57 protein-coding genes and 1 pseudogene (1 of these 58 cut by a window edge) are annotated in these 53344 nt (G+C 73.5%); 26 read left to right on the forward strand and 32 right to left on the reverse strand.

Annotated elements, in window-relative coordinates:
- Positions 1-305 precede the first annotated feature (305 nt).
- Positions 306-1874 carry a proprotein convertase P-domain-containing protein gene (locus ACZ6TV_RS06635; RefSeq protein WP_465296147.1) on the reverse strand — a complete coding sequence of 523 codons (1569 nt, stop codon included), beginning with the start codon at positions 1872-1874 and terminating at the stop codon, positions 306-308.
- A 106-nt stretch (positions 1875-1980) separates the two neighbouring features.
- Positions 1981-2853 (reverse strand): helix-turn-helix domain-containing protein, encoded by an 873-nt coding sequence (locus tag ACZ6TV_RS06640; RefSeq protein WP_465296149.1) that lies wholly within the window; start codon positions 2851-2853, stop codon positions 1981-1983.
- 143 nt (positions 2854-2996) lie between these two features.
- Between ACZ6TV_RS06640 and ACZ6TV_RS06645 the strand changes: the two genes are divergently transcribed.
- The 3 genes from ACZ6TV_RS06645 (at position 2997) to ACZ6TV_RS06655 (ending at position 6577) form a co-directional block, all read left to right on the forward strand.
- Positions 2997-3866 (forward strand): AraC family transcriptional regulator, encoded by an 870-nt coding sequence (locus ACZ6TV_RS06645; protein ID WP_465296151.1) that lies wholly within the window; start codon positions 2997-2999, stop codon positions 3864-3866.
- A 192-nt stretch (positions 3867-4058) separates the two neighbouring features.
- Entirely contained in the window at positions 4059-6260 is a 2202-nt protein-coding gene (locus ACZ6TV_RS06650) for a DEAD/DEAH box helicase (protein ID WP_465296153.1), read from the forward strand.
- Positions 6261-6331: 71 nt separating this feature from the next.
- On the forward strand, positions 6332-6577 hold the full coding sequence (locus tag ACZ6TV_RS06655) for a DUF6289 family protein (protein WP_465296156.1): 246 nt from the start codon (positions 6332-6334) through the stop codon (positions 6575-6577).
- Between the two features lie 49 nt (positions 6578-6626).
- Here the strand turns inward: ACZ6TV_RS06655 and ACZ6TV_RS06660 are convergent, their stop codons facing one another.
- The 3 genes from ACZ6TV_RS06660 to ACZ6TV_RS06670 all read right to left on the reverse strand — a co-directional run bounded on the left by ACZ6TV_RS06660 (position 6627) and on the right by ACZ6TV_RS06670 (position 9199).
- Entirely contained in the window at positions 6627-8102 is a 1476-nt protein-coding gene (locus tag ACZ6TV_RS06660) for an arabinofuranosidase catalytic domain-containing protein (protein WP_465296158.1), read from the reverse strand.
- Between the two features lie 127 nt (positions 8103-8229).
- Positions 8230-8886 carry a TOPRIM nucleotidyl transferase/hydrolase domain-containing protein gene (locus tag ACZ6TV_RS06665; RefSeq protein WP_465296160.1) on the reverse strand — a complete coding sequence of 219 codons (657 nt, stop codon included), beginning with the start codon at positions 8884-8886 and terminating at the stop codon, positions 8230-8232.
- A gap of 7 nt (positions 8887-8893) precedes the next feature.
- Complete coding sequence (locus ACZ6TV_RS06670; RefSeq protein ID WP_465296162.1) at positions 8894-9199, reverse strand: proprotein convertase P-domain-containing protein; 306 nt, start codon at positions 9197-9199, stop codon at positions 8894-8896.
- A gap of 86 nt (positions 9200-9285) precedes the next feature.
- On the opposite strand from ACZ6TV_RS06670, the gene ACZ6TV_RS06675 reads away from it, so the two are divergent.
- On the forward strand, positions 9286-9711 hold the full coding sequence (locus ACZ6TV_RS06675) for a VOC family protein (RefSeq protein WP_465296164.1): 426 nt from the start codon (positions 9286-9288) through the stop codon (positions 9709-9711).
- On the opposite strand, the gene ACZ6TV_RS06680 is transcribed toward ACZ6TV_RS06675, so the two are convergent.
- Together ACZ6TV_RS06680 and ACZ6TV_RS06685 are read right to left on the reverse strand one after the other, a co-directional pair.
- Positions 9686-10132 carry a GNAT family N-acetyltransferase gene (locus ACZ6TV_RS06680; protein WP_465296166.1) on the reverse strand — a complete coding sequence of 149 codons (447 nt, stop codon included), beginning with the start codon at positions 10130-10132 and terminating at the stop codon, positions 9686-9688. The genes ACZ6TV_RS06675 and ACZ6TV_RS06680 overlap by 26 nt on opposite strands.
- Positions 10133-10305: 173 nt before the next feature.
- A complete protein-coding gene (locus tag ACZ6TV_RS06685; protein WP_465296168.1) occupies positions 10306-11400 on the reverse strand; it encodes a hypothetical protein in 1095 nt (364 codons plus the stop codon).
- 199 nt (positions 11401-11599) lie between these two features.
- Between ACZ6TV_RS06685 and ACZ6TV_RS06690 the strand changes: the two genes are divergently transcribed.
- Complete coding sequence (locus tag ACZ6TV_RS06690) at positions 11600-11959, forward strand: hypothetical protein (protein ID WP_465296169.1); 360 nt, start codon at positions 11600-11602, stop codon at positions 11957-11959.
- Here the strand turns inward: ACZ6TV_RS06690 and ACZ6TV_RS06695 are convergent.
- Positions 11952-14054, reverse strand: a complete 2103-nt coding sequence (locus tag ACZ6TV_RS06695) for an MMPL family transporter (RefSeq protein ID WP_465296170.1) — start codon at positions 14052-14054, stop codon at positions 11952-11954. The genes ACZ6TV_RS06690 and ACZ6TV_RS06695 overlap by 8 nt on opposite strands.
- A gap of 139 nt (positions 14055-14193) precedes the next feature.
- On the opposite strand from ACZ6TV_RS06695, the gene ACZ6TV_RS06700 reads away from it, so the two are divergent.
- Positions 14194-15489: a sensor histidine kinase gene (locus ACZ6TV_RS06700; RefSeq protein WP_465296171.1), complete on the forward strand. Its 1296-nt coding sequence runs from the start codon at positions 14194-14196 to the stop codon at positions 15487-15489.
- Positions 15441-16091, forward strand: a complete 651-nt coding sequence (locus ACZ6TV_RS06705) for a LuxR C-terminal-related transcriptional regulator (protein WP_465296172.1) — start codon at positions 15441-15443, stop codon at positions 16089-16091. The genes ACZ6TV_RS06700 and ACZ6TV_RS06705 overlap by 49 nt, the downstream gene beginning before the upstream one ends.
- A gap of 6 nt (positions 16092-16097) precedes the next feature.
- On the opposite strand, the gene ACZ6TV_RS06710 is transcribed toward ACZ6TV_RS06705, so the two are convergent.
- Positions 16098-16862 (reverse strand): helix-turn-helix domain-containing protein, encoded by a 765-nt coding sequence (locus ACZ6TV_RS06710; protein WP_465296173.1) that lies wholly within the window; start codon positions 16860-16862, stop codon positions 16098-16100.
- A 236-nt stretch (positions 16863-17098) separates the two neighbouring features.
- Here ACZ6TV_RS06710 and ACZ6TV_RS06715 point away from each other — a divergent pair, with 236 nt between their 5' ends.
- On the forward strand, positions 17099-17305 hold the full coding sequence (locus ACZ6TV_RS06715) for a hypothetical protein (RefSeq protein WP_465296174.1): 207 nt from the start codon (positions 17099-17101) through the stop codon (positions 17303-17305).
- Positions 17306-17457: 152 nt separating this feature from the next.
- Positions 17458-19152: an acyltransferase family protein gene (locus ACZ6TV_RS06720; RefSeq protein ID WP_465296175.1), complete on the forward strand. Its 1695-nt coding sequence runs from the start codon at positions 17458-17460 to the stop codon at positions 19150-19152.
- Between the two features lie 47 nt (positions 19153-19199).
- Here ACZ6TV_RS06720 and ACZ6TV_RS06725 read toward each other — a convergent pair whose 3' ends face one another.
- On the reverse strand, positions 19200-19688 hold the full coding sequence (locus ACZ6TV_RS06725) for a cation:proton antiporter regulatory subunit (protein ID WP_465296176.1): 489 nt from the start codon (positions 19686-19688) through the stop codon (positions 19200-19202).
- A gap of 102 nt (positions 19689-19790) precedes the next feature.
- On the reverse strand, positions 19791-20141 hold the full coding sequence (locus tag ACZ6TV_RS06730) for a hypothetical protein (protein WP_465296177.1): 351 nt from the start codon (positions 20139-20141) through the stop codon (positions 19791-19793).
- A 58-nt stretch (positions 20142-20199) separates the two neighbouring features.
- Between ACZ6TV_RS06730 and ACZ6TV_RS06735 the strand changes: the two genes are divergently transcribed.
- Positions 20200-21447 carry a hypothetical protein gene (locus tag ACZ6TV_RS06735; RefSeq protein ID WP_465296178.1) on the forward strand — a complete coding sequence of 416 codons (1248 nt, stop codon included), beginning with the start codon at positions 20200-20202 and terminating at the stop codon, positions 21445-21447.
- 61 nt (positions 21448-21508) lie between these two features.
- Here the strand turns inward: ACZ6TV_RS06735 and ACZ6TV_RS06740 are convergent, their stop codons facing one another.
- A complete protein-coding gene (locus ACZ6TV_RS06740) occupies positions 21509-22183 on the reverse strand; it encodes a GOLPH3/VPS74 family protein (RefSeq protein WP_465296179.1) in 675 nt (224 codons plus the stop codon).
- Between the two features lie 48 nt (positions 22184-22231).
- Positions 22232-23281, reverse strand: a complete 1050-nt coding sequence (locus tag ACZ6TV_RS06745) for an aldo/keto reductase (protein WP_465296180.1) — start codon at positions 23279-23281, stop codon at positions 22232-22234.
- Between the two features lie 132 nt (positions 23282-23413).
- Here ACZ6TV_RS06745 and ACZ6TV_RS06750 point away from each other — a divergent pair, with 132 nt between their 5' ends.
- Together ACZ6TV_RS06750 and ACZ6TV_RS06755 are read left to right on the forward strand one after the other, a co-directional pair.
- Complete coding sequence (locus ACZ6TV_RS06750; RefSeq protein ID WP_465296181.1) at positions 23414-25654, forward strand: catalase; 2241 nt, start codon at positions 23414-23416, stop codon at positions 25652-25654.
- Between the two features lie 430 nt (positions 25655-26084).
- Complete coding sequence (locus ACZ6TV_RS06755) at positions 26085-26534, forward strand: hypothetical protein (protein ID WP_465296182.1); 450 nt, start codon at positions 26085-26087, stop codon at positions 26532-26534.
- Here ACZ6TV_RS06755 and ACZ6TV_RS06760 read toward each other — a convergent pair.
- A complete protein-coding gene (locus ACZ6TV_RS06760; protein ID WP_465296183.1) occupies positions 26531-26998 on the reverse strand; it encodes a winged helix-turn-helix transcriptional regulator in 468 nt (155 codons plus the stop codon). The genes ACZ6TV_RS06755 and ACZ6TV_RS06760 overlap by 4 nt on opposite strands.
- 83 nt (positions 26999-27081) lie before the next feature.
- Here ACZ6TV_RS06760 and ACZ6TV_RS06765 point away from each other — a divergent pair, with 83 nt between their 5' ends.
- Together ACZ6TV_RS06765 and ACZ6TV_RS06770 are read left to right on the forward strand one after the other, a co-directional pair.
- Positions 27082-27753, forward strand: coding sequence for a DUF899 domain-containing protein (locus tag ACZ6TV_RS06765; RefSeq protein WP_465296184.1), 672 nt, complete (start codon positions 27082-27084; stop codon positions 27751-27753).
- Positions 27746-28138, forward strand: coding sequence for a PPOX class F420-dependent oxidoreductase (locus tag ACZ6TV_RS06770; RefSeq protein ID WP_465296185.1), 393 nt, complete (start codon positions 27746-27748; stop codon positions 28136-28138). Before ACZ6TV_RS06765 ends, ACZ6TV_RS06770 begins: the two co-directional genes overlap by 8 nt.
- A gap of 10 nt (positions 28139-28148) precedes the next feature.
- Here the strand turns inward: ACZ6TV_RS06770 and ACZ6TV_RS06775 are convergent, their stop codons facing one another.
- Entirely contained in the window at positions 28149-28457 is a 309-nt protein-coding gene (locus ACZ6TV_RS06775) for a hypothetical protein (RefSeq protein ID WP_465296186.1), read from the reverse strand.
- A gap of 95 nt (positions 28458-28552) precedes the next feature.
- Here ACZ6TV_RS06775 and ACZ6TV_RS06780 point away from each other — a divergent pair, with 95 nt between their 5' ends.
- Together ACZ6TV_RS06780 and ACZ6TV_RS06785 are read left to right on the forward strand one after the other, a co-directional pair.
- Positions 28553-29221, forward strand: a complete 669-nt coding sequence (locus ACZ6TV_RS06780) for a DUF6891 domain-containing protein (protein ID WP_465296187.1) — start codon at positions 28553-28555, stop codon at positions 29219-29221.
- Positions 29222-29226: 5 nt separating this feature from the next.
- A pseudogene (locus tag ACZ6TV_RS06785) lies at positions 29227-29403 on the forward strand (GTP-binding protein); the annotation flags it as partial.
- A gap of 217 nt (positions 29404-29620) precedes the next feature.
- Here ACZ6TV_RS06785 and ACZ6TV_RS06790 read toward each other — a convergent pair.
- Positions 29621-30523, reverse strand: a complete 903-nt coding sequence (locus tag ACZ6TV_RS06790) for an NADP-dependent oxidoreductase (protein ID WP_465296188.1) — start codon at positions 30521-30523, stop codon at positions 29621-29623.
- Positions 30524-30629: 106 nt separating this feature from the next.
- Between ACZ6TV_RS06790 and ACZ6TV_RS06795 the strand changes: the two genes are divergently transcribed.
- Complete coding sequence (locus tag ACZ6TV_RS06795) at positions 30630-31031, forward strand: winged helix-turn-helix transcriptional regulator (protein WP_465296189.1); 402 nt, start codon at positions 30630-30632, stop codon at positions 31029-31031.
- 9 nt (positions 31032-31040) lie between these two features.
- On the opposite strand, the gene ACZ6TV_RS06800 is transcribed toward ACZ6TV_RS06795, so the two are convergent.
- From ACZ6TV_RS06800 to ACZ6TV_RS06815, 4 genes are read right to left on the reverse strand one after another with little or no spacing between them, the layout of a single operon-like run.
- The gene (locus tag ACZ6TV_RS06800; protein WP_465296190.1) at positions 31041-31256 is read right to left on the reverse strand and encodes a hypothetical protein; all 216 of its coding nucleotides are present in this window, start codon (positions 31254-31256) and stop codon (positions 31041-31043) included.
- Positions 31222-31755 (reverse strand): SMI1/KNR4 family protein, encoded by a 534-nt coding sequence (locus ACZ6TV_RS06805; RefSeq protein WP_465296191.1) that lies wholly within the window; start codon positions 31753-31755, stop codon positions 31222-31224. Before ACZ6TV_RS06805 ends, ACZ6TV_RS06800 begins: the two co-directional genes overlap by 35 nt.
- A gap of 21 nt (positions 31756-31776) precedes the next feature.
- Positions 31777-32124, reverse strand: a complete 348-nt coding sequence (locus ACZ6TV_RS06810; protein WP_465296192.1) for a hypothetical protein — start codon at positions 32122-32124, stop codon at positions 31777-31779.
- A 56-nt stretch (positions 32125-32180) separates the two neighbouring features.
- On the reverse strand, positions 32181-32813 hold the full coding sequence (locus ACZ6TV_RS06815) for a TetR/AcrR family transcriptional regulator (protein WP_465296193.1): 633 nt from the start codon (positions 32811-32813) through the stop codon (positions 32181-32183).
- A 71-nt stretch (positions 32814-32884) separates the two neighbouring features.
- Between ACZ6TV_RS06815 and ACZ6TV_RS06820 the strand changes: the two genes are divergently transcribed.
- The 4 genes from ACZ6TV_RS06820 to ACZ6TV_RS06835 are packed head-to-tail and all read left to right on the forward strand — an operon-like array spanning position 32885 to position 35776.
- Positions 32885-33358 carry a hypothetical protein gene (locus ACZ6TV_RS06820; RefSeq protein ID WP_465296194.1) on the forward strand — a complete coding sequence of 158 codons (474 nt, stop codon included), beginning with the start codon at positions 32885-32887 and terminating at the stop codon, positions 33356-33358.
- Between the two features lie 32 nt (positions 33359-33390).
- A complete protein-coding gene (paaI, locus tag ACZ6TV_RS06825; protein WP_465296195.1) occupies positions 33391-33813 on the forward strand; it encodes a hydroxyphenylacetyl-CoA thioesterase PaaI in 423 nt (140 codons plus the stop codon).
- Positions 33810-35105 (forward strand): phenylacetate--CoA ligase PaaK, encoded by a 1296-nt coding sequence (paaK, locus tag ACZ6TV_RS06830; protein WP_465296196.1) that lies wholly within the window; start codon positions 33810-33812, stop codon positions 35103-35105. The genes paaI and paaK overlap by 4 nt, the downstream gene beginning before the upstream one ends.
- Positions 35106-35107: 2 nt before the next feature.
- The gene (locus tag ACZ6TV_RS06835) at positions 35108-35776 is read left to right on the forward strand and encodes an alpha/beta hydrolase (RefSeq protein ID WP_465296197.1); all 669 of its coding nucleotides are present in this window, start codon (positions 35108-35110) and stop codon (positions 35774-35776) included.
- Positions 35777-35842: 66 nt separating this feature from the next.
- On the opposite strand, the gene ACZ6TV_RS06840 is transcribed toward ACZ6TV_RS06835, so the two are convergent.
- Positions 35843-37273, reverse strand: coding sequence for a lectin (locus ACZ6TV_RS06840; protein WP_465296198.1), 1431 nt, complete (start codon positions 37271-37273; stop codon positions 35843-35845).
- Between the two features lie 111 nt (positions 37274-37384).
- Here ACZ6TV_RS06840 and ACZ6TV_RS06845 point away from each other — a divergent pair, with 111 nt between their 5' ends.
- Complete coding sequence (locus ACZ6TV_RS06845; RefSeq protein WP_465296199.1) at positions 37385-38227, forward strand: hypothetical protein; 843 nt, start codon at positions 37385-37387, stop codon at positions 38225-38227.
- Positions 38228-38318: 91 nt separating this feature from the next.
- Here ACZ6TV_RS06845 and ACZ6TV_RS06850 read toward each other — a convergent pair whose 3' ends face one another.
- From ACZ6TV_RS06850 to paaZ, 3 genes are all read right to left on the reverse strand, one after another.
- Positions 38319-38942, reverse strand: a complete 624-nt coding sequence (locus ACZ6TV_RS06850; protein ID WP_465296200.1) for an SGNH/GDSL hydrolase family protein — start codon at positions 38940-38942, stop codon at positions 38319-38321.
- Positions 38943-39006: 64 nt separating this feature from the next.
- Positions 39007-39657 (reverse strand): TetR/AcrR family transcriptional regulator, encoded by a 651-nt coding sequence (locus tag ACZ6TV_RS06855; RefSeq protein ID WP_465296201.1) that lies wholly within the window; start codon positions 39655-39657, stop codon positions 39007-39009.
- On the reverse strand, positions 39654-41687 hold the full coding sequence (gene paaZ, locus ACZ6TV_RS06860; protein WP_465296202.1) for a phenylacetic acid degradation bifunctional protein PaaZ: 2034 nt from the start codon (positions 41685-41687) through the stop codon (positions 39654-39656). Before paaZ ends, ACZ6TV_RS06855 begins: the two co-directional genes overlap by 4 nt.
- 74 nt (positions 41688-41761) lie before the next feature.
- Between paaZ and ACZ6TV_RS06865 the strand changes: the two genes are divergently transcribed.
- Positions 41762-43198 (forward strand): glycoside hydrolase family 43 protein, encoded by a 1437-nt coding sequence (locus tag ACZ6TV_RS06865; RefSeq protein WP_465296203.1) that lies wholly within the window; start codon positions 41762-41764, stop codon positions 43196-43198.
- Positions 43199-43202: 4 nt separating this feature from the next.
- Here ACZ6TV_RS06865 and ACZ6TV_RS06870 read toward each other — a convergent pair whose 3' ends face one another.
- From ACZ6TV_RS06870 to ACZ6TV_RS06890, 5 genes are all read right to left on the reverse strand, one after another.
- Positions 43203-44540 (reverse strand): lamin tail domain-containing protein, encoded by a 1338-nt coding sequence (locus ACZ6TV_RS06870; protein ID WP_465296204.1) that lies wholly within the window; start codon positions 44538-44540, stop codon positions 43203-43205.
- Positions 44541-44628: 88 nt separating this feature from the next.
- The gene (locus ACZ6TV_RS06875; protein ID WP_465296205.1) at positions 44629-45918 is read right to left on the reverse strand and encodes an MFS transporter; all 1290 of its coding nucleotides are present in this window, start codon (positions 45916-45918) and stop codon (positions 44629-44631) included.
- Between the two features lie 48 nt (positions 45919-45966).
- On the reverse strand, positions 45967-46611 hold the full coding sequence (locus ACZ6TV_RS06880; RefSeq protein ID WP_465296206.1) for a nitroreductase family protein: 645 nt from the start codon (positions 46609-46611) through the stop codon (positions 45967-45969).
- Positions 46612-46628: 17 nt separating this feature from the next.
- Positions 46629-47696 carry an NADH:flavin oxidoreductase/NADH oxidase gene (locus ACZ6TV_RS06885; RefSeq protein ID WP_465296207.1) on the reverse strand — a complete coding sequence of 356 codons (1068 nt, stop codon included), beginning with the start codon at positions 47694-47696 and terminating at the stop codon, positions 46629-46631.
- A gap of 78 nt (positions 47697-47774) precedes the next feature.
- Positions 47775-49025, reverse strand: a complete 1251-nt coding sequence (locus ACZ6TV_RS06890; RefSeq protein ID WP_465296208.1) for an MFS transporter — start codon at positions 49023-49025, stop codon at positions 47775-47777.
- A gap of 75 nt (positions 49026-49100) precedes the next feature.
- Between ACZ6TV_RS06890 and ACZ6TV_RS06895 the strand changes: the two genes are divergently transcribed.
- The 3 genes from ACZ6TV_RS06895 to ACZ6TV_RS06905 are packed head-to-tail and all read left to right on the forward strand — an operon-like array spanning position 49101 to position 51445.
- Positions 49101-49598: a MarR family winged helix-turn-helix transcriptional regulator gene (locus ACZ6TV_RS06895; protein WP_465296209.1), complete on the forward strand. Its 498-nt coding sequence runs from the start codon at positions 49101-49103 to the stop codon at positions 49596-49598.
- Positions 49599-49631: 33 nt separating this feature from the next.
- The gene (locus tag ACZ6TV_RS06900; protein ID WP_465296210.1) at positions 49632-50432 is read left to right on the forward strand and encodes a HEAT repeat domain-containing protein; all 801 of its coding nucleotides are present in this window, start codon (positions 49632-49634) and stop codon (positions 50430-50432) included.
- Complete coding sequence (locus ACZ6TV_RS06905; RefSeq protein ID WP_465296211.1) at positions 50426-51445, forward strand: HEAT repeat domain-containing protein; 1020 nt, start codon at positions 50426-50428, stop codon at positions 51443-51445. The genes ACZ6TV_RS06900 and ACZ6TV_RS06905 overlap by 7 nt, the downstream gene beginning before the upstream one ends.
- A 172-nt stretch (positions 51446-51617) precedes the next feature.
- Here the strand turns inward: ACZ6TV_RS06905 and ACZ6TV_RS06910 are convergent, their stop codons facing one another.
- The 3 genes in view from ACZ6TV_RS06910 to ACZ6TV_RS06920 are tightly spaced (at most 22 nt apart) and all read right to left on the reverse strand, a layout consistent with a single transcriptional unit that may run on beyond the window.
- On the reverse strand, positions 51618-52220 hold the full coding sequence (locus ACZ6TV_RS06910; protein WP_465296212.1) for a hypothetical protein: 603 nt from the start codon (positions 52218-52220) through the stop codon (positions 51618-51620).
- A gap of 11 nt (positions 52221-52231) precedes the next feature.
- Complete coding sequence (locus tag ACZ6TV_RS06915) at positions 52232-52777, reverse strand: hypothetical protein (protein WP_465296213.1); 546 nt, start codon at positions 52775-52777, stop codon at positions 52232-52234.
- Positions 52778-52799: 22 nt separating this feature from the next.
- A protein-coding gene (locus ACZ6TV_RS06920; RefSeq protein WP_465296214.1) for an aldo/keto reductase crosses the window boundary here: on the reverse strand, positions 52800-53344 show its 3' portion. 424 nt of this gene lie beyond the right edge of the window; only the last 545 of its 969 coding nucleotides appear in the window; its start codon lies beyond the right edge, outside the window — the gene reads right to left on this strand; the stop codon is at positions 52800-52802.

The raw sequence follows: 53344 nt of genomic DNA on the forward strand, positions 1-53344 counted from the left end.
TGCTGCGCGTGCGGGATGATCTCTTTGTCCACGAACTCCCGCACGGTCTCCAGGATCGACTGCTGCACATCGGTCAGACCGGGCGTCCGGGCGAGACGGGCCATGGTGGTGCCTCTCTTGCGACTGCCGGAGAACGGCACCGTCCACAGTCGACGGTCGCGCTGCGCGTCCTGCGCGCCGGCGCTGTCACTGTATCGCCGCCGGTGCCCGCTGAGCAGCCTGTACGCCCTGTGGGAGATCTCACCGGCGTTCCCGCACCGCTCCGGAGTGGCCCGCGTCGCCGGGCGCGGGCCACCGCACGTGGATTACAGGGTGATGGACCAGCGATCCAGGGTGCCGGTGTCGCCGTAGCCGTAGTCGGTGACCCGCAGCTGCCACCGGCCCGCCGCCGGTCCCGAGACCGGCACCTGGTAGCCGGCCGGGCCGCTGACGGGCGTGCAGGAGTAGCCGCCGGAGTACTTCACCGCGTAGATGCCGCCGTTCGGCCCGACGAGGGAGATGCCGATGTCCTCGGCGCAGCTGTGGCGGATCGCCACCGTGATCCGGGCCGGGGAGGCCGCCGAACCGGTGGCGGTGGAGGTGACCGGGCTGTAGAACCGCTGGTTGTCGAGGATCGCGAAGTCGGTGTCGTTGCTGAAGGTCCGGTTGCCGGTCGGCGGGGTGGACGGCGGGGTGGACGGTGACGGGGACGACGGGCCGGTGGTGGGGTTGCCGCCGCTCGTGGTCAGGGTAAGCCCCCACCTGGCCAGTGCCTCGTTGACCGGTTGCGCGGTGGTGTTCGGGTTCGACTGGCCGCAGGGGTTGCCGCCGCCGGAGTGCAGGCCGACGGCGAGGGTACCGGTGACGTACGAACCGCCGGAGTCGCCGCCCTGGGAGCAGGCGTCGGTGGTGAACAGGCCGTCGACGATGACGTTGCCGTAGTCGATGCTCTGGTCGACGGCGGTGACCCGGCCGCAGCGCCAGCCCGACGTCTGACCCGCGCGGCAGACGGACATGCCGGTCACCGGCTCGGTGGAGCCGGTGACGGTCACGTCGGCCGCGGTGCCCCACGCGTAGACGACAGGGCTGAGCGTCCAGCCGCTCGCGGTCACGTCGACCAGCCCGAAGTCGCCCTCGCGGCTGTTGACGCTGTGGGTGCCGCCGCTGTTGGAGGTACCGACGGACGTGCCGTCCTTGCCGTAGGCGGCCTGGTTCACGTCGTTGGTGCAGTGACCCGCGGTCAGGAAGTGCCGGCCACCCCCGGCGCCCGTCGCCGCGAACCCGATCGAGCAGGCTCCCTCCGTGCCCGGGGTCCACTTGTCCCCGCCCCGGACGCTGCCCGCCTGCTGCCGCTGCGCGGGCACGTCCGGGACGACCCGGACGGCCGGGCTCAGCGCCGCGGCCCACGCGGTGAACGCGTCGCCCGCGCCCTGGGTGCGCACCTCGACGGTGCCGGTGCGCGGGTCCACGCCCCAACCGGCCAGGCCGGCCGGGCGTCGCGCGGCGGCCCGGGCGCCGATCGCGCGGACCAGCCCGGCCAGCTCCGCCCGGCCGTGCGGGACGGGCTGCGCGACCGCGCCGGCCGCGGTGACCTGCGCGGCGGTCTCGTCGTCGGAGACCCCGGCGACGAGCCGCCCGGTGCCGGCGTCGAACCAGTAGCCGGTGAGCTGCCCGCCGAGCGGGCGCAGGCGCTGCGCGACGGTGCGGGCCGCGGCCTCGTCGGTCAGCCGCTGCCGCGCCTGCTGCGGGCTCAGGCCGAGGTCTCGGCTCATCGCGGCGATCAGCGCCGGCGGCGGTCCGCCGGCCGGCGCGGCCGACGGCCCGGCGATCGCGACGGCCGAGGCGGACCCGGCGATCGCGACGCCGGCGGTGAGGACGGCCAGGATGCGTTTCATGGACGGCTCCCTTTCCTTGCGGGTTCGGTGCCGTCACGCTATTGATCCCATCGCCGGATGTGGATGTCTTCACACGGTCGCCCTGTTCACCGTGTTCACATCTCGTTCACTGCCATTCCCAGTCGATGCCGTAGCTGCCGGGGGCGGCGTCGAGGAGGATGAGACGGGCGAGGTTCCCGGCGACGCGGACGTCGGCGTCACCGGCCGTGCAGCGGGCCGGCAGCCGCCCCGGGGCGAACTCGACCTCCAGCACGTACTGGCGGACCGGGTTCGCGAAGCGGCGCACGCAGCTGACCGTCGGCGGCCCGGCGTCGCTGGTGAGATCCAGCTCGTACTCCACGACCGTGCGCTCACCGGTGTCCAGGACCCGGTCCAGCCAGACCTCCCACACGGTGACCCCGGCGCCGGGGTCGCGCCGGCACCGGCCGGGGCGCCCGCCGCTGCCGACCCGCAGCTGCGGGGTGCGCGGCCCGCCGGCGTCGTCGTGGTAGATCACCACGATCCGGTCGACGTCCTCGGCGGTCGCCTCGACCACGGCGGTGATCCGGCACCAGGCCTCCCTGCCGTCGCCGTCGATGCGGTACCGGTCGTGCAGGCTGATCGTGCGGCGCCCCTCGTACGGGGTGCCGACGGCGGCCAGTACCCGCGACACCGGCTCCTCGTCGGCGCCCCACAGCCGGTCGACGGGCAACGGCGGCCCGTCCGCCGCGTCCGGCCGCCGCACCCGCCTCGGCGCGGTGCTCAGCGGCGCCGTCAACGCTCCGGCCGGGACCCGCAGCACCTCCTCGAGGACGCCGAGCGCCGCGATCGACTCCGGGCGCTCCGGCACCCGCAGCCCGCGCGACCAGTAGCTCAGGCTCGCCGGGCTGAGCGGGTGCCCGCGCAGCGCCATCCGGTGGGCCAGCCGGTCGAGCGTCAGGCCGCGGGCCACGATCGCGGCCCGCAGCGCCTCGGGAAACGATTCACCGTCGCGTCGCATCCAGAAGATGTACCAGCAACCCGCCTGGCCGGCACGGGTCGGCAGCCGCGCCGCCGGGGCAGAATCGGATGATCGGATCGGTCCGCGGCTGTCGGGCGCGACCCGGGTGCGCCGGAGCAGGCTGGACGTCGAAGGGAGGCCACGTGATCGCCACACTCAACCGGCTCGTCGAGCACGTCGAGCGCCACCTCACCGACGACCTGGACATCGGGGGACTGGCGGCGGAGGCCGGCACGACCGAGTACCACCTGCGCAGGATGTTCTCGTCGCTGGCCGGGATGCCGCTGTCGGAGTACGTGCGGCGCCGGCGGATGACGGTCGCGGCCGCGGATGTCGTGCGGGGCACGGAGGACCTGCTCAGCATCGCGGTCCGGCACGGGTACACGTCGACCGAGGCGTTTGGCCGGGCGTTCCGGGCGGTGCACGGCGCCGGGCCCGGTGACGTCCGGCGCGACGGTGGCCCCCTTCGCACACAACCACAGGTCAGGTTCCGCCTGACCGTCGAAGGGAGCAGCCCCATGGACACCAGGATCGTCGAACGGCCCGCGTTCCGGCTCATCGGTCACGCGGCCCGCGTGCCGCTGGTCCACCACGGCGTCAACCCGCACATCCAGCGGCACATCGCCGCCCTGCCACCGGAGGAGCACGCGCGGCTCAAGGCGCTCAGCAACGCCGACCCGGGCGGCCTGCTGCAGGTCAGCGACGACGTCGATCCCGACGCCGCCGAGGGCAGCGAGCTGACCTACCTGCACGGGGTCGCCGTCACCCAGGACACCCCGCCGCCCGGGGACCTGGACGCCATCGAGGTGCCGGCGGGCAGGTGGGCCGTGTTCCACACCGCCGGACCGTTTCCGCAGGTGTTGCAGACGACGTGGGCGGCCACCGCCACGGAATGGTTCCCGTCCAACCCGTGGCGGCTGCGGCCCGGACCGTCGATCGTCGCGATGCTCGACCGTGCCGCCGACTTCAGCACCGCGACCTGTGAGCTCTGGCTCCCCGTCGAGCCGGCCTGACGGCACCGCACCACCGCCGCCCCCGGGGCTCAGCCGGGGGCGGCGGCGCCGTGGCCACCGGAGCTCGGTGACGGCCCACCGGTCGACCGCGGTCCCGCAGACGCCGGCGTGGTGGGCGCAGATCCGGCGCGTCGGATTCCTGTCCCATGGACGCGACGAGCGCGGCGGGCGGACAGTCGGTACGTTCAGGGCATGCATCCCCCCACGCTGGTAGCGCCGCCGGGACCGGCGAAGGGCATGACGGCGCGGGAGGCGCGGGCGCTGCTGGCGCGGGCGGGCGAGGCGCAGGCCGCCGCCGAGGCGATCGTCGAGGCCGTCGGCGCGGCGCGGGACGAGGTCGTGGAGGCGTATCGCGTCGCGAGCGAGCCGCAGGTGTGGACCGCGATCGAGAACATGTCGGTCGAAACGGTCAAGGACACCGTGGACGGCCGGGCCCGGCTGGACGAGCTGCCGGCGCACGGCTTCCGGTCGGTCGCCGACGTGCTGCGGGCCGGGCCGGACCGGCTGAAGGCGGTGCCCGGCATCGGGGAGGGCACGGCGCGCAAGACCATCAACGCCGCCGAGCAGCTGCGGCGGGCGGCGCGCGACGCGCTGCAGTTCCGCATCGAGTTCGACCCGAAGCACGCGGACATGACCCGGCTGGTGCGGGCCCTCGCGAGGTACGGCATGGTCTGGCACGCGGCCGGGGCGCACGAGCAGGACGCCGAACGGATCGCCGAGGAGCTCAGGGCGGCCCGTCCGGTCGCCGGGCCGGCCGCGGCGGGACCGTTGCGCCGGCTGTTCATGCGCGCCGGGCAGCGGGCCGTCGCCGACGACGCGGCGAGACGGGTCCAGGCGGCGCTGGAGGACGCCGGGGCCGGCGGCATGCTGGACGCCGCGGGGAAGCTGCGCGCGGTCAGGACGCCCACGGACCGGCAGGTCTGGCGCGACTTCGAGCAGCGGTCGGTCGACTACTACGCCCTGCTCAGCCAGGTCGTCGGCCTCGGCGGCGACGTCGCGGCGAGCGAGGGGTTCCTGCCCGCCGACATCGTCGAGCGGGTCGGCGCGCAGCACCTGGACACGTCCCGGCTCAGCGACACCCTTCGGCTGCGCGGCTACCAGTCGTTCGGCGCGCGCTTCGCCCTCGTGCAGCGGCGGGTCGTGCTCGGCGACGAGATGGGGCTGGGCAAGACGGTGCAGGCCATCGCCGCGATGGGGCACCTGGCCGCCCGTGGCGCCACGCACTTCCTGGTCGTCTGCCCGGCGAGCGTACTGATCAACTGGGCTCGCGAGGTCGCCCGGCACTCCACGATCCCGGTCGTCACCCTGCACGGCAACGGCCGGGCCCGCGCGGTGGCCAGGTGGCGGGAGGAGGGCGGCGTCGGCGTGGTCACGTTCGGCTCGCTGGGCGCGGTCGAGCTGCCGCCGCCGCGGCCCGCGCTGCTGGTCGTCGACGAGGCGCACTACGTGAAGAACCCCGACGCCAAGCGGTCGCAGGCGGTCAACCGGGTCGCCGCCGGGTCCGACCGGGTGCTGTTCCTCACCGGTACCCCCATGGAGAACCGCATCGACGAGTTCCGGGCGCTGATCGAGCACCTGCGGCCGGACGTCGCCGCGGGCATGGGCCCGGAGCACGCGGCGGTCAGCGTCGAGGCGTTCCGGCGGGCGGCGGCACCGGTGTACCTGCGGCGCAACCAGCCCGACGTGCTCACCGAGCTGCCGGAGCTGGTCCAGGTCGACGAGTGGGAGGAGTTCGGCGCCGAGGACGGGGCCGCCTACCGGTCAGCGGTCCGCGACGGCAACTTCATGGCGATGCGCCGGGCCGCGTTCGCCGTGCGCCGCCCGCACGACTCGGCGAAGCTGACCCGCCTGCTCGAACTGGCCCGTGAGGCCCTGGCGGCCAAGCGCAACGTCGTCGTCTTCTCCTACTTCCGCGACGTCCTCGCCGTCGTGCACGCGGCGCTCGGCGCCGACGCGCGCGGGCCGATCACCGGCTCGACCCCGGTCGCCGACCGGCAGCGCATCGTCGACGAGTTCACCGCGGCCAAGAAGCCGGCCGTCCTGGTCTGCCAGATCGAGGCCGCCGGCGTGGGCGTCAACATCCAGGCCGCCTCGGTCGTCATCCTGTGCGAGCCGCAGGTCAAGCCGTCGATCGAGGCCCAGGCGATCGCCCGCGCCCACCGCATGGGCCAGGTCCGCACCGTGCAGGTCCACCGGCTGCTGATCGCCGACTCGGTCGACGAGCGGATGATCGAGCTGCTGGGCTCGAAGGCGCAGCTGTTCGACGCGTACGTCCGGCACAGCACCATCGCCCAGGCGTCCCCCGGCGCCGTGGACATCTCCGAGGTGCAACTGGCCAGGACGATCGTCGCCGAGGAGCAGCAGCGCCTCGCCGGCACCACGACCCGTGTCTGATGCCCGTCGATGGATTGTGGCGGCGGGCGCGAGCGTCGATGATGGCGACGGCATAGACCACCGTCGAAGGGATGGACATGATCCGTCGTACGCTGCTCGCACTGCTGGTCACCGGCGCCGTGCTCACCGGCGCCGCCACCCCCGCCGCGGCGATCCCGCCGCCCCCGCCCGGCGGTGACCTCCTCATCGTCTTCGCGTACTACGCCGACGCGGCCAAGACCCAGATCATCGGGCAGACGTGGCACGGCTGCGGCCAGCCGTCCGGCAGCTGGGGCGTGACCTCGGGCATCAGGGACGTGTTCTTCACCCCCTGCTGAGCCCCGTTCTGGGCCGGGGCGCTTGTCGTGAAGCGCCCCGGCCGGGCTGTCACGGGGCGATCTGCCAGAGCTGGCAGGTGTTGTTGAGCCACATCCACAGCTGGACCTTGGTGCCGTTGGCGGTGCCGCAGTTCTGGTCGTCCAGGACCATGCCGCTGTTCTCGACGACCAGCTCGTACCGGCCGTTGCCGGCGGGGATGACCGCCCACTGCTGGCAGGTGTTGCCCAGCGACTGCCACAGGTTCGTGGCGGTGCCGAGGGCGAGCCCGCAGTTGACGGCGTCGAGGACCTTGCCGGCGTTGACGTTGGTGACGGTCCACTTGTTGGCCCCGACGCTGTTGAAGCGCCACTGCTGGCAGGTGTTGCCCAGCGCCTGCCAGACGTCGATCTGCGTGCCGTTGGCGGTGCCGCAGTTGACGGCGTCGAGGACCTTGCCGCTGGCCAGGTTCGTCAGCCGGTACGTCGCGCCGTTCACCGGGAAGGTGACGCTCTTGCCGTACCCGACGGCGACGATGTTGGACTGCACCGCGTTCTCCGTGGCGTCGGTCGGGTAGCCGCTGGTCATGACGCCCTCGAAGAAGGAGCCGACCGAGCCGTTGCTGTTGTCGCCGCCGATGCCCAGGATGATCGCGCCCTGCTTGGTCATCGGACGGTAGCCGGACTGGGTGGGCAGCCCGCCGTCGTACCGGGTCGCGAGCCCGCCGGACTGCGCGTTGCCGTCCTTGATGGCATACGTCGTGGTGCCGTTGTTCTTCAGCATCGCGGTCACGAACGCGCTGCCGCGCCCGGTGTTGGCCGTCCACGACCCGTTGCCGCCGGCGAACAGCCCGTTCTCCAGGTCCGCGGCGACCCGCGGCCCACCGGCGCACGGCTGGAACCAGCACAGCGTGCCGAAGTAGATGGCGTCCATGTCACCGTTGCCGGTGTCCATGTTGTTGGTCTCGGCGTTGCCGTAGTCGAAGCAGCACCGGTCGTTGACGTGGGTGCCCTCGGTGACCATGTACATGCCCTCGGGCTGGCTGCCCGTGGCGATCCCGTTGGTGTTGTTGTTGCGGTACCCGTTGCCGGCCGAGATGTACACGCCGTACACCTTGTGCCCGCCGGCCGTCACCGGCAGCGCCGCCGCGTTCGCGCCCTGGTCGGCGGTCGGGTTGGCGCCGCCGCCGGGAGCGATCGTGAGGTCGTTGTGCCGTGCCGTCTGGTCGTAGATGCGCACGATCGTGCAGTAGGTGCCGTTGCAGAACGAGTCCTGCGCGGCAGCGTTGGCGTAGCCGCCGGCGCTGAGCACGCCGATGTTCGACGTCGCCCCGTCCGACCAGCGCCGCACCTGGTACAGCGATCCGCCGTAGGAGCCGAAGAGCGCGCGCGTGGTGCTGTGCGCGGCGACGCACGGCGTGCCGCCGCTCTGGTAAAGGTCGCACGGGCCGGTGCCGGCCGCCTGCGCCGCGGGGGCGGGCAGCGCCACCAGCGCCGTTGCCACGAGCGCCACGGCGATCACCGCACGCCGTAGAGATCCGAGTTTCATTGGACGCCTTTCCGGGGCGAATGTGAGCGTTCACACGCGGGGTGTTCACATCAGGTTGGCGGCCAGCCTCACCGTGGAGTGTTATCGCTCACATAGATGATGTCAAGTGACTGCCGGTCGGCGCCGGTCAGACGGCGGCGAGCAGGGCGTCCAGGGGCCGGGGCAGGCTGCCCCAGCCGATCGCCGCCTCGACGAACAACCGTGCGTAGCGCAGCTTGCGGCGCGCGCCGCTGCCCAGGAAGCGACGCACCTGCGCCTCGGGATCCTTGCCGCGCCAGGCGGGCTGGCTCTGCAGCGAGTGGAACGCGCCGAGGTCGCCCTGGGAGTCGAAGAGCGCCTCGGCCCCCGCGGTGCCCACGGCGCGGATCAGCTCGTCCTCGAGGTCGTCGACGCAGACGAAGAACCCGAGGCGCTCCATGTCGACGCGGGTGCGGGGCGAGCCGATCTGGGCCGAGACCAGCCCGCGCCGGAAGAGCTCCTCCTCGCCCAGGTCGCACAGGCCGGCGACGGGCATCCGGCCGCCGAGCGGGCCCAGCCGCATGAGGAACCGGCCGACCGCGTGGGCGCCGCCGATCGGCACGATGACGATCCGCTCCGCCTCGAGGTCCCGGCCGCGGCCCAGGGCGGCGGTCTCCAGGGCGATCTGGTCGCTGATGCCCTCGACGAGGATCACGGCCTCGGCGCCGGCGATCTTCGCCACGGCGTGGGCGGTCGCGTGCACCGGCGCGTCCGGGCCGCTGAAATACCCGTCGAGCGCCCGGCGGGCGAGTTCAGCGCGGTCCATGCCGCAATCATCGGCGACGACCGGGCTGCCGGCCAGGGGTGTGACCGCCGCGGAGGCGCCACCCGGATCGTGGGTGGCGCCTGCGCGGGTACGGGCGGGGATCGGACCACAGCGTCAGCGTCCAGGTGTCGACCCGGCCGGTGTCCCCGGTGGCGGCGTCGCGGACCCGCAGGGTCCAGGTGCCGTTGGCGGCCTCGGTGGACAGGTTGAGCGGGAACGTCTGGATGATGTCGACGCCGTTGGCGGGCCGGTTCGCCAGGTTGTAGACGGTGCCGTCGGGTGCGACCAGGTCGACGACCAGGTCCTCACGCACCCAGCTGGTCCGCGAGGTGTCCAGACCGCAGTGACCATCGCCGCGGTGCCGCGGCGGGACCACCGGACGTCACGGATCATTGAGCGATGCGACTACGGATGGAACTGTTCGTCGACGACATGGACGTCAGCGTCGCCTTCTACCGCGACGTGCTCGGCTTCCGGGTCGAGCGGCGGGCCGGCGACTACGCGAGCCTGCGCCGCGGCGGTGTCGTGCTCGGGCTCGGCCCGGTCGCCAAGCTGCCCGAGCACGGCGACGGCCCGGGCTTCACCCGGCGGCGGCTCGCGGGCGACAAGGGCGCCGGCGTCGAGATCGTGCTGGAGGTCGACGGGCAGGAGGCGCTGCGGGCGCTGTACGAGCACTGCCGGTCGCACGCGCCGGTCGTGGAACCGTTGCGGCTACGGTCCTGGGGCCTGGAGGACTTCCGGCTCGCCGACCCGGACGGCTACTACCTGCGCCTCACCCACGGCGACGCCGCCGCCGAGGTCAGCGCAGCGCCTTCCGGAGAATGAAGTTCAGGCCGAAGTCCGTGTCCGTGGTGCGCACGTCGACGTACCCGAGCCGCTGGTAGAACCCGTGCGCGCTGATGCTCGAGCCGGTCTCCATGAACTCGTGCCCGTCCGCGGCGGCGAGCCCCTCGACGTGCCCCATCAGCAGCCGGCCGACGCCGGTCCCGGCGGTCTCGGGCAGCACGAACATCGTGTACACCTTGTTGCCGTCCCGCGAGACCGTGCCGACGACCCCGTCCTGCTCCGCGACGAACATCTCCCGCGCCGCGGCGAGCTCCACGACCCGCCCGGCCGTGAAGTGCGCGCACATCCGGCCGATGATGTCGGCGTCGTAGTCGCGGCTGTTGACCTCCCGCAGACACCGCCCGATGATCCCCGCCACCACCTGAGCGTCCCCGCCCTCGAACCGCCGCACCGTCGTCATGGGGTCCATCCTGCCGTAGCGGGACGCACCGTCAGGACGTGACGTCGATGCCGTAGTCGCGGGCCACGCTCCCCGCGGCGGACACCGGCGAAACCGCCGGACCTGTCCGCTCGGTCGAGCGGGTCCCGTCCGAACCTCCGCCGGACGGTCACCGACCGGCGGAGGTCCGGAGCTCAGCTGCTGAGGTCGATGTCCAGGACCGCGACGTCGGTGGGGCCGACGAAGAGGACGGTGCCGGCGTAGTCGTGCTCGTCGCCGGCCTCCTCGTCGATGCCGTCGATCGGGAGGTAGCCGGCGGCGAGGAGGTGCGGCGGGCCGTCGGGGCCGGTGGTGCGGGCGAGGAGCTGGTCGATCAGGTCGCGGTACAGGTGCCGGGTGATGTGGTCCGGCGGGACGTGCGGCCACTCCTCGATGCCGTCCCACGTGTCGTCGAACAGCTCGAGCAGGGAGCTGCGCACGACCGTGTACAGGCCGCGGTCGAGCTCCTCGACGGTCAGGGCGCGCAGCTGCGGCGGGTCCTCCGGCTCCTCCTCGCGGGTGCGGGTCCACCAACGGGCGGCGGCCTCGATCGGGTCGGCGGCGTCGCGGGGGCCGACCCACGCCCGGAACCTGACCGGGTTGTTGTTGTTCACCCACAGGTGGGCGGCGAGGAGCGTGATCAGGCTGCCGATCCGGGTGCGCAGCGCGGCGTCGCCGCCGTCGGCGGGCAGGGACGGCGGTGGCTCGGTGGCCGGCGCCGGGGCGACGCTGACCCGCAGGACCCGGCCGGAGGAGTCGCGCTGCACCAGGTGCAGGTCGTCGCCGCCGGTCGAGACGCGCAGCAGGTCGGCGTACGGCCCGGCGAGCCGCCCGGCGAGATACGCGAGCAGCGCCGCCCCGCGCCGGTCGGTGGCCGGGATCAGCGTGCCCAGCAGGGTGGTGACCTCGGCGGTCACCTCGTCCTGCGGTCGGGTCGGCTCGTATGGCCGCCCCTGCGCGGGCTGGACCAGGCCGAGCAGGACCGTGGCGTCGGCGGGCTCGGCCGGCAGCCCGCAGATGGCGGCGAGGCCGGGTGGTGGCTGCCGCCACTGCTGCGCGGTGCGCTCCGGCGCCTTGGCGGTCACGCACGAGCCGCGCCAGCCGGGGGTGCCGTCCCGGGTCCAGTCGGCGAGCAGCCACAGTGCCGCGACGGCCGCCCACTGGGATCCCGTCGGCGACAACGGCTGGTCCGCCGGTGCCGGCACCGGCTGCCGATCCCAGGTCTCCGTGTAGCTCACGGTCCGGTCCAACCCGGCCGCCTCCTTCACTGCTCGTCAGGCGTCCGTGACGGCCCCGATCACGCCCGGAGCCTATCGCGGCGGGGTCGCGGCGGGTTGGCGGGAATGGCAGAGTGGCCCGCCATGGGGGACGCCACGAAAGGGCCGGCGCTGTCGGCGTTGCGCGGCCGTCGCGGTGGCCGCCGGCGGGGTCGCGCTGGCCTCGGCCGGCGTGGACGAACCCTGCGACAGTGACCTCGTCTGCCTGCCGGATCTGAGCGGTCTGCTCTTCGTCGTCGCCGCCGTCCCGGTGGTCGTCGCGGTCGCCGGTCCGCTGCTGGCGGTCCTGCTGCGACTGCCGCGTCCCGGGCTGTATGCGATCCCGGCCGTCGTCGCGGTGCCGGCGATGTGCGCCATGTCCGGGCCGCCCGACGACGTGTCGTGGCCGTTCGACGATCTGGCCAGCACCGTGGTGCTGCTGTGGGCGCCGTACGTGCTGATCGCCGTGGCGACGTCCCGCCCCGGCGGTGTTTCCGCGCAGGCGGGCGGCGCGGCGACCGGCGCCGCGCCGCCCCCGGGCGAGGTCAGCTGACGCTCGTCAGGTCCTGCGCGCGGTCCGGCGCAGGGACGGCCGTGCGGGACAGCCGGCCCGGCCACCAGGCGGTCCGTCCGATGTGGACGGCGAGCGCCGGGACGAGCAGGCTGCGCACCAGCAGCGTGTCGATGAGCACGCCGACGGTCACGATCACGCCGATCTGCATCGACGGCACCATCGGCAGGATCATCAGCGCCGCGAACGTCGCCGCGAGGACCACCCCGGCGCTGGTGATGACCCCGCCGGTCACGGTGAGCGCGTGCAGCACGCCGTCGCGCGGGCCGAGCTGGGCGGTCTCCTCCCGGGCCCGGGTCATCAGGAAGATCGTGTAGTCGACGCCCAGGGCGACGATGAACAGGAACGTCTGCAGCGGCACCGCGCTCCACAGCCGCGGGTGACCCATCCAGTCCAGCAGGAACCCGGCCGCGCCGAGCGCCGCCGCGTAGGACAGCACCACGCTCGCCAGCAGCACCAGCGGCGCGACGACCGCGCGCAGCAGCAGCATCAGCACGACGAGGATGACGGCGAGGACGAGCGGGACCACGACCAGGTTGTCCCGGCCGGTGACCGCGTCGCCGTCGACCTCGAAGGCGGTGTCCCCGCCGACGAGGGCGTCTCGGTCGTGGGCGCGGACCGCGGCGCGCAGCCGCGACAGGGCTGCCTGCGCCGCCGGGCTGGTCGGCTCGGCGGCGAACGTCGCATCGATGCGCACCCAACGGCCGTCCGCGGAGCGCTGCGGCTCGCCGACCGCGGCCACGCCGTCGACGGCGCGGGCGGCGTCCGCGACCGGCCCGGCGGTCGAGGCGGTGGCCAGGACGACGGCCGGCGCGAGCGTGCCGCCCGGGTAGTGCCGCTCGATGAGCCGCTGCCCGGTGACCGAGCCGACCTCGTCGGTGAAGGTCTCGTCGCCCGGCAGGCCGATGCTGAGGTTGGTGACGCCGATGGTGAGCGCGGCCAGGACGGCGGCGGTCGCCAGCCACACGGTGCGGGGGCGGCGGCCGACGAACCGCGCGACCCGGGCCCAGACGCCGTGGTCGGCGGCGACGTCCTGGTTCTCGATGCCCGGCGTGTACCGTGGCACGAACGGCCAGAACACCCAGCGGCCGAAGAGGACCAGCACCGCCGGCAGCAGGGTCGCCATCGCGCACAGGGTCACGACGACCGCGACCGCGCCGACCGGTCCGAGGCCGTGCGTGGCGGGCTGGTCGGCGGCGAGCAGGCACAGCAGGCCGATCGCGACGGTCGCCGCCGACGCGCAGATCGCCGGGAAGGAGCGGCGCAACGCGATCGCCATCGCCTCGTGCCGGTCCTCGTGCCGGCGCAGCTCCTCGCGGTACCGGGCGACGATCAGCAGCGCGTAGTCGACGCCGACGCCGACGGCCAGGATCGTCATGATGTTCTGGCTCTGCAGGTCGACGCTGATGCCGGCGTGCTTGACGAGCAGGTAGACGACCCCGCCCGCGACCTGGCTGGCGACGGCGGCGGTGAGCAGCGGGACGATCCACAGCACCGGGCTGCGGTACGTCAGCAGCAACAGCACCGCGACGGCGGCGACGGTCGCCAGCAGGAGCGTGACGTCGAGGCCCGCGAACGCGTCGGCGAAGTCGTCCTCCGCGCCGGCCGAGCCGGTCAGGGCGGTCCGCAGCCCGTCGGGGTTCTCACCGGCGAGCCGGTCCTTGATCGGGCCGACGGCCGCCGTCTGCTCGTCGCCGGTACCGGCGAGCGCGAACGTCACCAGCAACGCCTTGCCGTCGGCGGCGGGCACCGGCTCCGGCACGGTCCCACCGGCCGCGTGGGCGGCGAACGCGGCCCGGTCCGAGGACACCTTCGCCCGGTCGGCGTCGGTGAGCCCGGACTCGCGGACGTAGACGGCGACGGCGACGAGGTTGTCCGGCTCGGGGAACGCCGCCTCCGCCCGGGCCGCGGCCCGGCTGGCCTCCGCGCCGGCCGGCAGCGACCCGAGCGACTCGTTGTCCTGCACGTCGGCGAGCTGCAGCGCGAGCGGCCCCATCACGCCCACGAGCACGACCCACAGCGCCAGCATCAGCAGTTTCGTACGGCGGCCTGACGGCAGCCGGGACAGCGTGGACATCGTGTTCCCTCCCTGGAACCGGTGAGTGATGTCTTCGATCCAACGCATCCGCGGCCGCGCGGGCAGGAGTGGCACGTCCCGAACCGCGGTGGTGATAGCACCACCGCCACGGCGGGCGGGGCTGGGCCAGAATGGGCACGTGCCCGATTTCGACAAGCGGCGAGCGTGGCTGATCCGTGGGCTGACGGCCGGCCTGCGCGGTGTGCTGCTCGCGGTCGGCACGCTGTCCACGCACATCACCCTGTTCGTGCTGTTCGTGGTGTCGGTCGTGCTCACCGTCGCGGGCGTCGGCATCTTCCTCGTGCCCCTCGCGGCCGTCGGGGTCCGTGCCGTCGCCGACCTCGACCGGCGGCTGCTGTCGCAGTGGACCGGCGTCGAGCTGCCGCGCCCGTACCGGGATCGCCCCGCCGGAGCCGGCATCTGGGGCCTGTACCGGTGGGTGATGACCGACCCCGCGACCTGGCGGGACCTGGCCTGGCTGCTGCTGTCCGTCCAGGTCGTCGGGCCGCTGCTGATCGCGCCGGCCGCCGTGACCGTCTACGGCGTCGAGGGCGTCCTCGGCGTGCCGGTGCTGCTGCACTACCTGCTCGACTGGTACGGCTACGGCGCCCTGTGGCCGATGGACAACCTGGGCGAGGCGCTGCTGAGCTGGCCGCAGGGCGTGCTCTTCCTGGCCGCCGGGCTGACCCTGGCGCCGCCCGCGCTGCGCTGGTTCGCCCTGTTCACGCGGTGGCTGCTGGCCCCGACCAGGTCGGCGGCGCTCGCCCGGCGGGTGGACCGGCTCACCCGTACCAGGACGGAGACCGTCGACGCGCAGGCCACCGAGCTGCGCCGGATCGAGCGCGACCTGCACGACGGCGCGCAGGCCCGGCTCGTCGCGGTCAGCATGAAGATCGGCCTCGCCGAGGAGCTGATGTCCCGCGACCCGGAGGCGGCGCTGCGGCTGATGGCGCAGGCCCGCGAGCACAGCGGACTGGCCCTCGCCGAGCTGCGCGACCTGGTCCGCGGCATCCACCCGCCGGTCCTCGCCGAGCGCGGCCTCGACGGCGCCGTCCGCGCGCTCGCGCTCGCCGCCCCGCTGCCCGTCGACGTCGACGTCGACCTGCCCGGGCGGCCCCCGGCGCCGGTCGAGTCGGCGGCGTACTTCGCCGTCGCCGAGGCGCTGACCAACGTCGCGAAGCACGCCGCCGCCGGTCGGGTCGAGCTGCGGCTGTCGTACCGGCGCGACCGCCTGAGCATCGTGGTCGCCGACGACGGCCGTGGCGGCGCCGCACCCGCCGCCGGCGGCGGTCTGCGGGGGATCGAGCGCCGCCTCGCCGCGTTTGATGGCACCATGTCCGTGGCCAGTCCGCCCGGCGGACCCACCACCGTGACGATGGAGCTGCCGTGCGAGTTGTCATCGCCGAGGACCTCGCCCTCCTCAGAGACGGACTGATCCACATCCTGCAGGCGTTCGACTTCGAGGTCGTCGCGTCCGTCGACAACGGCCCGGCGCTGCTGCCGGCCCTGCTGCGGCACCGTCCCGACGTGGCGGTCGTCGACGTGCGGCTGCCGCCGACGTTCACCGACGAAGGCCTGCAGGCCTCGATCGCCGCCCGCGCCCAGGTGCCCGGCCTGCCGATCCTGGTGCTCTCGCAGCACGTCGAGCAGCTGTACGCCCGGGAGCTGCTCGCCTCCGGCGCCGGCGGCATCGGCTACCTGCTCAAGGACCGCGTGTCGCACGTCGGGCAGTTCATCGACGCGGTCCGCCGGGTCGCCGGCGGCGGCACCGTCATGGACCCGGAGGTCATCGCGCTGCTGCTGGCCCGCCGCGACAGCCAGCCCCTCGACGCGCTCACCGCCCGGGAACGCGAGGTCCTCGGCCTGATGGCGGAGGGCCGCTCCAACGCGGCGATCGCCGGGCGGCTGTTCGTGACGGAGAAGGCCATCAGCAAGCACATCAACAGCATCTTCAGCAAGCTCGGCCTGCCGCCGTCCGGCGACGACAACCGCCGCGTCATCGCCGTCCTCGCCTACCTGGAGCAGCTCACCGCGTGACCGCGCTCATCCTCCGACGAGCTCGTGCAGCGCGGCGGTGGTCGCGTCGTCCGCCGGCAGGAACGCCTCCAGCCGCAGCTCGGCGACGGTGACGTCGGTGGCCGTGCCGAAATGCGTGAGGGTGGTGACGAGCCGCAGCTCCCGGCCGCCGTGCCGCAACCGCAGCGGCACCGCGAAGCCCAGATGGTCCGGCGGCACCTGCCGGGGCGGCGCCATCGCGGTGAGCTCCTCGGCCAGCTGATGGAGCCGGTCGCTCGGGTTGCGCACGCTCTCGGCCCGGACCCGGTCGATGACGTGCCACGCCCACTCGCCGAGGTTGACGATCCGCGGCGCCAGCCCCCGCGGATGCAGCAGCAGCCTGGGCACGCTCACCGGCGGCGTCAGCAGGCCCGCCTCGACGCCGCGGGTGATCGTGTGGAACCCGGCGTTGGCCGCGACGAGGTCACCGTGCCGGTCCACGACCACCGCCGGGAACGGCAGGTGCCCCCGCAGCACCCGGTCCAGGGCCTCCCGCAGCGCCTTCAGCTCCGGCCCGTCGAGGTCGCCGTGCGGGTACGCGGGCGCGAACCCCGCGGCGAGCAGCAGCTCGTTGCGCTCGCGGACCGGCACCTCGAGCGACTCCGCCAGCCGGATGATCATCGACCGACCGGGACTCGACCGCCCGCTCTCGATGAAGCTGACGTGCCGCTGCGTGGTCCCGGCCCGCGTGGCGAGCTCCAGCTGGCTGACCCGCCGCCGGGTCCGCCACGTCCGCAACGCCTCCGCGATCATGCCCTCCTGTCTACCTGCTACCGAGCCCACCCGGCGATTCCCTGCCGGGAATGGCCGGGGCGCGGCCCGCTCGGTGTCTGCGGTCCGCTCCGTCATTCCCCTCGAGGAATTGCCGGGGTGCCGGCCGCGCAGCACAGTCGTGGCCATGACCGACAGCGCACTGCAGCACCTCGTCGACCGTTATGTCGCCGTCTGGGGCGAACCCGATCCGTCGCGCCGCCGCCCTGGAGACCCGGGTGACCCGTGCCTACGACGAGTTCGTCGCCCCGGGCACCTTCGCCTTCCGCTCCCGCGGCGACGCCGACCGCCTCCACGACGTGGTGAAGTTCCACTGGGAGATGGTGCCCGCCGCCGGCGGCGACCCGGCCGGCGTCGGCCTGGAGATCCTCGTCCTCGGCCCGGACGGCCGCATCGTCAGCGACTACCAGTTCCTCGAAGGCTGACTGCCGCCCGTACAGGTACGGTGGGGTCGTCGACCGTCGCCGATGTGACCGGATCACGGATATCCGGTACTGTTATGGGCGGTATTCGGGGGAGATGTAGTAGTGGGCATCGCCCCCTGAACCATGTTTGGGCACTGGATGGACAAGCGTCAGTGAGCGCGGTGGAGCAGCAGCTCGCCGCGCCGATCGCGGTCAAGGCGCGCGAGCGGTACATCGACGTGTGGCGGGCCGCCGCCGTGATCCGGATCGTGATCTACCACGGCAGTGGCCTGGCCTGGCTGACGCTGCTGTTCCCGGCGATGGGGCTGATGTTCGCCCTCGCCGGGTCGCTCACCGCCCGGTCGCTGGACCGCTCGCCGTCACACGTCGTGCGCGGCCGGCTGCGGCGACTGCTGCCGCCGCTGTGGGCGTATGGGGCGATCATGCTGCCCCTGACGTTCAGCGGGGCCGAGGGCGACGGCTGGGGGCCGTTCCTCGACGAGCCGCGCGAGCGCATCGACCTGCTGTGGTGGATCGTCCCGGTGGAGTGGCCGCCGCCCGGCGGCGCCGAGTGGGGCTGGATGGCCACCGCCGTGCTCTGGTATCTCGTCGCCTACCTGTGGTTCGTCGTCCTCGCCCCGGTCACGCTGCGGATCTTCCGGGGCTGGCCGGTCCCGACGCTGCTCGTGGCGCTGGCCGCGCCGGTGATCCTGCACCTGGAGCTGATCACCGTGGGCGGCTCGTTCGAGTCGCTGACGCGGGACATGGCCACCTACTTCGCGTGCTGGATCGTCGGTTACGCCCACCGCGACCGGCTCCTGCACCGCATCCCCGGACCGATCTTCGCCGCGGCGGTGCTGGTGCTGTCCGGCGCGGCGGCGGTGTGGCTCTTCCGGCACGGCGGCGGGCGCGGCGACTTCGACCTCAACCATCATCCGGTCGCCAGCGCCTGGTGGTCCACGGCGTTCGTCGCCGCGGTGCTGCGCTTCGACCAGCCGCTGCGCTGGCTGCGGCCCGGCAGCCGGCTCGACCGGGCCGTCGCCGCGATCAACGCGCGGGCGGTCACCATCTACCTGTGGCACTTCCCGATGCTCGGGGTGGCGCAGTTCCTGCTGGACGGCGTGCACCTGGGTGACTGGACCCGCCGGGCGCTGACCACCTGCATCGTCGCGGCCGCCACGTGCGTACCGGTGCTGCTGCTGGGATGGGTCGAGGACCTCGCCGCCCGGCGCGCCCCCTCGCTGCTGCCGCCGGTCCTGCGCAAGCCCGCGGCCGCGGCGCCGGCGCCACCCGTCGCCGCCGCCGGGCCGGCCGATCACTGGGCCCGCCGGACCCTCGCCGGGTTCGGCGTCAGCGCGGTCGCGGTCGTGGTGGTCGCCGCCGGCTGGACCGGCGAGAGCACCGGCGGCACCAGCGGCAGCGAACGGCAGCCGGTGCACGAGCAGGAGGACTACGTCAGCGACCTGCCGTACACGGCGCTGCGCAACGGGCTCGGCCCGGTCGAACGGGACCACACCAACGGCACCGCCGAGCCCGACGACGGGGCCCCGATCGTCCTGGCCGGCGTCCCCTACGCCAGGGGTCTCGGGGTGTCCTCGCCCAGCGCGGTGCGGCTCTATCCGCGCCCTGGCTGCCTGCGCTTCAGCGCGGTCGTCGGTCTCGACCCGGCAGCCGCCGCCGGCAGCGCCACGTTCCTGATCGCCGCCGACGACACGACCGTGGCGACCCTCGGGCCGCTGGAGGCCGGGCAGTCCAGTGAGGTGACCGTCGACATCATCGGGGTGACCCGCCTCGACCTGATCGTCGAGGACCATCAGGGACCGGTCAACGCCGTGTGGGCCGACGCGCGCCTCGTCTGCTCCCAGTAGGATGCGCGGCCGCCGTACGTGCGGCGGCCGCGCACCCATGACGGACCTCAGGCGGCCGTCAGCGTGTCGATTATCGCCAGCGCGGCCTCGGGCTTCCCGATGACCACGACCACGTCGCCGGGACGGCACCGGAACGACGGCCGCGGTGCGAGGACGACCTGTTCGTCGCGGACGACGGCGGCGACGCTCGCCCCGGCCGTGCCGGTGTCCGGCAGCGGCCGCTCCGCCGGCCGGCCGTCCTCGCCGATGAGGACCTGCAGGACGGCCACGCCGCTGGTGTGCCGGTCGAGCCGGGCGCAGTGCAGCGGCGGCTCGTCGACCCCGACCAGGCGGGCGATGACGCGGGCCTCGGCCGCGGTGAGCAGGACGCCGCTGAGCCGGGTGTCCGGGTCGGCGGGGTCGTAGATGACGAGCTCGCGCCGGTCGTCGTCGTGCTGGACGACCCCGACGCGCCGGCCTTCCTGCGCCGCGAGCACGTGCAGCCGGCCGACACCGGGCAGCGGCGTGATGGTGTGCGCGGCGCCTCCGCGCCCCATGGGCTGACGTAGGCGTGGTGGTGTTCGGTACATGATGAGCGACCTCCGAAAGGGCAACGCGACGAAACCGTCGACCCGGCTGGGTCTCGGCTGACGGGTCCTTCAGGAGGTGGGTGGGCCCCGGCAACCCGGGGCGGCGATGCACCGTCCACGATGGACGGTGGCCGCGCCGGCAGTTGTGGCCGGCCAGGACAGCGGCGCGACGACGTCGGCGACGCGGGGCAGGACGGCGAGCCAGTGCGGCCCGTCGGTGTGGGTGTCCGTGGCCCGTGGTGGCTTGCGGCCCTGCGGCGCGTCGGCGCCGGGCACCGCGGACGTGACGCTGGCGGCGCGGGCGACCTGGAACGTGTCGCCGGGCAGCGCGTGATGGGCGTTGGTGAGGCCGAGCAGCATCGCGCAGACGCTCAGCGCGAGCCCGAGCGTCGCGGTCCGCAGCGCGGTCGAGGTCTTCATCCGCACCTCCCGCCGTCGCTGGAACCTGCGAGTTTACCCGAGGAACTACGATCGCCGGATGTCCTGGCTGCGATGGTTCCGGCGGACCGTGGCGGTCACCGTCAGCCTCTGCGCGCTGGTCGGCGCCGTCCGGCTCGTCGCGCCCGCGACGGGCGGCCAGGACGGTGCGCCGTCCGGGGTGCGGCGCCAGCTGGCGTTCCTGCGCGCGGCCCTGGACGGCGGCGCCGCGCAGGACGCGCAGCGGCTGTATCCGGAGGGGTACTTCTTCCTGCACGTCCTCTACGGGCTGACCTGGGTCGAGCTCGGCATGCGCGCACCGGCCGGGCAGCGGGCGACGGCGCTGCGCGAGGCGCGGTGGGCGCTGGGGCACCTGGACTCGCCGGCCGGCCGCGCGCCGTTCGACGACGGCCTCTCCCCGCCGTACGGCGTGTTCTACCAGGGCTGGACCAACTGGCTGCGCGGCGGCGTGCTCGGCCTGCAGCCCGCCGGGCAGCGCGACGCCGGTGAGGAGCGGCGGTTCGCGGCCGACTCGGACGCGCTGGGCAAGGCGTTCGACGCGTCCGCCTCGCCCTACCTGCAGGCGTACCCGGGGCAGGCCTGGCCGGTCGACTCGACGGTCGCGATGGCGTCACTGCGGCTGCACGACACGCTGCTGCCGTCGCGCTTCGCGCCGACCGTGCGACGCTGGCTCGACGGCGTCCGTGAACGGCTCGACCCGCGCACCGGGCTGCTCCCGCACCGCGTCGACCCCGGCTCGGGCTCGCCGCTGGAGGTCGCCCGCGCCACCTCGCAGAGCGTCATCCACCGCTTCCTGGGCGACATCGACCCGGCGTTCGCGCGTGAGCAGTACCTGCGCTTCCGCGACACGTTCGTGGTGCGGCCGCTCGGCCTCGGGCCCGCCGTGCGGGAGTACCCGGACGGGATGGACGGCCCGGCGGACGTCGACTCCGGCCCGCTGCCGCTCGGCGTCAGCCTGTCCGCGACCGTGGTCACGATCGGCGCCGCGCAGGTCAACCACGACGACGCGCTCGCCGGGGCCCTCGCGAACTACGGCGAGCTCGCCGGACTCCCGATCGGCACGCCGTGGACCAAGCGCTACGCGCTCGGCGCGCTCCCTGTCGGTGACGCGTTCCTCGCCTGGTCGAAGACGGCCCGCCCGTGGGTCGCGCCGCCGCCCGCCGCACCGCCCGCGAACATCCACTGGTGGTGGCGGGCACCCCTGCTGGCGCTGCTGCTGATCGTCGGCGTCACCCCGTGGCTCCGCCCGCTGCTGCGGTACGCGAAGCACCGTCGCCCCGCTCCGTGAGGCGCGGCCGGACGGGGCTCGGCTGCCGGGGGCTCGGCTGCCGGGGCTCAGCTGCCGGGGCTCAGCTGGTGCTGGTGATGACGGTCGTGGCGACCGTCACCGCGGTCATCGAGGCGATGATCGCCTGCATGGTGGCGATCGCCTGCTGGACGGCGCCGGCGGCCCAGTTGCCCTCGGCGATCTCGTCGAGGCGGAACTGGAGCTCCTTCTTGCCTCGGCCGGGGAACAGCTGCTCCGCGAAGCCCACCGCCTGCACCAGGCCGAGCAGCGCGGCCGTGCGGGCGGGCACCGCGCCGAGCGCGTCGACGGCCGCGGTGAGGTCCCGCCGCACCGCGGTCTCGGCGGCCGGCTCCGCGCCGGTCGCCGACGCGTAACGGGTCCGCGGGAACACCCACAGCACGCGGTCCTCCTCGCGGCGCAGGACACCCGCCTCGACCTGCCGGTCGAGCAGCCGCGCGCGCAGCTTGCCGGACAGCGGCTGGATCCACGCGTCGGGCTTGCGCGGCTTGCCCGCCTTGGCCATCTGCGCGAGGGCGTCGTCGGCGACCGGGTCGCCCGTCGGCGCGGCGTCGACCACCACGACCGTGCCGTCGTCGAGGCGGATCCGCCCGGCCAGCATCAGGTCGAGCAGGACCGCCCCGGCGAGGCCGTAGTCGAGGGACGGGTCACCGACCAGGTTGGTGCCCTGATCGTCGAGGGCCAGCAGCAGGAAGTCGTCAGCCAGACCGTTGTTCATGATCCGAGCCTAGGACGCACCCGCGGCCCCCGCACCTCGCCCGCCCGATCAGGCGGCGGCGCGGTCGGTGACGGGGCGGCGGCGCAGGGCCGGTTCGGTCAGCGACTGCGGGCGCCAGGAGCCGTCGGCGCGGTACAGGTCGGTGCCCGGCGGCACGATCTCGTCGACGCGGTCCAGTGCGGCGTCGTCCAGGGTCAGCGTGGCGCCCTTCAGCGCGGCGTCGAGCTGCGGCATGGTGCGCGGGCCGATGATGACCGAGGTGACCGCCGGATGGGCGAGCGGGAACGCCATGGCGAGCTCCGGCAGGGTGCAGCCCACCTCGGCGGCGAGCGTGACCAGTTCCTCGACCACCTCCAGCTTGCGGGCGTTCTCCTGCAGGGCCGGGTCGAAGCGGACCGGGTTCAGCGCGGCGCGGCCGGACGTCAGGTCGATCGGCTGCCCCTTGCGGTAGCGGCCGGTGAGGAAGCCCGAAGCGAGGGGGCTCCAGGTGAGCACGCCCATGCCGTACCGCGCCGCGACGGGCAGGAGGTCACGCTCGATGCCGCGGGCCAGCAGGGAGTACGGCGGCTGCTCCGTCCTGAAGCGGTGCAGCGCGCGCCGCTCGGCGACGTGGTGCGACTCGACGACCTGTTCGGCGGGGAACGACGAGCAGCCGAACGCCCGGATCTTGCCCTGACGCTCGAGGTCGGTGAGCACCGACAGGGTCTCCTCGACGTCAGTCGCCGGGTCGGGGCGGTGCACCTGGTACAGGTCGATCCAGTCGGTCCGCAGCCGGCGCAGGCTGTCCTCGACCTCACGGACGATCCAGCGCCGCGAGTTGCCGCCGCGGTTCGGCCCGTCGCCCATCGGGAAGTGGACCTTCGTGGCGAGCACCACGTCGTCGCGCCGCCCGTGCAGCGCCTTGCCGACGATCTCCTCCGACTCGCCGGCGGAGTACATGTCCGCGGTGTCGACGAAGTTGATGCCCTGATCGAGGGCGGCGTGGATGATCCGGACACAGTCGTCGTGGTCGGGGTTGCCGACCGAGCCGAACATCATCGTGCCGAGACAGTGCGTGCTGACCTGGATGCCGGTCCGGCCGAGGGTGCGGTAGCGCATGCCGCGGAGCCTAGGACCTGGAGTGAACTCCAGGTCAACCCCCGAGGCCGTCGCTAAGGAGGTGTTTGTCCGGACCTGCCCCGGGTAGAGCGGAGGACCTGCATGTTTCCACTCCATGGAGGTGTCCCGCAGATGGCCGGCAGCAAGCCACAGAAAGCCGTGAAGGACGTCGTCGAGGCCGCGGCGGAGAAGGTGGCCGATCTGCTGACCCCCGATGTTCCGGGCTCGCCCGGCAGCGGCACCCCGACGGTCGAGGAGCCGACCACCCCGGTGGAGCCGCTCCCGGCGAAGGCTGAGCAGGGTGCCCCCGACACGCGTACGCCGACGGGCGGGAAGACCGGCGCGCATCCCGAGGCGAACGGGCAGCAGGGCGCATACCTGACCACGTCGACGGGGGCGAGGCTCCGCGACACCGACCACTCGCTGAAGGCGGGCCCGCGCGGGCCGATCCTGCTGCAGGACCATCACTTCCGTGAGAAGATCATGCACTTCGACCACGAGCGCATCCCCGAGCGCGTCGTGCACGCCCGCGGCGCCGGCGCGCACGGGGTCTTCGAGGGCTACGGCACGGCGGACGGCCTGACCAGGGCCGGCTTCCTCCGTAAAGGCAAGAAGACCGACGTCTTCGTCCGGTTCTCCACGGTACTGGGATCGCGCGGCTCGGCCGACACGGTGCGCGACACGCGCGGCTTCGCGACGAAGTTCTACACCGACGAGGGCACGTTCGACCTCGTCGGCAACAACATGCCGGTGTTCTTCATCCAGGACGGCATCAAGTTCCCCGACATCATCCACGCCGGCAAGCCGCACCCGGACCGGGAGATCCCGCAGGCGCAGAGCGCGCACGACACCTTCTGGGACTTCGTATCGCTGCACACCGAGGCGCAGCACCACACGATCTGGAACATGTCCGACCGGGGCATCCCACGCTCGTTCCGGATGATGGAAGGCTTCGGCGTGCACACCTTCCGCCTGGTGAACGACGCCGGCGAGACCGTGCTCGTGAAGTTCCACTGGAAGCCGAAGCTCGGCGTGCACTCCCTGGACTGGGAGGAGGCGCAGCTGCTCAGCGGCATGGACCCCGACTTCCACCGCCGCGACCTGTACGACGCGATCGAGGCGGGCGCGTTCCCGGAGTGGGAGCTGGGGCTGCAGGTGTTCCCGGACGAGCCGGACGAGACGTTCGCCGGCATCGACCTGCTCGACCCGACGAAGATCGTGCCCGAGGAGCTCGCCCCGGTGCAGGCGGTCGGGAGGATGACGCTCAACCGGACGCCGCGCAACTTCTTCGCCGAGGTCGAGCAGGTGGCGTTCCACCTCGGCAACCTGCCGCCCGGCATCGACGTCACCAACGACCCGCTGCTGCAGGCACGGCTGTTCTCGTATCTGGACACGCAGCTCACCCGGCTCGCCGGGCCCAACTTCAACCAGATCCCGGTCAACCGGCCGCACGCGCCCGTCAACGACATGCTCCGCGACGGCTTCCACCAGCAGGCCGTGCACGCGGGCGTCGCGCCGTACCGGCCGAACTCCCTCGACGGCGGAAACCCGTCGGTCGCCGGTGACGCCGAGCACGCCTTCCTCGACGTGCCGGTGGTCGTCGCGGAGGCGCCGAAGATCCGCGCCAGCCCGGCGTCGTTCGAGGACCACTACAGCCAGGTCCGGCTGTTCTGGCTGAGCATGTCGCCGGTGGAGCAGGACCACATCGTCCGCGCGTACACCTTCGAGCTGGGCAAATGCTACGAGCAGGCGATCAAGGAGCGGCAGCTGCTGAGCCTGGCCAACATCGATCCTGTGCTGTGCGCGCGGGTCGCGACCGGCCTCGGGCTGCCCGCCCCGGAGCCGTCGGCGCCGCCGGCGGAGGTCACGCCGAGCCCCGCGCTGTCGCAGGTCGGCGCGGTGTGGCCGCCGGACGGCCGGACGATCGGCATCGTCGTCGACCCGGCCGGTGACCTGGACGGTGTCCGCGCGCTGCGCGAGGCGGTGTTCGCCGCGGGCATGGTCCCGCTGCTGATCGCCCCGCACGGCGGCGAGGTCGGCGGCGTCGCGGTGCAGCGCACGTTCGCCACCGGACGGTCCGTCGAGTTCGACGCACTGCTGATCGGCGGGGCCCCGGTCCCGGCCCCCGACGCGGTCCCGGCTCCCGGCGCCGGCGTCGTCGACCCGCGCGTGCTGCTGCTCGTCGAGGAGGCCTGGCGGCACGCCAAGGCGATCGGCGCCTGGGGCGCGGGTGTGGAGGTCCTGACCGCTTCCGGGGTGGCCGGCACGCCCGGCATCGTCTCCGGCGACGAACCGGCGGACGTGTTCGCCGGCCTCCTCGAGCTGACGGGCGCCCACCGCGTCTGGGAGCGGTTCCCCGCCACCATCGCCTGACCTGCACAGCAGTCGATCCGAGGACCCGCGCACCGAGCGCGGGTCCTCGATCACGTCAGTGCCGTTCCAGTGCGGCCGGCACGATGAAAGGCATCGGCCTCAACGACCCCGGCGGCGCCGCCCACCCGATGCGGATCGACCTGCCCTCACCGCCGACGACTTCCCGCGCCACGTCGAGGAGCAGGCGGCCGCGCGGCTGACCATGTTCGTCGTGCAGGGCGGACGGCTTCGACCGGGAGCTGACGGTGACCTCCGCCTGGCACGTCCTGCCGGGCCGCACCGTGGGTGCCGCTCACCGGCGCCGCTCCCGACGGCGAGTGGCAGTTCCAGCTCACCGACACCTTTCAGGTGCGGTTCTGGTTCACCGACGGGAAGATCCTCGACGCCGTGGTGGCGCTGACCGCGGCGGCGCGGGCGATACGATCCGCGGGTGTCGTTGCTCGCGTCGCTGTACGTCGTGAAGGCCGGGGACCTGCCGGCGATCGTCGGTGCCGCCGGTGCGGGGCGCGCCTGGGACGCGGTCGAGGCGGCCGGCAGGAGCCCCGAGGAGGAGTACGGCTGGTCCGGCTCCGTCATGCTCGACGTGCTGATGGGCCTGGACGAGTCGGACATCCTGCTGGAGAGCCCTGCCCTGCGCGCGGAGTCCGAGGCCGTCACCGCCGACCTCGGCTACACCGCGCTGATCGCGAGCGACGCCAAGGCGTTCCTGGACCGGCTCGACCCGGCCGCCTTCGACGCGGGTGAGCTGCTCGGCGGGCCGACCGGGTCCGGCCTCGACGAGGAAGAGGCCGGCTACGCGCTGGAGGACACGCTGGCGCTGCTGCGTGACACCATCGCGGGGCTGGCCGACGACGAGGTGCTTCTGCTGCACATCGGCTAGGGCGCCGGTGCCGGCGCCGCGCCGGGGCCGGGGAGGACGTCGATGTCGGTGGCGCGCATCTGCGCGCCGCAGTGGGAGCAGCGCAGCTCGGGGTGGGCGATCTCGCCGCAGGCGTGGTGGCGGTAGAGGACCGGCGGGCCGGCCTCGCCGGCGGTCCAGCGGTCGCCCCAGCCGACCATCACCAGCAGCAGGTCGCAGAGCTCCTGGCCCTTGGTGGTCAGCACGTACTCGTGGCGGGGCGGGCGGCCGGAATACTGGCGGCGCTCCATGACGCCCTGCTCGACCAGCCAGGCGAGGCGCTGCGCGAGGACCTTCCTGGAGATGCCCAGGTCGTCCTGCAGCTGGTCGAAGCGGTTGATGCCGACATACACGTCGCGCAGGATCAGCGGCGACCACGGTTCGCCGATGACGTCGAGGGTACGAGCGATGGAGCACGCCATGCCGGCGAACTGGGTGCGCTGCATGCGGTTCATTCTACGCACGTGGGTTCCCTCAGGAGACTCTGTGCGATAGGGTTCCTTCAAGGAACCTACTGAGGGAGGTCATCATGGCCCGGCCCGAGGTCGTCACGGCCGAGGAGTGGCAGACGGCGCGAGACGCGCTGCTGGTCAAGGAGAAGGAGCTCACGCACGCCCTGGACGCGCTCGCGGCGCGGCGCCGCCGGCTGCCGATGGTGCGGCTCGACAAGCCCTACCGCTTCGTCGCCCCCGACGGCACCGACGCGGACCTGACCGACCTGTTCGACGGCCGGCGGCAGCTGGTGATCTACCACTTCATGCTGGAGCCAGGCCAGGACTGGCTGTGCGGCGGCTGCAGCACGTTCACCGACAACCTGGCCGAGCACTCGCAGGCGCACCTCGGTGCCCGTGACACCCGGCTGATCCTGATGGCCCGCGCGCCGCAGGAGGAGATCGAGCCGATCCGGCGCAGGATGGGCTGGACCGTGCCGTGGTATTCCAGCCAGGGCAGCGACTTCCACGACGACCTGCGCGTCGACGGCTTCGCCCTCAACGTGCTGCTGCGCGACGGCGGCGAGGTCTTCCACGCCTACGGCACCACGGCCCGCGGCGTCGACCGGCTGCGCCTGGACTTCAACCTGCTCGACCTGACGCCCTACGGCCGACAGGAGGCCTGGGAGGACTCGCCGGCCGGCTGGCCGCAGACCCCGACGATGCAATGGCTGCGCCCCCACGACGAATATGGAGACTCCCGTGCCTGAGCTCGCCGCCGACGTCGCCCGCCTGGTCGAGGACGTCAACTACGCGCACATCGCGACGCTGCTGCCGGACGGCTCGCCGCACTCGGTGCCCGTCTGGATCGACCGCGAGGGTGACCGGGTCGCGATCCTCACCGGGCCCGGATCCCGCAAGGCCCGCAACGTCGCGCACGACCCGCGGGTCGCCATCTCCATCACCGACCACGCCCAGCCCTATTCGACGGCGCTGATCCGTGGCCGGGTGACGGAGGTCCTGGACGGCGACGACGCCTGGCGCATCATCGACCGCATCTCCACCAAGTACACCGGCGCGCCCTATCCGCTGCGCACCGACCGGGTCGTGCTGCTCATCGAGCCGGACCACGCGCAGGCGCAGTCGTTCGGGTGAGGGCCGGTCGTCAGCGGGTGGTGACCCACACGTTGACGATCGTGTGGTAGGCGCAGCTGGTGTAGCTCACGGCGCCCACGGGCGCCCAGTTCCCGACGCAGATGATCGCGCCGGCGCCCGGCATGAAGTGCTGCTGCTGCATGGTGACCTGGTGCTCGCCGGTCCCGCCGGTGCACTGGCTCTGCGCCCAGTTGGAGCCGTAGGTGACGGTGCAGCCCGTCGGTGCGGCCGAGGCCGCCGTGGTGGTGCCGGCGAGCGCGCCCGCCGAGAGCAGTGCGCTGAGGGTGACCGCGGAAGCGAGCCGTGCCTTGGTGCCCATACCCACCTCATCAACTGTTAGGAATGTTAACAGCGGAGACTGTAGGACCTCGAATCATCTGCGTCAATGTGTGCCGCTGTGCCATGATCGTTCTCGTGAGCGAATGGATCTACAACGACCGTCCCGCCGGCGTCCGGTTCCTGCCGGACCGGATCGCCGAGCCGGAGCGCAGCGAGATCGAGGACGAGATCTGGTCCTGGATCGTGCTCGGGCGGGACGACCCCCGGGAGTTCGTCGAACACCTCGACGAGGAGGAGCGGCACGGCGCCACCGAGGACGAGCTCGGCGCCGCCTACGAGCGCGCCCTCGACGCCAGGTTCGACCAGCAGGCGCGGTGGGGTGCCGTGCAGAGCAACCTGACCGCCGCCTTCGCCGAGCTCAACACGCTCGGCGTCCTCGCGCGGGAGAACTTCAGCTGCTGCGGCACCTGCGCCGACGGCGAGATCCACGACGAGCTCGACGACTCCCGCCACTGGCACGGTTACCTGTGGTACCACCAGCAGGACGCCGAGGCCCTCGCCGCCAGCGCCACCGGCTCGGTCTACCTCGGCTACGGCGCATACCCGCCCGAGGACTTCGACGAGACCGCGTACGCGGCGCTGCCCAAGTCCGAGCGGGAGGCGCAGTACCGGGCCGACCTGGACCACTTCCTGGACGACCTCGTCTTCCCGGTGCTGCGCAGGCACGGCATGAGCATCGAGTGGAACCGCAAGCAATCCACCCGGATCCTCCTCACCGGCGCGAGGTGGTACGCACCCGTGTGAACCGGCTCACCATCAAGCCGGCGGTCGTGTCGTTCACCGTCGGCGGCGATCCACCGGTCACCGTCAACCTCATCGACACCCCGGGCCACCCGGACTGCATCGCCGAGGTCGAGCGGGTCCTCAGCGTGCTCGACGGCGCGGTGCTCGTCGTGTCCGCCGTCGACGGCGTCCAGGCGCAGTCCACGAGCTCCAGGTCCGCCTTCCGGGCCTGACCCGCGGCGAGGGCGTCCTGGAGTCGTCGTTCGACCGCTACGACCCGGTCACCGGCCCGCTCCCGCACAGACCACAATCCCCTCGACCGCGACGAATACCTCCTGCGGGTGGTCCGCCGGGTCACCGCCTGACGCGACCCCGCTGCTGCTGCCGGTCGCTGCTGTTGCCGGTCGTTGCTGCTGCCGGTCAGGGGACGATCACCACGCCGCCGCGGACGCCGCCCCGCGCCAGCCGGTCGTGGGCGGCCGCCGCCTCGGCGAAGGGGTACACGCCGGCGACCCGCAGCGGCAGGTCGCCCTTGTCGACGAGCCCGACCAGCTCACCGAGCCGGGCGCCGTCCGGCAGGACCTCCAGCGCGAAGGTCCGGATGCCCCGCACCGGCTCCGGGCGCAGCGGGGGCGACGCGGCCACGTAGCCGCCGCCGTCGCGGACGAGGTCCAGCAGCGAGGCGCCGATCACGGCCAGGTCGACGACCGCGTCGAACGTCCCCACGGGATCGCCGGAGCGCGGCAGGAACGCCGCGCCGAGCGACTCGACGAACGCCCGGTCGTCGTCCCCGGCGAGCCCCGTGGCGTGCAGACCGGCCGCCCGGGCCAGCGCCAGGACGAACCCGCCGACCTGCCCGGCGGCGCCGGTGACGAGCACGGTCGCACCCGCCGGAAGTGCGAGCAGGTCCAGGGCCTGGGCGGCGGCGAGGCCGTTGGTCGGCAGGGTCGCCGCCTCGGTGGCGGGGACGCTCGCCGGCGCGGCGGTCAGCCAGGCCGCGTCGAGCACCACGAACTCCGCGTGCGCCCCGGCCGTGGTCCGCAGCCAGGGCGAGAAACCGAGGACCTTGTCACCGGCCGCGAACGCCCCGGCGTCCGGGCCGACCGCGTCGACGGTGCCGGCCACGTCCCAGCCGGGCGTGTACGGCAGCCCGGTCGGCAACGGCGCCGGGAACCGCCCGGAGCGGATCATCAGGTCGACCGGGTGCACGACGGACGCCGCGACCCGCACCCGCACCTGCCCCGGCCCGGGCTCCGGCACCGGCACCTCCGCCACGTGCAGAACCTCCGGCCCGCCGAACTGTGCATACCTGACCGCGCGCATCGCCGTCTCCTTCGTGGGATTTCGTGATCACCACGACCGTACGGATCGCAGGGCACTGTGAGAAAGTAGGTACCGCCAAGTGCGTATGGCACCGAGGAGGGGCAACATGGCGACCACGACCGCGGCGCAACGCCGGGAACAGGCCAAACGCGACTACGACGCGTTCCTGGACGGCTGCCCGACCCGCGAGCTGCTGAGCAGGCTCACCGACAAGTGGGTCGCCCTGGTGATCCCGGCCCTCGCCGACGGCCCGAAACGACACGGCGAGCTCGGCCACCGCATCGCCGGCGTCAGCCAGAAGATGCTCACCCAGACCCTGCGCACCCTGGAACGCGACGGCCTGGTCACCCGCACCGTCACCCCCACCGTCCCGGTCCGCGTCGACTACGAGCTCACCCCGCTCGGCCACGAACTGTTCCCGGTCATGCTCGCGATCAAGGACTGGGCGGAGGCCCACATGGACCGCGTCTTCGCCGCCCGCACCCAGTACGACACCCGCCCGTCCTGACCGCGGCGGTCACGACACCGGCGCGTCCCGGCGACGGTGTCGGTGCTCCTCCTCGGCGCAGTACTCGGCCCGGCGGCGTATCAGGCCGGTCTCACCCACCGGAGGCCCGGCGGTCGTCATGTACCGGATGAGCGGCTCCATCTCCGTGGGATGGCCGAGATCGTCGTAGAGCCGGTACCCGTCGACCAGCTCACCGGGCCGCAGCGTGCCGGAGCGGGCGAGCACGAAGTCGATGTGCGAGGGCGTCGTCCTCCGGGCTGTGGCCGTCGGGCTCGCGCGGGTAGTCGGTGGGCAGGTCCCACCAGTCCACGCCGGACTCCCTGGCGTCCAGCAGGGCGTCGTAGAACGACTCGACGCTGCGCCAGCGCGGCTCCGGGCTCGGCTCCTCGTGATCGATCTTGAATACGCGGCCGGTCAGGTCACCGGACGTGAACACGCCGGCGTAGTTGCTGTTGTCGTCGGTCCAGAACGTGCCGAGTTCGCGATCGTCGAAGGGGACGCCGAAGCCGCGCAGGGTGGTGATCGTCTCGGCCGCCTCGGCCGGGCTCATGAGGCGGAGCTGCCCGAGATCCGGCTCCTCGGCGCCGTGGTCCTCGTAGATCGTGCGGACCGCGGGCGGGAGCGGCACGCCCAGCACCCGGGCCAGTCCGTCGATGTCGTCCGCCGTCGCGGGCGCGGCGGTCGCGCCGCCTCCGGCGTGGAGTCTCGCGAGTCGCAGCTGCACGACCACGCACCTTACGCAACCTCACGTACGGCGGAGGCGGGTCGTCGCAGGCAGTCTGCTCACCAGCCGCCGCAGCTCGGGTGGCGCTCCGGCCAGCAGGTGCTCGACGGAGCTCCGGACGAGCCGCGACGCGACGAAGATCTCCACGTCCGTCCCGTGCTCCAGGGTCAGCGACAGGCCGGCCAGCGGAGTGACGATCGCCGACTCGAGCGGCTCCGCCAGTGAGTCCAGGAAGCGGGTGTCCTCGGTGAGGACCAGGTCCACCAGGTCCCGCGCCGACCGCCGGAGCGTCGCCATGTCGGCCGCGGCGACCGCGGCCGCCGCCCCGCGCCATTCGGGCAGATACGCCGGCAGCGCGAACCCGTCCATCCCGCCAGCGTAGCCAGCCACACCCAGGGGGTCGCCCGCGCCGTGAAGCGGTCGGCTCAGGTGGAGTAGCCGGCGAGGAGGATGTCGATCGCCTCGGTGAAGCGGTGGTCGAAGTCCAGGCCGGCGCGGGTGGTGATGATCTCCAGGAGGTTGGGGAACTCGGCCGGGTCGAGGGCGTCGGCGTGCTGGTCGAGGTCGGGGTCGGAGTCCTCGTGGCCGGGGGTACGGCCGGCCTCGGCGAGGGTGTGCCCGATCGTGAACGTCGCGATCACGTTGATGATGTCCAGGGCGCGGCCCAGGGGGAGGCCGGCGGCGCGCATGGCGGCGAGCCACCGCTCCGACATGCGCAGCGCGTCGGGGGAGTTGACCGGGCGGGTGGCGGCGAGCGGCAGCACGCCCGGGTGGGCGAGGAGCGCGGCGCGCAGCGAATGGGCGAACGAGCGCATCCAGGGCACCCACGGGCCCGAGAGGTCGGCGGACAGGTCGGCGAAGGCGTGCTCCATGACACGGTCGACGAGGCCGTCGAGCAGCGCGTCCTTGTTCGGTACGTGCCGGTAGAGCGACATCGCCTCCACGCCGAGGTGGGCGCCGAGCTTGCGCATGGACAGGGCGGGCAGGCCGTGGGCGTCGACGTAGTCCAGCGCGGCGTCCAGGACGCGCTCCCGGGTCAGCCCGGCTTTCGGCGCCAATCCACAACCCCCTTGACGATGTTTACACCGTAAGCAAAACTACCAGACGTCGGCATGCTTACGCTGTAAACATGGAGGTCGGCGTGTTCGTTCCTGCCCTGGTCCTGATCCTGGCCGCGGTCGGCTACTTCCTGGTGATGACGCTGGTCGACCTGTACCCGTTCAACAACGTGCGGGACGCGAAACGCGCGGAGCAGCGCACCGAGGTCGCGATCAACGCGCCGGTCATGGTGCTGCCGGCGGTGCTGCTCGTGCTCGGCAGGGCGCTGGACCTGCCGGTGCTCGGGTACGCCGCCGGGGCGCTCGCCACGCTGTCGGTGCTCGGCGGGCTGATCCTGTGGTGGATGCCGTACCTCGCCGGGTGGACCGCGCCGTGGGCCACCGCCGGCGCCGGCGTCACGTGGGCGGACCTGCACGCCAGAACCTACGCGCGGACCGTCATCGTGCTGCCGCGCATCGGCGACCGGCCGCGCCCCAACCTGGAGCACATGATCCTGCACGCCCTGATGCTGGCCGCGGCCGTGTGCACCTTCACCGCCGCGTAGCAAAAGCAGGCGAAGCAGGGTAAGCAGGGTGCATGAACCACGACGAGGTGGCCCACCGGTCAGCGCGGACCGTGTGGGACGGCGACCTGGCCAGCAAGGCGCTCGGCATGCAGCTCGGCGACGTCTCGCCGGGCCGGGCGAGCGTGCGGATGCGCGTCCGCGACGACATGGTCAACGGCCACGGGATCTGCCACGGCGGGCTGATCGCGACGCTCGCCGACAGCGCGTTCGCGATCGCGTGCAACACCTACGACGACGTGACCGTCGCCGCCGGGTTCGACGTCACGTTCGTCGCGCCCGCCAAGCCCGGCGACGAGCTCACCGCCACCGCGGCCGAGCGGGTCCGGCAGGGCCGCAGCGGCCTGTACGACGTGACAGTGCGCACCGCCGACGGGTCGGTCATCGCGGAGTTCCGCGGCCGCAGCCGGGGACTGGGAAGGCGGATCCTGACGTGAAGGACCTGAGCCCGCGCCCCGGCGACCTGGAGCCGATCGAGACCGCGTCCGTCGACGAGCTCCGCGCGCTGCAGCTGCGCCGCCTGCAGTGGACGCTGCGGCACGCGTACGACAACGTGCCCCTGTACAAGCGGAAGTTCGACGAGGCCGGCGTGCACCCGGACGACTGCCGCTCGCTCGAGGACCTGGCGCGGTTCCCGTACACCAGCAAGAGCGACCTCAGGGAGAGCTACCCCTTCGGGATGTTCGCCGTCCCCCGGGAGCGCATCGCCCGCATCCACGCCTCCAGCGGCACCACCGGGCAGCCCACCGTCGTCGGCTACACGCAGGCCGACGTGGACATGTGGTCCGACGTGATGGCCCGCTCGATCCGCGCGGCGGGCGGGCGGCCCGGCCACCGCGTCCACGTCGCCTACGGCTACGGCCTGTTCACCGGTGGTCTCGGCGCGCACTACGGCGCCGAGCGGCTCGGCTGCGCCGTCATCCCCGTGTCGGGCGGCATGACCGAGCGGCAGGTGCGGCTGCTCGTCGACTTCGAGCCCGAGATCATCATGGTCACCCCGTCCTACATGCTGACGATCCTCGACGAGCTCGACCGGCAGGGCGTCGACCCGAAGAGCCTCAGCCTGCAGGTCGGGATCTTCGGCGCGGAACCGTGGACCGAGGACATGCGCCGCGAGGTCGAGGAGCGCCTCGACATGCACGCCGTCGACATCTACGGCCTGTCGGAGGTGATCGGGCCCGGCGTCGCGCAGGAGTGCGTGGAGACGAAGGACGGGCTGCACGTCTGGGAGGACCACTTCTACCCCGAGATCGTCGACCCGGTCTTCGACGGCGTGCTGCCCGACGGGGAGCGCGGCGAGCTGGTCTTCACGTCGCTGACGAAGGAGGCGCTGCCGATCATCCGCTACCGCACCCGCGACCTGAGCCGGCTGCTGCCGGGCACGGCGCGCACGATGCGGCGGATGGAGAAGGTCACCGGCCGCTCCGACGACATGATGATCCTGCGCGGCGTCAACGTGTTCCCGACCCAGATCGAGGAGCTGATCCTGCGGGTGCCGGGCCTCGCCCCGCACTACGTGTGCGTGATCGACCGGCCGGGCCGCCTCGACGAGCTGACCGTCCGCGTCGAGGCCCGCTCCGGCACCGTCGACGAGGCGCTCGCCGGCCGGCTGAGCGACCTGGTCAAGCACAACGTCGGCGTCACGGTGCGGGTCGAGGTGCTGCCGCGGGGCGCCCTGGAGCGGTCGATCGGCAAGGCGAAACGCATCCTCGACAACCGGCCCCGATAGCGATGGCCACGTCGGTACTGGTGCACAGCCCGCTGCTCGGCCCGGCGTCCTGGGCGCCGGTGGCGGCGGTCCTCGGAGCGGGCACCGTCGTGCCGTCGTTGCTCGGCGTCACGGACGCACCGGGGATCGCGTCGCGGGTCGCCTCCTGCGCCCCCGCGGCGCCGGTCATCCTGGTGGCGCACAGCAACGCCGGCTACTTCGTGCCGGTCATCGTCGAGGCGCTGCGCGGATCCGTCGCGGCGTGCGTCTTCGTCGACGCGGCGCTGCCCGCCCGCACCGGCCCGGCACCCATCGTGGCGCCCGGCGTCATCGACGAGCTGCGGTCCAGGGCGGACGGTGACCGGCTCCCGCCGTGGACGACGTGGTGGCCGGACGCGGACGTCGCGCAGCTCATCCCCGACCCGCGGATCCGGGCGGCGGTCGAGGCCGAGCAGCCGCGGCTGCCGGTGTCGTACTACGAGCAGCTCGTGCCCGTCCCGGCCGGCTGGGACAGCGTGCCGTGCGGCTACCTGCGGTTCTCCGCGCACTACGCGGGCGCGGCGGCGCAGGCACAGGAACGCGGCTGGCTCGTCGAGCATCTCCCCGGCCTGCACCTGCACCAGGTCGTCGACCCGCGGGCGGTGGGCGCGCGGCTCACCGCCATGGGATCTGCGTTGACCGGCGGTAGCTGACCCCGCCGCCGGCCGGTTCCGGCCGCGACCCGGGTCGCCCCGGGTCGCGGCCGTGCTCGCATCGCCTTACGGGAGGGTCCAGTTCTGGTTCGTCTGGCCGTTGCAGGTCCAGATCTGGATCTGGGCGCCGTCGGCGCTGGACTGGCCGGTCACGTCGAGGCACCGGCCGGTGTCCGGGTTGACGAGCCGCTGGCCGTTGCGGGTCCAGCGCTGGTGGCCGTTGCCGTTGCAGTCCCACAGCTGCACCTTCGTGCCGTCCGCGGCGGCACCACCGGCCACGTCGAGGCACTTGCCCAGCGCGCGCAGGGTGCCGTCGGTGCCGACCGTCCAGCGCTGCGCGTTGGTGCCGTTGCAGCCGTACAGCTGGATCTTCGTGCCGTTCGCGGTGCCGGCGGCGGCGACGTCGAGGCACTTGCCGGCCAGGCCGACGACCGGGCCGGTGCCGGCCGGCGGGGTCGTGCCGCCGCCGAAATGGATCTCGCCGCGGTTGAGCACGCGCGGGTCGTAGTAGGTGCGCTTGATGGCGTCGTTGGTGTTCCAGGCCGGGTCGGTGAGCCAGCTGATCCAGACGCTGAAGAACGTCCAGCGCGGCTGCGCGGTGATGGTCTCCGGGGTGGGCACCGTGCCGACCTCCGACAGCCCGATCGGCTTGCCGCCCGCGATGTTCAGCATGGCGTTGTACCAGGCCTGCGTCGGCTGCTTGTTGGACCACGCGTCGAGCGTGGCGAGGTCCACATAGGACGCTCCGGGCCAGTAGTCGGCGACGCGGCTCTCGCCGCCCGCGATGTCCTTGAGGTTCCACACCCAGACGAGGTTGTCCAGCCCCTTGGTGCCGGACAGGTAGTCGTGGGTGATCTGGTACAGCTTGCGGCTGCCGTTCGCCCCCGGCCGCCCGCCCCACCAGGACCAGCCCTCGTTCATCTCGTGCTGCGGCCGGAACAGCACCGGAATGCCGTTGTTCTTCAGGTCCTGCAGGTACGGCACGGCCTCGTCGAGCCGGCGCTTGAACGCGGTGTTGAGCGCCGTGCCGTTGGTGACGAGCTCGTTCCACTGCGCGTCGCTCAGCTTGCTCATGATGGCGCCGGTGCCGTAGTCCCAGTGGCAGGACAGCGCGACGGTCGGCGGGCACATGTGCCACACCAGCGCGGGGATGGACCCGGCCGCCCACACCGCCTTCGCCTGGGCGATGACGGCCGGCCGGGCGTTGATGTCGTTCTGCTCGAAGGCGAAGTCGCCGGCCCACGAGCCCGGGTACTCGCCGGTGATGTCACGGACCTTCTGCTGCCACGTGTTCGGCGCCGAGCTGGGCCCGTCCTGCTGGCCGGACAGGATGTTGCGCCCGGTGATGCTCTGCAGGTAGTTGACGACGTCGGCGACGGTGGCGGTCCCACTGGGCGTCGGCGCCGCCGAGGCCGGCCCCGGCGCGGCGACGGCGGCACCGGCCCAGACGACGGCCGACACCGCGAGGGCGGCGCCGAGCTTTCGGACAGGGAGCATGAGGAAGTTCCTTCCGCTGGCGGTCGGTTGCGAACTGAACCGAGTAAGTCAGCTAAAAAGGGTTAAGTCAACACAATCAATGCCAGCGCCCACCGGCGTCTACAGTGGCTCGTGATCGAGCACCGGATCTTCGGCGTCACCCGTACCCTGCGTCCTGCCGCGCCCGGCGACATCCAGCGGATGCTGGCCGTGGCCGAGCCGGCCGACGACCCCTCGTACACCTGGCGCGACGAGGGACGCGGGGTGGCGGTGGTCGTGTCGGTCGTCGACGCGAACCACTGCCAGGTCGCGCTGCTGGACGGCGGGCGCTGGCACGACCTCGTCGACTCCGACGAGCCCGGCTGGTCGTGGGTGTCGCTGACCGGCCGGCCGGGGGTCGTGCCGCGGGCGTCGATCCTGCCGTGCCGGCACGCGATCGACGCCCTGGAGGCGGTGACGTCCGGTGCCGGGTTCGACCACCTGCGGGCCACCCGCCGCTGGCGTCCCGCGCCGGCCTGGGTCGGCCACCGGCGCGGGTACCTGCTCCGGGACCTCGCGGAGGTGCTCTGGGACGAGTCCGGGGAGCTGTGGCTGCGCATCGCCGCCGAGGGGGCGGCGGCGGACACGGGCCCGGTCGGTGTGCGGCACCTGGCGCGGGTGCTGGGGGTGCTCGGGGTGCACGAGCGGGCCGCCGACGGTGGTGCGGGTGCCGTCCTGGACGGGTTCCCGCCGGACTGGCTGGACGCCGCGGCGCGGGGCGCGGACTACCTCGGTCTCGCCGAGCTGTCGACGCTGCTGCGCGACACGACAGCCGGCTCCGACTCCGGCCCCGGCTTTGACGCGGCCGAGGACGCGGATGCGATCCGGGCGGCGGTCCAGCGCAAACTCGACACCGTGCCGGAGGAGTTCGGGGTGGCCGACGTGCCGGGGCGGGCCGACACCCGCTTCCTGCGCCCGTCCGGCCGCGCCCGGTGACCGTCAGCCGGCGATGACGCGCCCGTCCGGCCGCGCCCGGTGACCGTCAGCCGGCGATGACGCGCGCCCGTCCGGCCGCGCCCGGTGACCGTCAGCCGGCGACGACGCGCAGGAACGCCTCGGCGAGGACGGCGTGACCGGGGAGGTCCGGGTGGACGCGGTCGTCGGCCCACAGCGACGGCGGGGAGACGGCCAGGACGGCGTCGAACGCCTCCTGCGTCGCCACGAACGGTGCGCCGAACTCCTCGGCCAGTCCGGCCATCGCGGCGGCGTGGTGGTCGCTCTGCGCGCGCTGCGGCTCGGTGCGGTCGGGTTCGATGAGGTACGGCCCGGCGAGCAGCAACCGGCAGCCGGTGGCGTCGACCGCGCGGCGCAGCAGGGTGCGCAGGGTCTCCCGGTACTCCTCCAGCGGCACGGCGTGCTCGGGCTGCCCGGTGAAGGCCCGCCACACGTCGTTGATGCCGATCATCACGACCAGCCAGTCGGGCCGCTCGCCGACCGCGTCGCGTTCCCAGCGCGCGGCCAGGTCACGGACCGTGTTGCCGCTGACGCCGCGGTTGACCCAGGTCAGCGGCACGTCGGGGTGCCTGGCGGTGACGAGGGCCCGGACCAGGTTCATGTAGCCGTCGCCGTACGGCGCCCGCACGTCCCGCCGCCCGCAGTCGGTGATGCTGTCGCCGATGAACACGATCCGCTGCCCGGCCTCGAACCTCATCGCGCCATGATCTCACCGCGGGAGGTCGCGTCTTCTCCACGGTGGTCCTGTCCGTCCACCCGCGTCAGCGCGGCTCACCGGAGTACAAGCCGGGCGCCTCCACCGGCGGTGAAGGCTGAGCGCGCGGGAGCGTGGAGAGTCCGTGCATGGCGAGGGTGACGACGGCGTCGACGACGCCGGGGCCGGCGGTGGGGCGCAGGTCCGGGCGGTACCACTCGGTGATGGAGTTGACCATGCCGAACAGCAGGCGGGTGGCGAGCCGGGGGTCGACGTCGGGGCGGATGTCGCCGGCGTCGGCGGCGGCCCGGACGATGTCGGCGACGCAGGCGTCCAGCTCGCGGCGGCGGCGCAGCGCCTCGCGCTCGACGGTGGTGTTGCCGCGCACGCGCAGCAGCAGCGTCACGAAGGGCAGCTCCGCGAGGAGGACCTCGGCGGTGCGGCGCACGACGTGCTCGAGGCGCCGCGCGGGCGGCCCCGAGATCGCCGCGGGCTCGGCCAGCACCGCCGCCAGCGCGTCGAGGGCGTGGGCGACGCCGAGGCCGAGCAGCTCCTCCTTGCCGCTGAAGTGGTGGTAGAACGACGACTTGTTCAGGCCGGTCGCGCGGGCGAGGTCCTCCATCGAGGTGGCCTCGTAGCCGCGCTCGTTGAAGACCGCGACGACCTTGTGGAGCAGCTCGTCGCGACTGTACCGGGGTGGCCGGCCGCGGCCCTTCATTCCACCTTGGCCACGAGGGTCAGCACGTCATACCGGGCCACCGACTCGCCGTCCTGGCGGGTGACGTCGGCGTCCCAGCGGACTTCGCCGTAGTTGGTGGACTCGCGCGGGGTGATCTGCTTGCAGGTCAGCGTCACGGTGAGCTCGTCGCCGAACTTGACCGGGGTGAGGAAGCGCAGCGAGTCGACGCCGAAGTTGGCGAGGACCGGGCCCGGGTCGGGGTCGACGAAGAGCCCGGCGGCGAGGCTGACGACCAGGTATCCGTGGGCGACGCGCTCGCCGAAGAGCGGGTTCGCGGCGGCGGCCTCGGCGTCCATGTGGGCGTAGAACGTGTCGCCGGTGAACTCGGCGAAGTGCTCCACGTCCTCCTGGGTGACCCGCCGCGGGCCGGCGACGATCGTGTCGCCGGGGCGCAGCTCCTCGAGGTGCTTGCGGAAGGGGTGGACGTCACCGGTGCGCCGGGAGGCGCCGGTCACCCAGCGGCCGGTGATCGCGGCGAGGGTGTCGGGGTCGGCCTGGACGGCGGTGCGCTGCATGTGGTGCAGGACGCCGCGGATGCCGCCCATCTCCTCGCCGCCGCCGGCGCGGCCGGGGCCGCCGTGCACGAGCATCGGCAGGGGCGAGCCGTGACCGGTGGACTCCTTGGCGTCGCGGTCGTTGAGGATCAGCAGCCGGCCGTGCCACGGGGCGACGCCGAGGACCACGTCGCGGGCGAACCCGGCGTCGGCGGTGACGATCGAGCCGGCGAGGCTGCCCTGGCCGCGGGCGGCGTAGTCGACGAGCTGGTCGGCGGTGTCGTAGGGCATGACGGTGGCGACGGGGCCGAACGCCTCGATCTCGTGCGGCTCGGCCCGGTCCGGGTCGCCGACGAGGAGGATCGGGGAGAGGAACGCGCCACGGGCCGGGTCGGCGTCGACGACGTCGACCTTGTCCAGGTCGCCGTAGACCACGCGGCCCGCGCCGGTGAGGGCGCTGACGCTGCGGCGGACCTCGTCGCGCTGGTCGAGGCTGGCGAGGGCGCCCATGCGGACGGACTCGTCCGCGGGGTTGCCGATGACGGTGCGCGCGAGGCGGCCGGACGCGGCCTCGACGACGGCGTCGACGAGGTGGGCGGGCACGAACGCGCGGCGGATGGCGGTGCACTTCTGCCCGGCCTTCACCGTCATCTCGGTGACGAGACCCTTGACGAACAGGTCGAACTCGGCGGTGCCGGGGACGGCGTCGGGGCCGAGCGCCGACAGGTTGAGCGAGTCCGCCTCGGCGTTGAACCGCACGGAGTTGCGCACCAGCGCCGGGTGCGTGCGCAGCAGCTGCGCGGTGGACGCCGACCCGGTGAAGGAGACGAGGTCCTGGCCGGTGAGGTGCTCGAACGTGTCGCCGAGGCTGCCGGAGACGAACTGCAGGGTCCCGGCGGGCAGGATCCCGGACTCGACGATGACCTCGATGAGCTCGGCGGTGAGGAACGCGGTCGGGGTGGCCGGCTTGACGATGGTCGGCACGCCGGCGAGGAACGCCGGGGCGAACTTCTCCAGCGGCCCCCAGACCGGGAAGTTGAACGCGTTGATCTGCACGGCGACACCGCGCAGCGGGGTGCAGACGTGCTGGGCGAGGAACGTGCCGCCGCGGCCGAGCGGCTCGACGGCGCCGTCGACATACACCGTGTCGTTGGGCAGCTCGCGCTTGGCCTTGCTGGCGTAGGAGAGCAGGACGCCCATGCCGCCGTCGACGTCGAACTTGGAGTCGCCGAGCGTCGCGCCGGTCCGCGCGGACACCGCGTAGAGCCGCTCGCGCTGCTCGCGCAGGTGCAGGCCGAGCGCCTTGAGCAGCGCGGCCCGCTGGTGGAAGGTGAGCTCGCGCAGCGCCGGGCCGCCCGTGCGGCGGCCGTAGTCCAGCGCGGCGGCGAAGTCGACGCCGGCGGACGACACCCGCGCGACCTCCTCGCCGGTGACCGCGTCGTGGACGGGCCTGCCGTCGTCGCCGCCGGTGTGCCAGGTGCCGAGGACATGGTTCCGGAGCAGGGGAGTGGTCATTGCGGCTCTCCAACCAACCGAGAACTAAACGAACGTTTGGTGGAATAATAGACCGTCCGCCGGGCTGTGCGAGGATGCGGGGCATCACCGGACCCGTCATCGCAGGATTTCATCCCGACCCGAGCATCTGCCGGGCCGGCGACGACTACTACCTGGCCTGCTCCAGCTTCGAATACTTTCCCGGCGTGCCGATCCTGCACAGCCGGGACCTGGTGCACTGGACGCAGATCGGCAACGCCCTGGACCAGGTGCCGTTGCGCCCGGACACCCCCTCGTCCGGCGGCATCTACGCGCCGACGCTGCGCCACCACGACGGCCGGTTCTGGCTGATCGTCACCAACGTCAGCGGCGGCGGCAACCAGCTCTACACCACCACCGACCCGGCCGGCCCATGGTCGGGTCCCGTGCCGCTGCCGGACGTCACCGGCATCGACCCGGACCTCGCCTGGGACACCGACGGCACCTGCTACTGCACGGTCGCCGGTGTCTCGCAGGTGCCGATCGACCCGGTGACCGGGTCGGTGCTCGGCCCGGCGCGGCGGATCTGGTCCGGGACGCCCGGGGCGAAGGCACCGGAGGCGCCGCACCTCTACCGGATCGGCGACTGGTGGTATCTGCTGCTGGCGGAGGGCGGCACGGAGCGCGGCCACGCCGTGTCGGTCGCCCGGGGCCCGTCACCGTCCGGCCCGTTCACGCCGTGCCCGGCCAACCCCGTCCTCACCCACCGGGGCACCGACCACCCGGTCCAGAACACCGGCCACGCCGACCTGGTGCAGGCACCGGACGGCGCGTGGTGGATGGTGCTGCTCGGTGTCCGTCCCGGCGGCGGCACCCCCGGCTGGCACGTCCTGGGCCGGGAGACGTTCCTCGCGCCGGTCAGCTGGGTCGACGGCTGGCCGGTCGTCGGCCCGCTGTCCCCCGGGCCGTCCCCGGCCGCCGAACCGCCGGTGCGGGACGACTTCGACGGCCCCCTGCACCCGCGATGGGTGTCGCTGCGCCGGCCGCCGGCCGTCACGACGGACCGGCCCGGCTGGCTGACCCTGCACGCGGCGGGCGGCTCGCTCGACGACCCGGACGTCACGCTGGTCGCCCGGCGCCAGCAGCACCGGTCGTGCCGGGTCAGGACGCTGATCGACCCGGGGACGGGCCGCGGCGGCCTGGTGGTCCGGCTGGACGAGGACCACCACTACGAGATCGAGGTCGCCGCCGGCACGGTCACCGTGCTGGCCCGGATCGGCCCGCTGCGCGGCGTGGTCGCGTCGTCCGCGGTGCCGGCCGGGCCGGTCGTCCTCGGGGTCGACATCACGCCCGCGCAGCCGTCCGACGACCCCCGCCGCGGACCCGACGTGCTGGAGTTCGGCGTCGTGGCCCCGGACGGGACGTTCACGCCCGGGGCCACGCTCGACGGCCGCTACCTGTCCACGGAGGTCGCCGGCGGCTTCACCGGCCGGGTCATCGGCATGTACGCCGTCTCCGGCACCGTCCGGTTCGACTGGTTCGACTACTCCTGACGGGTCAGCAGGCCAGGGTGCCGGCGCGCAGCGCGTGGCCGCTGTCGTTGCTGTCGTCGGCCCACAGCACCTGCCGGGTGCCGCCCGCGCAGGACGGGCTGAGCGCGAAGCCCTCGTTGTTGTAGTTGGCCATGCCCGACGGGCGGTTGTAGGTGGCGGCCGGGGTGAAGCGGCCCTGCGCGCCGATCGTCAGGGTGGTGGCGCGGCCCGAGCACGTGTCGTCGCAGGAGGCCCACAGGCGCCCCGCCGCCGGCTCCCACTCCAGGTCCATGACGGCGGCGAGCCCGCTCGGGAACGACGCGACGCGGGTGTAGCCGCCGCCGGTCAGGGTCAGCGCGTACGCGTAGACCGTCCCGGTCGCCTCCGCGCCGACGAAGTACAGGCCGGTGCCGTGCCCCGCGTAGGACGACGGGGTGTACGCCGAGCCGGTGCGCTCGTCGCGGAAACCGGCCGCGACCAGGGCGGTGTCCGGCACCCACGCGATCGCCTCCAGCCCGCTGTTCGCGGCCGTGCCGGGCAGGTCGGCGGTCAGGTTCCACTCGGCGGCGGCGTTCACCGTGCCGCCGGACGGGTTGTAGCGCAGCACCTTCTGCAGGCTGGTGCCGCTCTTGGCGTTGTCCCGCTCGGTCACCACCATGATGCCGTCGGGCGTGGCCACGACCCCCTCGGCGTCCGGGTCGCCGCCGCCGTTGGCGTACCGCAGCGTGTACGTGTTCGCCTTCTGCCACACCGAGCCGCTCGGGGTCAGCCGGTACAGGGTGCCGGCGCCGTTGCGCACGGCCCAGACGACCGACGCGGACTCGTACGACAGGCCGCTGAGGTTCTCGCCGAAGGCGTTGCTCGCGTCGGCGACGGCGACCGCCGAGCCGCCCGGCCACGCGACCGGCGCCGGCGGCGGGCACGCGTTCGGGGCGCCCTTCGTCGCGGCGCTCGTGCCGACGAACGCCCCGGTCCCGTTCGGGCAGCGGCCGTACGTCGTGCCCGCGTGGCTGGACCAGGAGTAGGAGTCGGCGAGGGTGCCGTCGGGTCGGTACAGCCGGACGCTGTCGGCGCTGCCGAGGCCGTACGCGCTCTCCACGTCGAGGGCCAGGAACGCGCCCGGCGCCAGGCTCACCCCGCCGCCGACGGTGTACGCGTGCGTGTCGTCGTCGTCCTTGACGACCCAGCCCGCGAGGCTCACGGTGCCGCTGCCGGTGTTGGTCAGCTCGACCCAGTCCCCGGGGCTGCCCCCACTGGACTCCACCTCGTTGATCCGCACCCCGCTCTCCGCCGCGTGCGCCGCCGGAGCGACAAGGACCGTGCCGATCGTGAGTACCGCGACAACCAACGGGCGAAGGCGCACCGAACACTCCAGACATGGATGAACATCGACGCCAGTGCTCTTCCCGACGGTGACGTCGAGCGGCTGAACGCCCGGCCAACACCGGCCGTCACGCGGCAGGGGTCGAAGTGCCCTTCGCCGGGAGGTCGCGCAGCGTGCGGGCCTCGGTGGCGAGCAGGGGCAGGGGCGTGACGGCGTACAGGGCGGCGAGCGCCCACATCGCGGGCCGGACCCCGAACGCGGAGGCCAGGACGCCGGCGGTCGCCGCGCCGAACGGGACGGTGCCGAACACGAAGATCCGCGATGCCGCGGTGACCCGGCCGAGCAGGTGCGCGGGGACGAAGTTGCCGCGGAACGTCATGGTCATCACGTTCGACATCGTGGCGCCGGCCAGCGCGACGAAGGAGCCCGCCGCGAACAGTGCCAGGCGCGGGCCGTGGCCGCCGAGCGGCAGCAGCAGCACGAACGGGGCGGCCGCCAGGTTCGCCACCAGGTAGGTGCGGGCGCTGCCGAAGCGCCGGGACGCCCGCGTGGCGAGCGCGGCGCCGAGGACGGCGCCGAGGCTGCCCACGCCGATCACCAGGCCCGCGGTCCCCGGCGCGGTGCCTTCCGCGCGCACCAGGAAGACGACGCGCAGCGCCGTGATGCCCAGCATCGCGAAGTTGGTCACCGCCACCACCACCAGCATGGCCTGCAGCAGACGGCCGCGCATGATGAACGCGATGCCCTCGGCGATCTGGCGTGGCATGCCCGGGCGGCCGGCCGCGGCGGGGCGCGGCTCCGGCGCGGTCCGGAGGCCGAGCAGGCAGGCCGCCGACACCAGGAACGTCACGGCGTCGATGAGGACGCCGCTGACCGGGCCGGCCGTCTGGGCCAGCAGCCCGCCGAGGCCCGGTCCGGCGACCAGGGCGATCGACGCGCTGGTCTGCAGCTTGGCGTTGCCCTCCATGAGGTCTTCCGCGCCGACGAGGTGGGGCAGGAACGCGTTGAACGCCACGTTGGCGAAGACGCCGGCGGCCCCGGCCAGCAGCGCGGCCGCCACCAGCATGGTCATGCTCAGCACGTGGGTCCAGGCCGCGACCGGGACGGCGAGGAGCACCGCCGCGGAGACGAGGTCGGCGATCAGCAGCGTGCGCCGGCGCGGCCACCGGTCGACCCAGACCCCGGCCGGCAGCCCGATCAGCGGCCACGGCACCCAGGTGGCGGCGGTGAGCAGGGCCACCATGGCCGGGCCGGCGTTCAGGGTCGTGACGGCCACCAGCGGCAGCGCCACCGTCGTCATCGCGGAGCCGACCGCGCTGGTGGACTGCCCGGTCCACAGCAGGGCGAAGTTCCGGGTCCGCAGCAGCCCGCCCACCGGCCTGCGCCGTGGTGCGGCCACCGCGTCCCCGTCGATCACCCGGGCAGGATCACACGACCGGCCCGGCACGTCGACCGCTTTAGCGCGTCACCAGTGCTCGAGGTGCAGGACGGTGTCGAGGGGGTCGCGCGGGGCCGGTCGGAACGTCTCGCCGGTGTAGTAGGCGGTCGGGATGAGGACGCCCTGGCGGATGTCGCCGGGGATGCCGAGGAGGTCGGCCACCTCCTGCTCGTGGTCCAGGTGCAGGGTCGTCCACGCGGTGCCCAGGCCGCGGGCCCGGGCGGCGAGCATGTAGCTCCACGCGGCGGGCAGCAGGGAGCCCCACACGTCGGCCTGGTTGCCGGTGGACAGCCGGGCGACGCGGCGGCAGGCGAGGACCAGCACGGGCACCTCACCCATGTGCTCGCCGAGCCAGGCGGCGCTCTCGCCGACCCGCACCTGGGTGGCCTGGCGGGCGGGGTCGCCGGCGTACGCGTCCGCGCGCGTGCCGCCGGCGGAGGCGTACGAGCGGAACGCCCGGCGGTAGATCTCGCCGATCGCCGCGCGCTGCTCCGCGGCGGTCACGACGATCCAGTGCCAGCTCTGCGCGTTGGAGCCGGACGGCGCCTGCAGGGCGATCTCCAGGCACTCGCGGATGAGCGGGACCGGCACCGGCCGGGTGAGGTCCAGGCGCTTGCGCACCGACCGGGTCGTGGTCAGCAGCTCATCGGGGGTCAGCGGCAGCGTCGGCATGGCACACACCTACCCAGCTACGGGCGGGGGATGCCGGCGCGGTACTGCGGCGGCCACTCGAGGGCGGCGCCGAGCTCACGGGCGGCGCGCTGCGGCCAGGACGGCTCGCGGAGCAGGGCGCGGCCCAGGAGGACGACGTCGGCGGACTCCTCGGCCAGGATCTTCTCGGCCTGGCCCGGCTCGGTGATGAGCCCGACGGCGCCGACGGGCAGGCCGCTGCGGGAGCGCACCGCCCGGGCGAACGGCACCTGGTAGCCGGGGCCGAGGATGATCTGCTGGCCGGCGTCGTTGCCGCCGCTGGACACGTCGACCAGGTCGACGCCGCGACCGGCCAGCACCGTGGCCACCTCGGCGACCTCGTCGACGGTGAGGCCGCCCTCGACCCAGTCGGTGGCGCTGACCCGCACGACCAGCGGCAGCCGGTCCGGCATCGCGGCGCGGACGGTGTCGACGACCTCCAGCAGGAGGCGGGACCGGCCGGCGAGGTCGCCACCGTACGCGTCGGTGCGCAGGTTGGACAGCGGCGACAGGAACTCGTGGATGAGGTAGCCGTGCGCGGCGTGGATCTCGATGACCTCGAAGCCGGCGTCGACGGCCCGGCGGGCGGCCGCGTCCCAGTCGCGCAGCAGCGCCTGGATCTCCTCGACGGTCAGCGAGACCGGCGTGGCGTAGCCGTCGAACGCCACCGCAGACGGCGCGACGGTCGGCCAGCCGCCGTCGGTGTGCGGCACGCTGCCGCGGCCCCGCCACGGTGCGTACGTCGACGCCTTCCGGCCGGCGTGCGCCAGCTGGATGCCGGGCACGGAACCCTGGCCGCGGATGAACGCGGTGATCCGCGTGTAGTCGGCGGCGTGCGCGTCGCTCCACATCCCGGCGTCCTGCGGGGAGATCCGGCCGTCGGGGCGCACGGCGGTCGCCTCCGCGATGACCGCGCCGGCGCCGCCGCGGGCCATGCCGCCGAGGTGCACGAGGTGCCAGTCGGTCGGGTGCCCGTCGACGGACGAGTACTGGCACATCGGGGCGGCCCAGACGCGGTTGGGGAACGTCACGCCACGCAGCGTCAGCGGAGCGAAGAGTCGGCTCATGATGACCGGTAACACCCCGCCGGATGGCGGATCTTCCTGACTATGACGTAGGCAACACGGCCGCCCGGCGCGGTCCGGTCACGCGCTGTGCCGCCCGGCGCCCTCCGGTCGGCGGCGCAGGTGGCGTACCGACGGCGGCGCCAGCGCCACGAGGGCGGCGGCGGCCATGACGGCGGCGGTGACCAGGAGCCAGGTGTGCTCGCCGACACCCGCGGCGACCGGCCCCGTGAGCGCCAGGCCGAGCGGGCGCATGACGAACGAGCCGACCTGGTCGAACGCGAACACCCGGGCGAGCTTGTCGGGGGCGACGTTCTGCTGGATCGCCAGGTCCCAGTTGACGCTGAAGATCTCCAGGCCCAGCCCGTGCAGGAACGCGCCCGCCATCACGGCCGTCAGCGGGACCGGCAGCGCCATGGCGAGGGGGAAGCACGCGGTCAGGCCGAGGAACGCGGTGCCGGACAGCAGCAGCCGGCTCGGGCGGTAGCGCAGGGTGACGACCCCACCGGCCATAAAGCCGGCCATGAGCGCCGCCAGGGCCCAGCCCCACGCCGCGTCGCCGAAGCGCCGGGTCACCAGGATCGGGCCGAGGACGCCCTGGGCGCCGCCGTACATCAGGTGGTAGATCAGCGCCTGGACGAGCAGCGTCCACAGCCACGTGTGGCGGAACACCTCGCGGGCGCCGGCGCGCAGGTCCTCCAGCATCGAGCGGGCCGCGGGGACCGCGACCGGGGCGACCCGCATGACGGTGAAGCAGACCGCCGCCGCGGCGAACGTCGCGGCGTCCACGGCGATCGCCCAGCCGGGCCCGAACAGCCCGACGAGCAGGCCGGCGACGCTGAACCCGAGCACCATCGCCGTGTTCTGCGACAGCCGCAGCACGGAGATCGCGGTCGGCAGCGCGGCCTCAGGCACCGTCTGCGGCAGCACGGCGCGGGAGCTCGGGCCGGCGACGGCGGCGAGCCCGCCGTTGACGGCGCTCATGACGGCCAGCATCGCCACGGTCGCCGACCCGGTCGCCAGGCTCACCGCCACGACGGCCTGCGACAGGCAGGCGAGGGCCGCGGCGCCGCGCATCAGCAGCCGGCGGGAGAACCGGTCGCCGAGCACGCCGGCGAACAGCGTGGTGACCACGTCGACGAGCGCATACGCCGCGACGACGAGGCCCAGCTCGGTCGCCGAGCCGCCGAGGTGCAGCACCGCGAGGGCCATCGCCACGGGCGTGATCGCGGATCCGAGGCCGATCAGTGTCCGCCCCGCGAGCAGCCAGCGGAACGGTCCGGACCGCCACGGCGAGGTCGTCGCGGGCGGCCGGTCCAGAACAGTGGTCATGCCCTCGAAAGTATTTCGCCAGCGAACTTTTTGTCAACGAACTGTTCGCCACCGAAAGACTGTTACGATCCGGTCATGGGCCAGGACTTCGCCGACCGCCACGTCGCCCGCTGGCGGGACCACTGGATCGACGTGCCGTTCGACGACGCGATCGAGACCGCCACGGTCCGGCTCTCGCGGATCGCCCGGCACTTCCGCGACAGCATGCAGGCCGCGGCGACCGAGGTGGCGCTGCAGCCGTTCGAGTACGAGACGCTGCACCAGCTGATGATCCGCGACACGCCCGGCACCGCCTCGCCGCGCGCGCTCGCCGAGGACCTGGGCGTCTCCCCGGCGGGGATGACCGGACGGCTCGACACCCTGGAGAAGGCCGGCTACGTCAAGCGCACCCCGAGCCCCACCGACCGCCGCAGCGTCACCATCGAGGCCACCACCGCCGGGGTCGCCGTGTGGCGGCGCGCCATGATGCTGCGCGGCCGCGCCGAGGAGGAGCTGTTCGGTGTCCTGTCCGAGCGGGAGCTGGCCACCCTCAACCGGCTGCTGAAGAAGCTCACCACGGTCGTCGAGGCTTGACCTTGACACTGTGACAACCTCTTCACTGTCGCCATGACCACGACACGAGCGATGCAGGCCCTGGAGCACGGCAAGGCGTCGGTGCGGCTGCAGGCGGCGCTGGCCGTCGGCACGCACCCCGACCCGGCGCTGATCGGCACGCTCGTCGAGCGCTGCGCGGTCGAGCCCGACTTCTACGTGCGCGACATGCTCACCTGGGCGCTCACCCGCCAGCCGTCGGCGATGACGCTGCCGCGACTCGTCGAGGAGCTCGGCTCGGCCGTCCCGCAGGCCCGCAGCCAGGCGCTGCACACCCTGTCGAAGATCGGGGACAAGCGGGCGTGGCCGGCGATCACCCGGGCGCTGCTGACCGACCCCGCCGACGAGGTGGCGCGGACCGCGTGGCGGGCCGCGGTCGTGCTGGTGCCGTCGGACGGGACGGCCCCGGACGAAACGTCCTCGGGCGGGACGTCCTCGGGCGGGACGGTCTCGGGCGGGACGGCCGGAGGCGAAGCGGCCGGGCTCGCCGCGGTGCTGGTGACCCAGCTCGGTCGCGGCGGGCGGGAGACGCAGCTGAGCCTCAGCCGGGCGCTGATCGCGCTGGGCGAGGTGATCAGGCCCGCGCTGAGCGCCGCAGCGGCCAGCCCCGACCCGCGCGTACGGCAGCACGCCGCCGCGACGGAGAGGCTCCTGCGCGACCCGGATGCCGGATTCGAGCTCGCGATCGAGGAGGCGAAGCGCATCGTTGCACTGGGCCCCGACGGTCCCGTCGGCGCCGACGCCCAGCCCGGCGCTCAGCCGGATGCTCAGCCGGATGCTCAGCCTGACGCTCAGGAGGATGACACGCAGTGTTGATCGGTGACGTCGCGCGGCGGTCCGGGGTCAGCGCCCGCATGCTCCGGCACTACGACACGCTGGGCCTGGTCCGGCCGACGGGCAGGACCGGGTCCGGCTACCGCGAGTACTCGGGGGAGGACATCCGGCGGATCTTCCACATCGAGATGCTGCGGTCGCTCGGACTGTCGCTGCGGGAGGTCGGGCGCGCCCTGGACGACCCGGGCTTCACGCCGGCGGCACTCGTCGGCGACCTCATCGACCGTACCCGCGACCGCATCGCGGCGGAGCAGGAGCTGCTCACCCGGCTGAGCCGGATCGGGGCCGCGGAGCCGGAGGACTGGCAGGACGTCCTGCAGGTCGTCGCGCTGCTGCAGGGGCTCGGCTCGCAGAGCCCCGACCGGCGGCTGCGGGCGGCGCTGACCCCGCCCGACGACGGTCCGGTGCCGGTGGAGGCCCTGGTCGAGGCGGCGCTGCACGAGACCGACCCGAACGTCGCCGGGGCGCTGCGGTGGGCGCTGGCGCAGTCCGGTGACCGCGGCCTGTCGCTGCTGGCCGACGCCGTCACCGACGCGGACGCCGACGTGCGGCGGCGCGCGGTGGAGGCGATCGCCGCGTTCCGCGACGACGACGCGGGTGCTGCGCTGCTGCGGCACGCCCTGACGAACGCCGACGTCGCGGTCCGCAGGCGCGCGGCGATGACCCTCGGTGCGCGAGGGGGCATTGCGGCCGTCCCGACCCTGATCGACATGGTCGTCGAAGGGGTGAACGACACCGACGCGGCCGACGCGCTGGGCGCCCTGGCGGCGGATCCCGCGCTGGTGGAGGAGATCGCGTCGGGGCTGGTCGGCCGGCTGTCCGGCGGCACCACCGAGCCGGCCGCGCGGCGGCGGCTGACCCAGGCCCTCGCCGACGTTCCGGGCGCCACGACGACCCGGGCCCTCACGGACCTGACCACCGATCCGGACCGCGCGGTCGCGCTCACCGCGACGTACCTGCTGACCCTGCGCACACCGCCCGCGTCGGACGGCTAGTCCACGAGCGCCGCGGTGAGCACTGCGTCGAGCGGGACCGCCTCGACGAGCAGCCGCGCGTAGCGGAGCTTCCGCCGCAGCTGCGCCCCGACCGGCCGGTCCCGCCACGCCGACCGCCCGGATCAGCTCGTCCTCGAGGTCGGCGACGCAGACGAATTTCGCGGTACGGGGGTCAGGGCCAGCCGGGCAGGCTCGGGAGCTGCAGCTCGGCGATCTGCGTGGCCTTCGACTCGTCGGCCGGGTCGATCGTGTCGCGCAGGATCGAGACCTCGACCATCCCGCCCGTGTCGGCCCGGTCCCACGCGACCAGCAGCGACGCGCTCTTCAACGGGACGTTGACGACCGGCACGGGGTCGGCGACCCAGAGGGCGGGCCGGCCGAGCACGGTGCGTGGCTGCGCCTCCTTGAACAGCCGCTGGTAGTCGGCGATGCGGGTGCCGTCGCGGGACACGTTGAGCCGCAGCGCGCTGTGCGGCAGCGACACGGTGCACTGGTGCCAGGTGCCGCCCGGGTCGTACGACGTGCCGGCGCCCTTGTTCGTCGGCGGCTGCTCGACGATCGCCAGGATCTCCGGCTTGCTGATCAGCGGGCACAGCTCCTGCTGCGCCTTGCGGTGCCCGGGGTCCGTCGACTCGGGGACCGCGGCGGTGTTGGCGTCGGCGCCGCTCGTGGCCGTCGGGTCCCAGCGGCCGGCGAGGACCCCGCCGAGATACACGGCGATCACCGTGGTGATGACGGCCGGGAGGATCCAGCCGAGGAGGGGGCGGCGGCGCATGGCCGGAGAGCTTACGGCACGTCGTTGAGCCAATCGATGTCCTCGTCGGCGTCGAGGGCAGCGGCCCGCACGTCGATCTCCCAGCCGTGCGCCTCCGCGATGCGCCGCGCGTCCCGGGCCCGGTCCAGGAACACCGAACCGTCCGGGTCCAGGTGCAGCAGGACGGTGCGGTCGTCCCAGTCGTTCGTCACCGTCACCAGGCCACGGTCGCCGCCGGTCATGGCGTCGGCGAGGCCGCGCAGCACGGCGCACGCCCACACGAGCGTCGGGAGCCGGAAGTCGACCCTGGACGCGAACTCGACGACCAGGGCGCCGGTGCTCTCGTCGTACCGGAGCAGCAGCTCGTCCTCGGCGAGGTCGCGCAGGACGCCGGCGTGGTCGCCGGACAGCCACCCGTCGCACTCCCGCACGGCGGCGGGCAGCTCACCGGTCGAGGCGGCGGCGACGCCGGCCCAGTCCTGCCAGCTCGACGCCGGCCTGACCGGCGCCGCCAGCCACGCCCGCAGGCGCGGCGCCTCGATGGTGATCGCCGCGGTGACGCATACAGTCTCGGACACGGCGGCACTATAGACGGGGTTCTCAGCGTTTGGCGTACGGCGACGCCCACGCGAACCGGTCCGCGGCGTCGAGGCGCTGCAGCTGCCCGGCGTCCAGGACCAGCGTGACGCCGTCGAGGGCCGAGTCGAGCTGCCCGACCTTGCTGCCGCCGAGCATCGGGCGGATGCCGTGGCCGCACAGCCAGGCCAGCACGACCTGGCCGCGGGCGGCGCCGGTCTCGGCCGCCACCGCGTCCAGCGCGGCGATCCGGGCGGTGTTGCCCGGGTGGTCGTACACCTCGGGAATCACCTTCTCCGGGTTGTCGTAGGCGCCGGACAGCAGCGGCGTGTAGGCCCACACGTCCATCCCGTGCTCGGCGGCGTAGTCGGCCTGCTCGTCGCTGAGGACGCCGAAGCGGTGCTCGACGCCGGGCGGCAGGGTCCCGGGCCGAGGCCGCAGGTAGGTGGCGTTGAGCTGCAGCGCGTCGAACGGCGCCGCGCCGATCGCCTTCGCGTGCACCCGGCCGCGTTCGACCAGCCACGACGGGTGGTTGGACACGCCGAACCGGTCCGCGGCCAGCCCGGCCA

Source organism: Dactylosporangium sp. NPDC051087 (genome assembly GCF_055586325.1).

What these genes read in the sequence shown, in the direction of transcription:
- ACZ6TV_RS06865 (WP_465296203.1), top strand. Translation starts at nt 41,762, where the DNA reads ATGCGGGGCATCACCGGACCCGTCATCGCAGGATTTCATCCCGACCCG.
- ACZ6TV_RS06835 (WP_465296197.1), top strand. Translation starts at nt 35,108, where the DNA reads ATGGCCACGTCGGTACTGGTGCACAGCCCGCTGCTCGGCCCGGCGTCC.
- paaI (WP_465296195.1), top strand. Translation starts at nt 33,391, where the DNA reads ATGAACCACGACGAGGTGGCCCACCGGTCAGCGCGGACCGTGTGGGAC.
- ACZ6TV_RS06820 (WP_465296194.1), top strand. Translation starts at nt 32,885, where the DNA reads ATGGAGGTCGGCGTGTTCGTTCCTGCCCTGGTCCTGATCCTGGCCGCG.
- ACZ6TV_RS06745 (WP_465296180.1), bottom strand. Translation starts at nt 23,281, where the DNA reads ATGCGCTACCGCACCCTCGGCCGGACCGGCATCCAGGTCAGCACGCAC.
- ACZ6TV_RS06735 (WP_465296178.1), top strand. Translation starts at nt 20,200, where the DNA reads ATGTCCTGGCTGCGATGGTTCCGGCGGACCGTGGCGGTCACCGTCAGC.
- ACZ6TV_RS06675 (WP_465296164.1), top strand. Translation starts at nt 9,286, where the DNA reads ATGCGACTACGGATGGAACTGTTCGTCGACGACATGGACGTCAGCGTC.
- ACZ6TV_RS06855 (WP_465296201.1), bottom strand. Translation starts at nt 39,657, where the DNA reads ATGAAGGGCCGCGGCCGGCCACCCCGGTACAGTCGCGACGAGCTGCTC.
- ACZ6TV_RS06790 (WP_465296188.1), bottom strand. Translation starts at nt 30,523, where the DNA reads ATGCGCGCGGTCAGGTATGCACAGTTCGGCGGGCCGGAGGTTCTGCAC.
- ACZ6TV_RS06810 (WP_465296192.1), bottom strand. Translation starts at nt 32,124, where the DNA reads ATGGACGGGTTCGCGCTGCCGGCGTATCTGCCCGAATGGCGCGGGGCG.
- ACZ6TV_RS06740 (WP_465296179.1), bottom strand. Translation starts at nt 22,183, where the DNA reads ATGAACAACGGTCTGGCTGACGACTTCCTGCTGCTGGCCCTCGACGAT.
- ACZ6TV_RS06900 (WP_465296210.1), top strand. Translation starts at nt 49,632, where the DNA reads ATGACCACGACACGAGCGATGCAGGCCCTGGAGCACGGCAAGGCGTCG.
- ACZ6TV_RS06760 (WP_465296183.1), bottom strand. Translation starts at nt 26,998, where the DNA reads ATGCAGCGCACCCAGTTCGCCGGCATGGCGTGCTCCATCGCTCGTACC.
- ACZ6TV_RS06725 (WP_465296176.1), bottom strand. Translation starts at nt 19,688, where the DNA reads ATGGGGCGCGGAGGCGCCGCGCACACCATCACGCCGCTGCCCGGTGTC.
- ACZ6TV_RS06840 (WP_465296198.1), bottom strand. Translation starts at nt 37,273, where the DNA reads ATGCTCCCTGTCCGAAAGCTCGGCGCCGCCCTCGCGGTGTCGGCCGTC.
- ACZ6TV_RS06660 (WP_465296158.1), bottom strand. Translation starts at nt 8,102, where the DNA reads ATGAAACTCGGATCTCTACGGCGTGCGGTGATCGCCGTGGCGCTCGTG.
- ACZ6TV_RS06655 (WP_465296156.1), top strand. Translation starts at nt 6,332, where the DNA reads ATGGACATGATCCGTCGTACGCTGCTCGCACTGCTGGTCACCGGCGCC.
- ACZ6TV_RS06850 (WP_465296200.1), bottom strand. Translation starts at nt 38,942, where the DNA reads ATGAGGTTCGAGGCCGGGCAGCGGATCGTGTTCATCGGCGACAGCATC.
- paaZ (WP_465296202.1), bottom strand. Translation starts at nt 41,687, where the DNA reads ATGACCACTCCCCTGCTCCGGAACCATGTCCTCGGCACCTGGCACACC.
- ACZ6TV_RS06680 (WP_465296166.1), bottom strand. Translation starts at nt 10,132, where the DNA reads ATGACGACGGTGCGGCGGTTCGAGGGCGGGGACGCTCAGGTGGTGGCG.
- ACZ6TV_RS06765 (WP_465296184.1), top strand. Translation starts at nt 27,082, where the DNA reads ATGGCCCGGCCCGAGGTCGTCACGGCCGAGGAGTGGCAGACGGCGCGA.
- ACZ6TV_RS06880 (WP_465296206.1), bottom strand. Translation starts at nt 46,611, where the DNA reads ATGCCGACGCTGCCGCTGACCCCCGATGAGCTGCTGACCACGACCCGG.
- ACZ6TV_RS06910 (WP_465296212.1), bottom strand. Translation starts at nt 52,220, where the DNA reads ATGCGCCGCCGCCCCCTCCTCGGCTGGATCCTCCCGGCCGTCATCACC.
- ACZ6TV_RS06795 (WP_465296189.1), top strand. Translation starts at nt 30,630, where the DNA reads ATGGCGACCACGACCGCGGCGCAACGCCGGGAACAGGCCAAACGCGAC.
- ACZ6TV_RS06885 (WP_465296207.1), bottom strand. Translation starts at nt 47,696, where the DNA reads ATGAGCCGACTCTTCGCTCCGCTGACGCTGCGTGGCGTGACGTTCCCC.
- ACZ6TV_RS06650 (WP_465296153.1), top strand. Translation starts at nt 4,059, where the DNA reads ATGCATCCCCCCACGCTGGTAGCGCCGCCGGGACCGGCGAAGGGCATG.
- ACZ6TV_RS06890 (WP_465296208.1), bottom strand. Translation starts at nt 49,025, where the DNA reads ATGACCACTGTTCTGGACCGGCCGCCCGCGACGACCTCGCCGTGGCGG.
- ACZ6TV_RS06710 (WP_465296173.1), bottom strand. Translation starts at nt 16,862, where the DNA reads ATGATCGCGGAGGCGTTGCGGACGTGGCGGACCCGGCGGCGGGTCAGC.
- ACZ6TV_RS06665 (WP_465296160.1), bottom strand. Translation starts at nt 8,886, where the DNA reads ATGGACCGCGCTGAACTCGCCCGCCGGGCGCTCGACGGGTATTTCAGC.
- ACZ6TV_RS06750 (WP_465296181.1), top strand. Translation starts at nt 23,414, where the DNA reads ATGGCCGGCAGCAAGCCACAGAAAGCCGTGAAGGACGTCGTCGAGGCC.
- ACZ6TV_RS06635 (WP_465296147.1), bottom strand. Translation starts at nt 1,874, where the DNA reads ATGAAACGCATCCTGGCCGTCCTCACCGCCGGCGTCGCGATCGCCGGG.
- ACZ6TV_RS06695 (WP_465296170.1), bottom strand. Translation starts at nt 14,054, where the DNA reads ATGTCCACGCTGTCCCGGCTGCCGTCAGGCCGCCGTACGAAACTGCTG.
- ACZ6TV_RS06730 (WP_465296177.1), bottom strand. Translation starts at nt 20,141, where the DNA reads ATGAAGACCTCGACCGCGCTGCGGACCGCGACGCTCGGGCTCGCGCTG.
- ACZ6TV_RS06640 (WP_465296149.1), bottom strand. Translation starts at nt 2,853, where the DNA reads ATGCGACGCGACGGTGAATCGTTTCCCGAGGCGCTGCGGGCCGCGATC.
- ACZ6TV_RS06775 (WP_465296186.1), bottom strand. Translation starts at nt 28,457, where the DNA reads ATGGGCACCAAGGCACGGCTCGCTTCCGCGGTCACCCTCAGCGCACTG.
- ACZ6TV_RS06895 (WP_465296209.1), top strand. Translation starts at nt 49,101, where the DNA reads ATGGGCCAGGACTTCGCCGACCGCCACGTCGCCCGCTGGCGGGACCAC.